51 protein-coding genes and 2 tRNA genes (1 of these 53 running past the window's edge) are annotated in these 57,671 nt (G+C 52.5%); 43 read left to right on the plus strand and 10 right to left on the minus strand.

Going from position 1 to position 57,671, the window contains the following annotated elements:
• Nucleotides 1–180 precede the first annotated feature (180 nt).
• Entirely contained in the window at nucleotides 181–468 is a 288-nt protein-coding gene (locus RC73_RS04880) for a hypothetical protein (protein ID WP_039033602.1), read from the plus strand.
• A 57-nt stretch (nucleotides 469–525) separates the two neighbouring features.
• Nucleotides 526–891, plus strand: coding sequence for a hypothetical protein (locus RC73_RS04885; protein ID WP_039033603.1), 366 nt, complete (start codon nucleotides 526–528; stop codon nucleotides 889–891).
• A gap of 907 nt (nucleotides 892–1,798) precedes the next feature.
• On the opposite strand, the gene RC73_RS04895 is transcribed toward RC73_RS04885, so the two are convergent.
• The 3 genes from RC73_RS04895 to RC73_RS04905 are packed head-to-tail and all read right to left on the minus strand — an operon-like array spanning nucleotide 1,799 to nucleotide 4,189.
• Nucleotides 1,799–3,148 carry an ATP-binding protein gene (locus tag RC73_RS04895; RefSeq protein ID WP_039033605.1) on the minus strand — a complete coding sequence of 450 codons (1,350 nt, stop codon included), beginning with the start codon at nucleotides 3,146–3,148 and terminating at the stop codon, nucleotides 1,799–1,801.
• Nucleotides 3,148–3,837 carry a response regulator transcription factor gene (locus RC73_RS04900; protein ID WP_039033606.1) on the minus strand — a complete coding sequence of 230 codons (690 nt, stop codon included), beginning with the start codon at nucleotides 3,835–3,837 and terminating at the stop codon, nucleotides 3,148–3,150. Before RC73_RS04900 ends, RC73_RS04895 begins: the two co-directional genes overlap by 1 nt.
• A 13-nt stretch (nucleotides 3,838–3,850) precedes the next feature.
• Nucleotides 3,851–4,189, minus strand: a complete 339-nt coding sequence (locus RC73_RS04905; protein WP_235369967.1) for a PepSY domain-containing protein — start codon at nucleotides 4,187–4,189, stop codon at nucleotides 3,851–3,853.
• Between the two features lie 510 nt (nucleotides 4,190–4,699).
• Between RC73_RS04905 and RC73_RS04910 the strand changes: the two genes are divergently transcribed.
• Nucleotides 4,700–5,542, plus strand: coding sequence for a choice-of-anchor H family protein (locus tag RC73_RS04910; protein ID WP_052247999.1), 843 nt, complete (start codon nucleotides 4,700–4,702; stop codon nucleotides 5,540–5,542).
• A gap of 106 nt (nucleotides 5,543–5,648) precedes the next feature.
• Here RC73_RS04910 and RC73_RS04915 read toward each other — a convergent pair whose 3' ends face one another.
• Nucleotides 5,649–6,779, minus strand: coding sequence for a methyltransferase (locus tag RC73_RS04915; protein WP_039033607.1), 1,131 nt, complete (start codon nucleotides 6,777–6,779; stop codon nucleotides 5,649–5,651).
• Between the two features lie 163 nt (nucleotides 6,780–6,942).
• Here RC73_RS04915 and RC73_RS04920 point away from each other — a divergent pair, with 163 nt between their 5' ends.
• The 17 genes from RC73_RS04920 to dinB all read left to right on the plus strand — a co-directional run bounded on the left by RC73_RS04920 (nucleotide 6,943) and on the right by dinB (nucleotide 24,046).
• Nucleotides 6,943–7,605 (plus strand): alpha-ketoglutarate-dependent dioxygenase AlkB family protein, encoded by a 663-nt coding sequence (locus RC73_RS04920; RefSeq protein WP_152608414.1) that lies wholly within the window; start codon nucleotides 6,943–6,945, stop codon nucleotides 7,603–7,605.
• A 75-nt stretch (nucleotides 7,606–7,680) separates the two neighbouring features.
• On the plus strand, nucleotides 7,681–7,980 hold the full coding sequence (locus RC73_RS04925; RefSeq protein WP_039033687.1) for a BolA family protein: 300 nt from the start codon (nucleotides 7,681–7,683) through the stop codon (nucleotides 7,978–7,980).
• A gap of 124 nt (nucleotides 7,981–8,104) precedes the next feature.
• Nucleotides 8,105–8,614, plus strand: a complete 510-nt coding sequence (gene luxS, locus RC73_RS04930) for an S-ribosylhomocysteine lyase (RefSeq protein ID WP_039033608.1) — start codon at nucleotides 8,105–8,107, stop codon at nucleotides 8,612–8,614.
• 132 nt (nucleotides 8,615–8,746) lie between these two features.
• On the plus strand, nucleotides 8,747–10,792 hold the full coding sequence (locus RC73_RS04935; protein ID WP_039033609.1) for a TonB-dependent receptor: 2,046 nt from the start codon (nucleotides 8,747–8,749) through the stop codon (nucleotides 10,790–10,792).
• A gap of 372 nt (nucleotides 10,793–11,164) precedes the next feature.
• Nucleotides 11,165–12,496 carry a Na(+)-translocating NADH-quinone reductase subunit A gene (locus tag RC73_RS04945; protein ID WP_039033688.1) on the plus strand — a complete coding sequence of 444 codons (1,332 nt, stop codon included), beginning with the start codon at nucleotides 11,165–11,167 and terminating at the stop codon, nucleotides 12,494–12,496.
• On the plus strand, nucleotides 12,493–13,692 hold the full coding sequence (locus tag RC73_RS04950; protein ID WP_039033611.1) for an NADH:ubiquinone reductase (Na(+)-transporting) subunit B: 1,200 nt from the start codon (nucleotides 12,493–12,495) through the stop codon (nucleotides 13,690–13,692). The genes RC73_RS04945 and RC73_RS04950 overlap by 4 nt, the downstream gene beginning before the upstream one ends.
• Nucleotides 13,685–14,473 (plus strand): Na(+)-translocating NADH-quinone reductase subunit C, encoded by a 789-nt coding sequence (locus tag RC73_RS04955; protein ID WP_039033612.1) that lies wholly within the window; start codon nucleotides 13,685–13,687, stop codon nucleotides 14,471–14,473. Before RC73_RS04950 ends, RC73_RS04955 begins: the two co-directional genes overlap by 8 nt.
• Complete coding sequence (locus RC73_RS04960; RefSeq protein ID WP_039033613.1) at nucleotides 14,473–15,105, plus strand: NADH:ubiquinone reductase (Na(+)-transporting) subunit D; 633 nt, start codon at nucleotides 14,473–14,475, stop codon at nucleotides 15,103–15,105. The genes RC73_RS04955 and RC73_RS04960 overlap by 1 nt, the downstream gene beginning before the upstream one ends.
• Before the next feature lie 5 nt (nucleotides 15,106–15,110).
• Complete coding sequence (gene nqrE / locus RC73_RS04965; RefSeq protein ID WP_039033614.1) at nucleotides 15,111–15,719, plus strand: NADH:ubiquinone reductase (Na(+)-transporting) subunit E; 609 nt, start codon at nucleotides 15,111–15,113, stop codon at nucleotides 15,717–15,719.
• A gap of 45 nt (nucleotides 15,720–15,764) precedes the next feature.
• Nucleotides 15,765–17,021, plus strand: coding sequence for an NADH:ubiquinone reductase (Na(+)-transporting) subunit F (gene nqrF / locus RC73_RS04970; protein WP_039033615.1), 1,257 nt, complete (start codon nucleotides 15,765–15,767; stop codon nucleotides 17,019–17,021).
• Nucleotides 17,022–17,083: 62 nt separating this feature from the next.
• Complete coding sequence (locus RC73_RS04975) at nucleotides 17,084–18,115, plus strand: FAD:protein FMN transferase (RefSeq protein ID WP_039033616.1); 1,032 nt, start codon at nucleotides 17,084–17,086, stop codon at nucleotides 18,113–18,115.
• A gap of 16 nt (nucleotides 18,116–18,131) precedes the next feature.
• A complete protein-coding gene (gene nqrM, locus RC73_RS04980; RefSeq protein WP_025011868.1) occupies nucleotides 18,132–18,356 on the plus strand; it encodes a (Na+)-NQR maturation NqrM in 225 nt (74 codons plus the stop codon).
• 104 nt (nucleotides 18,357–18,460) lie between these two features.
• On the plus strand, nucleotides 18,461–19,447 hold the full coding sequence (locus RC73_RS04985; protein WP_039033617.1) for a GGDEF domain-containing protein: 987 nt from the start codon (nucleotides 18,461–18,463) through the stop codon (nucleotides 19,445–19,447).
• A gap of 162 nt (nucleotides 19,448–19,609) precedes the next feature.
• Nucleotides 19,610–20,083: a bacterioferritin gene (bfr, locus tag RC73_RS04990; protein WP_039033618.1), complete on the plus strand. Its 474-nt coding sequence runs from the start codon at nucleotides 19,610–19,612 to the stop codon at nucleotides 20,081–20,083.
• 10 nt (nucleotides 20,084–20,093) lie between these two features.
• A complete protein-coding gene (gene bfr / locus RC73_RS04995) occupies nucleotides 20,094–20,561 on the plus strand; it encodes a bacterioferritin (protein WP_039033619.1) in 468 nt (155 codons plus the stop codon).
• Between the two features lie 247 nt (nucleotides 20,562–20,808).
• Nucleotides 20,809–22,815, plus strand: a complete 2,007-nt coding sequence (locus RC73_RS05000) for a methyl-accepting chemotaxis protein (RefSeq protein ID WP_039033620.1) — start codon at nucleotides 20,809–20,811, stop codon at nucleotides 22,813–22,815.
• A gap of 154 nt (nucleotides 22,816–22,969) precedes the next feature.
• Entirely contained in the window at nucleotides 22,970–24,046 is a 1,077-nt protein-coding gene (gene dinB, locus RC73_RS05005; protein WP_039033689.1) for a DNA polymerase IV, read from the plus strand.
• A gap of 251 nt (nucleotides 24,047–24,297) precedes the next feature.
• Here dinB and RC73_RS05010 read toward each other — a convergent pair whose 3' ends face one another.
• Nucleotides 24,298–25,200: a DMT family transporter gene (locus RC73_RS05010; protein WP_039033621.1), complete on the minus strand. Its 903-nt coding sequence runs from the start codon at nucleotides 25,198–25,200 to the stop codon at nucleotides 24,298–24,300.
• A 303-nt stretch (nucleotides 25,201–25,503) separates the two neighbouring features.
• Here RC73_RS05010 and dnaK point away from each other — a divergent pair, with 303 nt between their 5' ends.
• Together dnaK and dnaJ are read left to right on the plus strand one after the other, a co-directional pair.
• Nucleotides 25,504–27,417, plus strand: coding sequence for a molecular chaperone DnaK (dnaK, locus tag RC73_RS05015; RefSeq protein ID WP_039033622.1), 1,914 nt, complete (start codon nucleotides 25,504–25,506; stop codon nucleotides 27,415–27,417).
• 90 nt (nucleotides 27,418–27,507) lie between these two features.
• On the plus strand, nucleotides 27,508–28,638 hold the full coding sequence (dnaJ, locus tag RC73_RS05020; protein WP_039033623.1) for a molecular chaperone DnaJ: 1,131 nt from the start codon (nucleotides 27,508–27,510) through the stop codon (nucleotides 28,636–28,638).
• A gap of 192 nt (nucleotides 28,639–28,830) precedes the next feature.
• Here the strand turns inward: dnaJ and RC73_RS05025 are convergent, their stop codons facing one another.
• The 4 genes from RC73_RS05025 to RC73_RS05040 all read right to left on the minus strand — a co-directional run bounded on the left by RC73_RS05025 (nucleotide 28,831) and on the right by RC73_RS05040 (nucleotide 32,600).
• Nucleotides 28,831–29,253 carry a MarR family winged helix-turn-helix transcriptional regulator gene (locus RC73_RS05025; protein WP_039033624.1) on the minus strand — a complete coding sequence of 141 codons (423 nt, stop codon included), beginning with the start codon at nucleotides 29,251–29,253 and terminating at the stop codon, nucleotides 28,831–28,833.
• A 149-nt stretch (nucleotides 29,254–29,402) separates the two neighbouring features.
• On the minus strand, nucleotides 29,403–31,526 hold the full coding sequence (locus tag RC73_RS05030; RefSeq protein ID WP_052248001.1) for an FUSC family protein: 2,124 nt from the start codon (nucleotides 31,524–31,526) through the stop codon (nucleotides 29,403–29,405).
• A 1-nt stretch (nucleotide 31,527) separates the two neighbouring features.
• Nucleotides 31,528–32,391 carry an efflux RND transporter periplasmic adaptor subunit gene (locus RC73_RS05035; RefSeq protein ID WP_039033691.1) on the minus strand — a complete coding sequence of 288 codons (864 nt, stop codon included), beginning with the start codon at nucleotides 32,389–32,391 and terminating at the stop codon, nucleotides 31,528–31,530.
• Nucleotides 32,392–32,399: 8 nt separating this feature from the next.
• Entirely contained in the window at nucleotides 32,400–32,600 is a 201-nt protein-coding gene (locus tag RC73_RS05040) for a DUF1656 domain-containing protein (protein WP_039033625.1), read from the minus strand.
• A 248-nt stretch (nucleotides 32,601–32,848) separates the two neighbouring features.
• On the opposite strand from RC73_RS05040, the gene RC73_RS05045 reads away from it, so the two are divergent.
• From RC73_RS05045 to secF, 10 genes are all read left to right on the plus strand, one after another.
• Nucleotides 32,849–33,643: a M48 family metallopeptidase gene (locus RC73_RS05045; protein WP_039033626.1), complete on the plus strand. Its 795-nt coding sequence runs from the start codon at nucleotides 32,849–32,851 to the stop codon at nucleotides 33,641–33,643.
• 161 nt (nucleotides 33,644–33,804) lie between these two features.
• Complete coding sequence (locus tag RC73_RS05050; protein ID WP_039033627.1) at nucleotides 33,805–34,422, plus strand: FKBP-type peptidyl-prolyl cis-trans isomerase; 618 nt, start codon at nucleotides 33,805–33,807, stop codon at nucleotides 34,420–34,422.
• A gap of 59 nt (nucleotides 34,423–34,481) precedes the next feature.
• Nucleotides 34,482–35,300: a 4-hydroxy-tetrahydrodipicolinate reductase gene (gene dapB, locus RC73_RS05055; RefSeq protein WP_039033628.1), complete on the plus strand. Its 819-nt coding sequence runs from the start codon at nucleotides 34,482–34,484 to the stop codon at nucleotides 35,298–35,300.
• Nucleotides 35,301–35,488: 188 nt separating this feature from the next.
• Nucleotides 35,489–36,637: a glutamine-hydrolyzing carbamoyl-phosphate synthase small subunit gene (carA, locus tag RC73_RS05060; protein ID WP_039033629.1), complete on the plus strand. Its 1,149-nt coding sequence runs from the start codon at nucleotides 35,489–35,491 to the stop codon at nucleotides 36,635–36,637.
• 23 nt (nucleotides 36,638–36,660) lie between these two features.
• On the plus strand, nucleotides 36,661–39,882 hold the full coding sequence (gene carB, locus RC73_RS05065) for a carbamoyl-phosphate synthase large subunit (protein ID WP_039033630.1): 3,222 nt from the start codon (nucleotides 36,661–36,663) through the stop codon (nucleotides 39,880–39,882).
• Between the two features lie 296 nt (nucleotides 39,883–40,178).
• Nucleotides 40,179–43,103, plus strand: coding sequence for an alkaline phosphatase family protein (locus RC73_RS05070; RefSeq protein ID WP_082014253.1), 2,925 nt, complete (start codon nucleotides 40,179–40,181; stop codon nucleotides 43,101–43,103).
• A 244-nt stretch (nucleotides 43,104–43,347) separates the two neighbouring features.
• Nucleotides 43,348–43,824, plus strand: coding sequence for a transcription elongation factor GreA (gene greA, locus RC73_RS05075; protein WP_039033631.1), 477 nt, complete (start codon nucleotides 43,348–43,350; stop codon nucleotides 43,822–43,824).
• A gap of 107 nt (nucleotides 43,825–43,931) precedes the next feature.
• A complete protein-coding gene (locus RC73_RS19795) occupies nucleotides 43,932–44,498 on the plus strand; it encodes a hypothetical protein (RefSeq protein ID WP_052248002.1) in 567 nt (188 codons plus the stop codon).
• A 119-nt stretch (nucleotides 44,499–44,617) separates the two neighbouring features.
• A complete protein-coding gene (secD, locus tag RC73_RS05085; protein WP_052248003.1) occupies nucleotides 44,618–46,453 on the plus strand; it encodes a protein translocase subunit SecD in 1,836 nt (611 codons plus the stop codon).
• 4 nt (nucleotides 46,454–46,457) lie between these two features.
• Nucleotides 46,458–47,354: a protein translocase subunit SecF gene (gene secF, locus RC73_RS05090; protein ID WP_412503714.1), complete on the plus strand. Its 897-nt coding sequence runs from the start codon at nucleotides 46,458–46,460 to the stop codon at nucleotides 47,352–47,354.
• 116 nt (nucleotides 47,355–47,470) lie between these two features.
• On the opposite strand, the gene yhbY is transcribed toward secF, so the two are convergent.
• Nucleotides 47,471–47,770: a ribosome assembly RNA-binding protein YhbY gene (yhbY, locus tag RC73_RS05095; protein WP_025009926.1), complete on the minus strand. Its 300-nt coding sequence runs from the start codon at nucleotides 47,768–47,770 to the stop codon at nucleotides 47,471–47,473.
• 90 nt (nucleotides 47,771–47,860) lie between these two features.
• Here yhbY and rlmE point away from each other — a divergent pair, with 90 nt between their 5' ends.
• The 11 genes from rlmE to infB form a co-directional block, all read left to right on the plus strand.
• A complete protein-coding gene (gene rlmE, locus RC73_RS05100) occupies nucleotides 47,861–48,490 on the plus strand; it encodes a 23S rRNA (uridine(2552)-2'-O)-methyltransferase RlmE (RefSeq protein ID WP_025009927.1) in 630 nt (209 codons plus the stop codon).
• Nucleotides 48,491–48,534: 44 nt separating this feature from the next.
• On the plus strand, nucleotides 48,535–50,499 hold the full coding sequence (ftsH, locus tag RC73_RS05105) for an ATP-dependent zinc metalloprotease FtsH (RefSeq protein WP_143078337.1): 1,965 nt from the start codon (nucleotides 48,535–48,537) through the stop codon (nucleotides 50,497–50,499).
• A 113-nt stretch (nucleotides 50,500–50,612) separates the two neighbouring features.
• Nucleotides 50,613–51,449 (plus strand): dihydropteroate synthase, encoded by an 837-nt coding sequence (gene folP / locus RC73_RS05110; protein ID WP_039033633.1) that lies wholly within the window; start codon nucleotides 50,613–50,615, stop codon nucleotides 51,447–51,449.
• A gap of 98 nt (nucleotides 51,450–51,547) precedes the next feature.
• Nucleotides 51,548–52,885, plus strand: a complete 1,338-nt coding sequence (gene glmM / locus RC73_RS05115; protein ID WP_039033634.1) for a phosphoglucosamine mutase — start codon at nucleotides 51,548–51,550, stop codon at nucleotides 52,883–52,885.
• A gap of 182 nt (nucleotides 52,886–53,067) precedes the next feature.
• A complete protein-coding gene (tpiA, locus tag RC73_RS05120; RefSeq protein WP_039033635.1) occupies nucleotides 53,068–53,850 on the plus strand; it encodes a triose-phosphate isomerase in 783 nt (260 codons plus the stop codon).
• Between the two features lies 1 nt (nucleotide 53,851).
• On the plus strand, nucleotides 53,852–54,157 hold the full coding sequence (gene secG, locus RC73_RS05125; protein ID WP_039033636.1) for a preprotein translocase subunit SecG: 306 nt from the start codon (nucleotides 53,852–53,854) through the stop codon (nucleotides 54,155–54,157).
• Nucleotides 54,158–54,167: 10 nt separating this feature from the next.
• A tRNA-Leu gene (locus tag RC73_RS05130) sits at nucleotides 54,168–54,254 on the plus strand.
• Between the two features lie 82 nt (nucleotides 54,255–54,336).
• A tRNA-Met gene (locus RC73_RS05135) sits at nucleotides 54,337–54,413 on the plus strand.
• A 174-nt stretch (nucleotides 54,414–54,587) separates the two neighbouring features.
• Nucleotides 54,588–55,043, plus strand: a complete 456-nt coding sequence (gene rimP, locus RC73_RS05140; RefSeq protein ID WP_039033637.1) for a ribosome maturation factor RimP — start codon at nucleotides 54,588–54,590, stop codon at nucleotides 55,041–55,043.
• A gap of 27 nt (nucleotides 55,044–55,070) precedes the next feature.
• Nucleotides 55,071–56,570, plus strand: coding sequence for a transcription termination factor NusA (gene nusA / locus RC73_RS05145; protein ID WP_039033638.1), 1,500 nt, complete (start codon nucleotides 55,071–55,073; stop codon nucleotides 56,568–56,570).
• Nucleotides 56,571–56,594: 24 nt separating this feature from the next.
• On the plus strand, nucleotides 56,595–57,671 hold the start of the coding sequence (gene infB / locus RC73_RS05150; protein WP_039033639.1) for a translation initiation factor IF-2. The gene runs 1,581 nt beyond the window's last position; the window shows 1,077 of its 2,658 coding nt (coding positions 1–1,077); it begins with the start codon at nucleotides 56,595–56,597; its stop codon lies off the right edge, out of view.

Here is a 57,671-nt window from a genome sequence, read left to right on the forward strand (position 1 = left end):
ACCGAAAGAAGATTAAGTTATTGTTTTAAAGTGGGTGGCTTGATTTTTTGCTGAGTACACGTTTGCATTTAAGTGCCGCCTAAATGCATAACAAGGCCAAGCAGCATCGCGCACTTCGTGCACTGGACCTCGCTACGCTCGGCCGCTGTTGGCGGCGTATATGCTAAAGGAGAAGTCTACATGGGACGTAGAAATTCAATATTAGAAGAACTCTTAGAGCAATTCTGGGAACTCACTGGCTCCTTTTGGCAAGTTGGGGTCGCTATTACTCTTATGTTTGCGTATCTCACTTACTATTCATATAACTGGATTTCCAGTGTAGAACAAAGTACCACGGGTAAGCCAATTAATGCCTTTTTTGAACAATTATATTGGCTGTATTATTTCATTCCGTTACTTTGCCTATGTTTAACAGTTGCATTTGGTTTAAAAAGTTATGCTTCATATCGTAAACAAAAAGGCATATAACAATGCGCCGCACTGGACAAGCCGGTGATCGCGGTTTTATTTTTCAAGGAAGATATTATGAGGATTTGGCATGTCGCTTTTTTAAGCCTCCTGTTTATAGGTTGCTCTTCGACCAATAAAACTACCTATCAACCTGTTTGTTTTCAATCCGTAGAACAAGCCATAAACATTGGGGAATCCCTGATATCTGCGGGATATTTTGAAAAAGTAAGTTACTGGGTTAACGGAGACCCCAGCATACCTGTTCGTGGGTTGGGTTTGAAATGGGATGGATTTGAACATTCAAAGTATTGTCCCACCGGCGGGTATCCTGTCCTCATCTCTTACCTGGATAAAGATGAACTTGGGAATTCTGAAATAGTAATTAAATGGGCTCAAATAGTTTTTAAAAATATGCTTAAGGAACGAGGCATTGAAACATAACAAGTGACTGTGGCACTCCGTCAATAGGTATTTCGCTAATTGTGATAGCTTTCGCCCCATTCGGGTTCGATTTTTCATCATGGTATTGAGCGTAACCAACAGCTCTCGCAGACAGGATATCAACGCTACTTTGGGAAGCGGTTATTTCCTGAGGGGGCGTCACTCTGCAATGTTATTTGTGCCAACGGCTTTCGGCGACACCGGGGGGGAATTGGTGCAACTCTGTTAGTCCTAAATAGCTTGAAATATTTGAGAGATCTGCAGACATACACCTATTTTTCAGGCACAGGTGGAACTGTGACCTTCCGAGCCTGGGATGGCGAGGCAGAGCTTACCACCGCATTTGTTCCAGACAAATGTCGGCATACACTCCATCTAAGGAGATAAGGGACGTACTCGAACAACGTCCCTGTTTAACGGCCAGCTCGTTATCCATGACTCGCGCTCGAAAGCATGTTGCTATGCAACTCTCGCCACGTCACAGGATCGCCTGTGCGAAAGGCGCACCGCAGGTGATGGGCTACAACTTAGCTAGCCGCTAGGATCAAGTTCATTGGTGAGTTTTGGCTTAAAGCCATGATATCCGCTGTGTCAGCGGCCTAAAGTCGTGGAGCAAATGCATTCATGCACAACGGCCAGCTTACCATCCCAGGTTTGCGCTCGAAAGCATGTTGCTGCGCAACTCTCGCCGTGTCACAGGGTCGCCTGTGCGAAAGGTCGTCTCTGATATCCTGATTTTCACTGCATTCGGGCTTCGAGCCCATCCCAGCGGCAGGCTGAAACATCCATTGCCGGAAACTTGGGCTGTGCTTGTTGGCAGTATCAAGAGTGGCATTATCGCCATTTGGCAAGATTAGCCTTGTTGGAAATCGGTAAGGATGGGGAATGAATGTACTATTCCCCAATCTCAACTTCTGGGTAAAAACAGGGTGAAGCGGGCGCCACCCAGGGGAGATTGATCTATTTGCCACTGGCCTTGGTAGCTCTGCAGCAGATCTTTGACTATCGCCAGTCCTATACCATGACCTTGTTGGTAGTTATCGGCTCTGACACCGCGCTCGAACAGCTGGTTTTTTTGCTGCTCAGTAATGCCCGGGCCATCGTCTTCGATGCAGAGGTTCAGGCCTTTTTCGTTTACCCAGGTTTTGAGGGCGACCTTGCTGTTTGCTGCCTTGCAGGCGTTATCCAGTAGATTGCCGAGGAGTTCGGCCAGGTCGGCTTCATCACCGTAAAACAGGGCATTTGTTGCCAGCTCAGCTTCAAACTCCAGCGCCTTCTCGGCATAAATCTTGCCAAGGGTTCGCAGCAGTTTGTCGGCCACGGTTTTACTGTTCACCCCTTGGTGCCAAGCGCCGCTGCCGGCACTTTGGGCTCGCTTCAACTGGTGTCCTATGCTGGCGTTGATTTGGCTGATGGGCTCTTGGGCATCGCTCGGCAAAGACTTGAGGCTTTGCAGTACCGCCAGCGGCGTTTTCAGGCTATGGGCCAGATCCGACAAGGCGTTGCGATAACGCTGGCGTTGGCGCTGTTCGTTGCTTATCAGGGCATTGAGCTGGGTCGCGACCTGTTGCAGCTCCTTGGGATAGTCGCTGCCGAGATGTTGCCGTTTGCCTTGCTCAACCGCTTCGAGCTCGGCGCGAAAGCGCGCCAGTGGTTTGAGTGTCCACCAGAGCCAGCCACCTTGTACCAGTAACAGGAACAGCATCAATAGTCCCAGGTATTGCCAGAGCTGGCGGCTGAAGGCGCCTTGGGTTTGCTCAAAGCCGGTCTGATCTTTGATGATGTGTACGGTAAAGGGAATATCCCGGCCATTATTCGAGGCCGAGGCAAAGCTGGCGCTGAAGCTGTAATTGAAGTGGGGTTTGCCCAGGAGAAGCATTTCGCCAAAGCGGCCTTCACCGAGTGGTGGGCTTGGAAGCTTGCCCGGAGGCGGCATACCGATAAAGGAAGGCGAATGCCATACCAGTTTGCCTTGGCTACTGACCAAGGCGTAGAGCCCGGATTGATCTATGTTGAACTGTTTGTCCTGTAATTGTTCCGGCAGAACCAGTTCGCCCTGTTCCACTTCTGCCAATGCCAATACTCCATAAAGGGCGGCGCTGAGTTCATCTTTTACCGCGTGGGTCAATTGGGCACGAAAGGCATCGCTCAGGGTTACGCCGATAAGCGGCAAGAGCACCAGATTCAACAGCAGGGCGCTGATCACCAACCGGCCCTTGAGTGAACCGGGCAAAAGCCTTGCAGGCAAGGGCTTCATCAGGGGGTATCTCTGACAGGAAGCGTATTAAGGCGATAACCCTGACCACGCAGGGTTTCAATAAGCCCAAGCGTGCCCTCGGGATCCAGCTTCTTGCGCAAACGGCGAATAAATACCTCAATCACATTGGAGTCGAGATCAAAGTCCTGATCATAGATATGCTCGATAAGCAGACTCTTGGAAGTGACTTCGCCCTGATGCAGCATCAGATACTCGAGCAATTTGTATTCGGAGGCGCTGAGGCTGACGCTGTGTTTGCCAAGTCGGACTTCACCGCTGCTGGTATTCAGGGTGACAGGGCCACTTTGCAGCAAGGGGCTGGCCTTACCGGCGCTGCGGCGGATTAAAGCCTTGATCCTGGCGGTGAGCTCCATGGGGTGGAAGGGTTTGGTGAGGTAGTCATCACCGCCGGCATCCAGGCCTTCCACCTTGTCTTGCCAGCCATCTCTGGCGGTGAGGATCAGCACAGGGTAATCCAGTCCCTTGGCGCGCATCTGTTCAATCAGTGCTATGCCGCTGAGTTTGGGCAGGCCGATATCGATAATGGCGGCATCATAGGGATACTCCGCCGCCAGAAACAGCCCTTCTTCGCCGTCTGATGCCGTATCCAGATTGAAACCTGCCTCTTGCAGATGCTGTTTTAAGTTGGCCTGTAAGGCGGCATCATCTTCTACCAATAACAGTCGCATAAGCTATTTCCTGTCAGTTTGCCTGCAGGCGGCCGCTGCGGGCATCCACAGAGACATAGACAATTCGGCCACTGTCCTGCAGCAGTTTGACCCGATACCCCGGGTTGCCGTTGCCCTTCACAGACTGCACCCTGAGTACCTTACCGCCATAAGCCTGCTTCACCAGTCTGGCGGCTTCATCGCCGCTGCGGACTTTCAGCTTGGCCTCCTGGGCCTGAGTCGTTCGTTCCGGCTTGGCAAAGGGGCCAGCATGCAGGGGCTGAGCGAAAGCCAGCGACAGCAATAGCATGCTTGCCGCGATAATTCCGCTTGAGTGATAAGCTTGATGCTTGATTTTACTGCCCCTTTTCATGGTTTTGCCCTTTTGGAAACGCTTGGCCCAGTGTAAAAGATCCCCGCGGTGGATGAAATAGCCAGCCGGGCCTTCACTCTCTATCTGTCCTTCACCCCCGGTTTTCGCTCAGGCCCGGTCAGTTGTACTCCTTCCAAGATGAACATCGGCTGACAGAAACCGTTCATCTCATGTTCACCCAGGCTGACTTTTAATAATGCTAAGGAAGGTGCGAATAAGTCCTCGTGGCACTCTGGCTTGCACAGCAATTGGCGTTCAAGGCATCTGACTGAAGGCATGCCGGGGCCTGTCGAAGTCGGATAACGCAGAGAGCCGGTTGCTGTGAAAGCCCCGAAGGGCGTGGCTTACAGACCTGCCTGCTATGTTGTGCTTCTTGCAAAGGACTAGGGCCATTTGCTGCGAACCACGCCTTGCATCCAGGCCTGTAAGCCGACGCAGAGCACACATGGGACTTGTTCGCACCTTCCCTAAACCCGAATAAGCGCGGGATGCGCCCTGTGGAGAAGCACTATGAAATTATTATCTTACACTGTATTTAGCCTGTCGCTGTTTTTGGCTCTGTTTGGGGCTCTGCCTGCTGCCTATGCCAAGGAGCCTGTCGGCGGACAAGTCTCCATCGGCCAAAAAGCGCAGCAACCGAGCGATGAACAGGATAGCTCAGGCGCGAAGCTACGGGCGGCACAACACAGGCAGTTGCTCAAGCAACTGCAGCAGGAGTGGCAATCTACCGGAGCTCAGGTTTCCGGTGAGCGCATGACCCGCGAGCAGATGATTGCCAATAAACAGAAACTGCCCAAGATCCAAGCCGCGCCGCAGCGGATGGTCTCCACTACTGCCCACAGCTATTACCATGAGTTCAGCTTTTATGAGGCGGCCAGCTACCTTTATGATGATTATGACTCTGATGGCTTTTATCGCAGCTTTGCGGTGCGCTTCGATGCCGATGTTTACGGTAATGATCCGGCCGAGTCTGTGCCCGTTTATGCCGAGCTTTATCTGAGCCGCAACGGCGGTGACTGGAAGCATTACTACAGCACTGAGGTGTTCTACATTCAGGGAGACAGTACCCAGGATGACTTTGAAGTGCTCACCACGTTAGAGAGCGGCTACCCCAGCGATCACTATGATGTGCTGATCGACCTCTATGAACCCGGTTACAGTGACATAGTGGCAACCATAAGTTCTTATGAAAGCAATAGCCTCTATGCCTTGCCGCTGGAGAGTCGCGAATGGGACAGAGATGATGGCGCGACTGTGATAGTCGATGCCGGCGGCAGCCTGTCAGTGCTGGCGCTCGCGAGTCTGGTACTGCTTGGCGGCTTGCGTTACAGACGCGGCCAAGTTGCCGCATGAAATCACAAAATTTAACTACACAGGCCGGGGTCTCTCCCGGCCTGTTTCTTTCCAGGTTCCCAACGGGGGCCGGAATGGGTCAACAAGGTTTACTCTTGTTGGCCTTTTATTTAGAGGCTTGCAGGATCACAAACTTACCATTGGAGGCTATGGTCTTGCAGTTGCCAAACAGGCGCTTGAGCTTGATGTGGTAGCCCAGGTGACGGTTGCCGACCACATGCAGTATGCCGCCGTTCACCAGACGCCGTCTGGCATCGAGGAACATCTGCCAGGCAATATGATCTGTGATGGCCTCTCCCTGATGAAACGGCGGGTTACAGAGCACCAGATCCGGTGCGACGCCGGCGCTCAAATGACTCAGACAGTCGTCCCAATAAAAGTGGCCGCGTTCGGCTTCAAAGCCATTGCCCTGCCAGTTGAGCCGGGCACTTTCCACGGCCATCTCTGAGTCATCGACAAAGTGAATGCTCGCCTCGGGATAACGCTTGGCCGCCGCCAGCCCCAAAACGCCATTGCCGCAGCCCAGGTCCACCACAGAGCTAAACTCACCTTCGGGGAGGTTGGCCAACATCAAACGGGCGCCGATATCCAGTTTGCCGGCGGCAAATACATTGCTGAGATTACAGATATTGAGGCCGAATTCGCCAAGGGGCCACTCGCTGGGGGCAGGCAATTCGCGTGCCTGGCCATCGGCGAAGGCGGTTATCACCCGGGTCTTTTTCCATGCCAGACTGGCGCTGGCCTGGCCCAGATGTTTGCCAATCAGGGCCAACAAGGCTTGATTGATGGATTTGGCCTTGGCGCCAATCAATACCCGGGTACCGGCGGGAAGCATATTGGCCAGCATGGTCAGCTGCCAGGCAAAAAAGTTGAGGTTCTTGGGCAGCTTCAGCAATATGGTATCGGGTACACAAGCAGGCATTTCCCGACTGTTTAGCCAGTGAATGTCGGCATCGCTGAGATGGTTTTTCTCAAGATTCTGTCGAGCGCCAAGGTGGGAAGTGCGGGCATCCGAGCTCCAGTGAATCTTTGCATCTGGGTAACCTTGGCGAATGGCGCACAGCAGGGCACCAAAGCTGTCGTTGATAATAAGCACAGATTGAGGCGCTTGTTCCTCGGCGATCTGTTTGAGCAGGTGTTCATCGGCGGCATCCCAGGCCTGGAGGTTGGATTCCTGCTCTTCGGGATAGCGGTGCAGAGTGAGCTGAATATCAGCGGCTGAGAACTGGCTGGTCATATAACAGGGCTTAAAGGACGAATTTGCGCGGATTATCGCAAATACTGGCGCTCAAGGCGATATTTGCGAAAATCTGCCTTGGTCATTATGTAATAGAGAAGGCTTAAGCCCGGCAATAAGCCACAGAGAAACAATGCCATGAAGTTCAAAGATGAGATTAAACATGAGTTCAAAAGAGATACAGCAGTCACTGTTTGCACTTGAGCCTGGCTCATCTGCTGAGTCGACAACAGGCGTGCAGCGGTTTGAGCAACCGCCTATGTTGCTGGTGCGCGGTTATCTCAATCCAGCCCAGCAGGAAGCCATTTGGCGCGAGGCGGAGCATTATCCCCTGACTCGCCCCGAGCTTGAGATATTCGGTAAGCGTCACGCCATTCCCCGTACTCAGGTGTGGTTTGGCGATCCCGGCTGTGATTATCGCTACTCAGGGTTATTGGTCAGGGCGCTTCCCTGGCCCAAATATCTGTTACGGCTAAGGCAAAAGCTGGATCGGGATTGGCAGCTTGGCAGCAATGGCGTGCTGGTAAATCGTTATGCCGATGGCCGCGACGCCATGGGTTGGCACAGCGACGATGAACCTGAGCTGGCTGAGGGGGCTGATATCGCTTCAATCAGTCTGGGCGCCGGGCGCGATTTTGATTTGAGACACAAGCAAAGCGGCGAGAAGCTGCGGCTTAGGCTTAACTCGGGCGATCTCTTGTTGATGCGCTGGCCGATGCAGCAGGAATGGCAACATGCGTTGCCAAGAAGGCTGAAACTCACAGAGCCCAGGCTCAATCTCACCTATCGGCAGCTCAAATTGGGTTTTCATCCCCCTGGTGGTTGAAAATTGCCGGATTGATCTTTGTTCGCCGACGCAGTAACCTGCCGCCAATCCCAACAGTTTATATCAGGTTTTACCATGTCCGTTGCCCAGACCATAGAGCAGAAGTTGCACCTCGCCCTGACGCCGAGTCATATAGAAGTCATCAACGAGAGCCACAATCACCATGTGCCGCCTAATTCAGAGACGCACTTCAAGGTGATCATTGTCAGTGAAGCCTTTGATGGCAAGCGTCTGCTGGCTCGCCATAGAGAAGTGAATCAGGCATTGGCGGAAGAACTGGCCAATGGCGTGCACGCTCTGTCCATGCACACTTATACTCAGGCCGAATGGGATGCCCAAAGCGCCGTGCCTGAGTCGCCCAAGTGCCGAGGTTAAAAGTCCTAGCTTGATAAACCGCCTCCAGGGGCTGCATTTGTGTTTTGGCGCTGTAATAATAGCGCTTTGAGACGCGAAACCATATAACAGTGCAAGCCTGCTTGCCATCCAAGGGAGAATACCCATGCCATTGTTAGACAGCTTTACCGTGGACCATACCAAGATGGAGGCACCGGCAGTGCGGGTGGCCAAGACCATGAGCACACCAAAGGGCGATACCATTACGGTATTTGACCTGCGTTTTTGCGCGCCCAACAAGGATATTCTCAGCGAGCGTGGCATTCATACTCTGGAACACCTGTTTGCCGGCTTTATGCGCGATCACCTCAATGGTGACGGAGTGGAGATCATAGATATTTCACCCATGGGTTGCCGCACCGGCTTTTACATGAGCCTTATCGGGACACCGGAAGAAGGCCGGGTTGCCGATGCCTGGTTGGCAGCCATGGAAGATGTGCTCAAGGTACAAGATCAAAAGGCTATTCCCGAGCTGAACGAATACCAGTGCGGTACCTATCAGATGCATTCTCTGGAGCAGGCGCAGGATATTGCCCGCAATATTATTGCCGCCGGTGTCAGCGTTAACCGTAACGACGATCTCAAGTTGAGTGAGGAACTGCTGAAGCAGCTCTAATCCCGCCCGGCTTACCTCGCTCAATCAAGCGGCTTGATATTTACTCAAGTCGCTTTTTTTTTATTCGCAAATCAGTTAGTTTACAAAAATATAACATTAAATATGCGGTAACTGCTGATAGGGGATTGGGATATGAGTCAGAGGCGTGGCTTGCTTAAGGTGAGTGCAGTGGCCGTTTTGGTGAGCGGGAGTTTGGCCGGGCAGTGGGCGCGTGCTTCCGAAGCTTTGGCTGCTGACCATCCGGCTTTTGAGCCCGCAGCAATCAATGCCATGTACTATGACTCGGCCGAGCGGCAATTGACTGCCGGTGGCGAGCTTATCCCAACCCTGCCTGGCAGTTTCAGTATCCGCGGCGCCGGTGGCAGCGGCCATTCCGGAATAGCGATTATCGAAGACAGGGTCAATCTGGCGCCGGCACCTTATTCTGCACCTTATTTGTGGCAACTGCCGGATCCCGATACCCTGGTTGCCAGCAGGGCCAATGCCGCCGGTAGCTTGTTCTATGGCGGTAGCGGCAGTTTTGGCGTTTTGGAAACCCAAAGCCTGGGGTTGCAGGAATCTCCGGGCAAGAGCGTGCGGCTTCAAGGCAATGAAGATAAAGGTTGGGGCGCCGAGGGCCGCGGCCTGATTGATGCCGATGATTATAAGGTGTTGCTGCAGGCGAGCCACAGGCGCCAGCAACCCTGGCAGGAGCCGAGAAGCGCCGAGCAGGGGCAAGACGACAGCCAGACCAAGGTCCTTTTCAAGATAGCGGCCAACAGCTTGCCGGGTGCCCGCAGTCGGCAACATACTGAATTCAAGTATCAGTATTCACAGCTGCGGCAGTTTTTGCCGGGAATGGGGCTGACGGCTGCCGATTGGCAACTGAACCCTGAACTGGTGTATGGCGCTGCCACGCAGGATAGACTCAAGAACCGCAGTCACAGATATCAGCTGTCACACCGCGTTGAGCCTAGCGCCGGCTCTCGAGTGTTTACCGAGCTTTACTACCATAGCCATCACAGCTCGCAGTTGCAGATGAGTTTTGCCGATGGCGCCTTTATTCAAGGTGACGTGCTTGAGCAACTGGCGGCCTTGGATGCCGATGCTATCGGCGCGGTTTCATTGGTCGACTTTCGCCGTGATGATGACTTCGAGGCTATGGGGATCCAGACTCAGGCCATTACTCAGTATGGTCGCCACAAGGTGAGTTACAGTGCCCGCTGGCACAGAGACAAGGCCGAGCAGGCCCCCGGCCTGGGGAGTTGGTTATGGCAGGATGGACTGCTGAGTGATACCGCGCAGAGTCTGAGTGTCAGGATTGATGACAAGGCCAGTGTCTGGAGCTCGGCGGTGACGGCTGAGCTCAACTGGTCGGCCGTGACTCTGGAGCTCGGCGTCGGCTATGAAGATGTCAGCTTGGAGCGCAGCAGCGAAACCGTGCCGCTTTCAGCCGCGGATTTCTCCGAAAGTGAATGGTTACCCACGGCCAAGCTCAGTTGGCGCGGGGAGGCACTGAGCCTGTTCATCAGTGCCGGCAGGGCCTGGGCGGCGGCGAGCCCCGGCAACCAGGGGCAACGCTCCCAGCAAGCCTGGCAATATGAACTCGGTGGCCGCTTTGAGTCAGGTAGGCTGAAAAGTGCACTGAGCCTGTACCAGCGAGACTTCGACAATCTGCATTTTGACTGCACCGCAAGTAGCTTCTGCGACCCTGCGCTGCGCCTCAATCAATACAATCTCGGAGAAGTAGATGTTAAAGGCGCCGAACTGGCGCTCGATTACCGGCTGGACTCAGGCAGTGTCAATTGGCCCATGGGGCTCAAGTATCATTATACCCAAGCCAAGGCGCAGCATTCGGGTTGCCTTATGCTGAGTGGACCTTGCCTGATGGTCGATGAGCAGTTGCCCTGGTTGCCTGAGCATGCCTTGAGTCTTCATGCCGGTCTGGAGTGGGGCGGCTTTAAGGCCAGAGCTCAGGGTATATATCGTTCAGAAGTGGCAAGCCTTACCCCTCAGGTGACGGCTAAGGACAGCATGCAGCTGGATCTGCTGCTGAGTTATGACTTCAACTCAAAACATCAGCTCTATTTTCGCGCCGAGGATCTGCTCGATGACGCTAGTCCGTTACGTGAAGATGACAGTGGTTTGTTGGCAAGTGTTGGTCGACGTTTACAGCTGGGCTATCGAATGAAATTTTGAAGCAGAGCCTCCCCGGTAAAGCTGTGAAGATGAAATAAGTATTTTCGACTATTTAGTCGATTATTTCTTTAAAAATTAAAGGTATAAATTTATGAGTCAGGACAAAATCCTGCCTTTTGCCTGCTTATCGCTATCTCTGCTTAACTCGTTTGGCTCAATTCTCTCTTGGTCACTTTGAAAGCAGGTTAAAACACTACAATTTTCGTGGCGATAGCGTTTCAATTGGGGTAAAATGCGCGCGACCAGCGTGATTGCGATCGCATTTCTGTGATAAATCTGCGCTAGCTCAACGCTCGATTTTTTTGTGTGAGAGTCGGGGGTTAGCAGGAACGCGGCGCATTGTCTTTCCTTCAAAACGTAGTGCATGTGGATATGATTACAATTAAGAAAGGATTGGATTTGCCTATAGCAGGCGGACCAAAGCAAGTTATCCATGATGGCCCAGCCATTAAACACGTAGCTACTTTGGGTGAAGAGTATATTGGCTTACGTCCAACGATGAAGATCAAAGTGGGCGATAAAGTGCAAAAAGGTCAGGTGATTTTTGAGGATAAAAAGAATCCTGGCGTTAAATATACGGCTTTGGCCAGTGGCACAATATTAGAAATCAACCGCGGCGCCAAACGTGTTCTGCAGTCGGTCGTCATAGACATAGAAGGGGACGACGCCGTCTCTTTTGCCAAGTATGATGCCCAGGCTCTGGATACTCTGGAACCGCAGCAGGTTCGCGATAATCTGATTGAATCAGGTATGTGGACCGCATTGCGCACCCGTCCTTTCAGTAAGGTGCCGGCAGTGGATGCGACAGCAGCGGCTATCTTCGTGACAGCCATGGACACCCAGCCACTGGCGGGCGATCCTCAAGTTGTTATCGCTGAGCATAAAGACGATTTCGTCAACGGCCTGAAAGTACTGGCCCGACTGACAGACAAAGTCTTCGTCTGTAAAGCACCAGGAGCAGACATTCCAGCGGCTAATGCCCAAGTGGAAGAGTTTGCTGGCCCCCATCCAGCGGGTCTGCCTGGGACTCATATCCACTTCTTGATGCCTGCCTCTGCCCGTCGCAGCGTATGGTACCTGGGTTACCAGGATGTCATCGCGATCGGTCAGCTGTTTACCACTGGTGAACTGAATAACCAGCGCGTAGTGGCCATCACTGGCCCCAAAGCCAAGAACCCTCGCTTAGTGCGCACTCTGCTGGGTGCCAGCACACAAGCCCTGACCCAAGACGAAGCCGATGGCCAAGTTCGGGTTATCTCAGGTTCTGTGCTTAACGGCCGTACTGCAATAGGTCCTCATGCTTATATGGGACGCTACTTCCAGCAGTTGACCCTGATTGAAGAGGGTACTGAGAAAGAGTTCTTCGGTTGGGTGATGCCTGGATCCGATAAATACTCCATTACCCGTGCTTTCCTGGGCCACTTGAGTCCTTCCCGACTGTTCAATATGACCAGCAGTACCGGTGGTTCCGAGCGGGCCATGGTGCCTATTGGCAACTATGAGCGGGTGATGCCTCTGGATATTCTGCCCACTATGTTGCTGCGCGATCTTATCTCTGGTGATACCGATGGCGCCGTGGCATTGGGTGCGCTGGAGCTGGATGAGGAAGACCTGGCACTGTGTACTTTCGTATGTCCCGGTAAGTATGACTATGGTTCATACCTGCGTGACTGCTTGGAGACCGTCGAGAGGGAAGGCTTATGAGCTTGAAAGATTTTCTTGAGCGTATTGAACCGCAATTTGAAAAGGGCGGTAAATACGAGAAGTGGTATGCGCTCTATGAAGCCGCAGCGACCATTTTTTACACCCCGGGTAAAGTGAACAAGGGCAAGACCCACGTACGCGATAACCTGGATCTGAAACGCATGATGATTACTGTCTGGGCCTGTACTTTCCCCGCCATGTTTGTCGGGATGTACAACGTGGGTCTACAGGCGCAAATCGCCCTGGCCGCTGGCTTCGGTACTCCCGATGTTTGGCAGGTGGGTCTGTTTGAGCTCTTCGGTACTCAGCTGACAGCCGATTCTGGCTGGGCCACCTTGATGTGGTATGGCGCCTGCTTCTTCCTGCCTATATATGCAGTGACCTTCGCGGTCGGTGGTATTTGGGAAGTGCTGTTCGCCTCGGTTCGTGGTCATGAAGTCAACGAGGGTTTCTTCGTAACCTCTGTGCTGTTTGCCTTGACCTTGCCGGCGACTATCCCATTATGGATGGTGGCACTGGGTATCACCTTTGGTGTGGTTGTGGCTAAGGAAGTGTTCGGTGGTACCGGACGTAACTTCCTCAACCCAGCACTGGCCGGTCGTGCCTTTCTGTTCTTTGCCTATCCGTTGAATATGTCCGGTGACACTTCTTGGGTCGTTGCCGACGGTTTCTCCGGCGCTACCGCGCTGAGTCAAGCGGCTTCAGGTACTCTGGACTACGCCTTCAACCAGAACTGGTGGGACGCCTTCTTTGGCTTTATTCCTGGTTCTGTCGGTGAAGTCTCTACCCTGGCTATCCTGCTCGGTGGTCTGGTTATCATCTATACCCGTATTGCTTCCTGGCGCATTGTCGGCGGCGTGATGGTCGGTATGATTGCCGTATCTCTGTTGCTGAACCTGGTCGGTTCTGAAACCAACCATATGTTTGCCATGCCTTGGTACTGGCACCTGGTTCTGGGTGGCTTTGCCTTCGGTATGATGTTTATGGCCACTGACCCAGTGTCGGCTTCCTTCACCAACCAGGCCAAATGGGCTTACGGTATCCTGATAGGTGCCATGGCAGTATTTATCCGTGTCATCAACCCTGCATTCCCTGAGGGCATGATGCTGGCGATTCTGTTTGCCAACCTGTTTGCGCCACTGTTTGACCATTTTGTAGTCCAGGCAAACATCAAGCGGAGGATTGCTCGTGGCTAGTAATAAGGATTCGTTCGGAAGAACGCTATTTGTTGTCGTTGGCCTGTGTCTTGTCTGCTCGATTTTCGTATCGACCGCAGCGGTACTGCTCAAGCCAACCCAGCAGGAAAACAAGCTGCTGGATAAGCAGAAGTTTATTCTGGAAGCCGCCAATCTGATCGATACCAAATCCGGCAAGGTCAGCAAAGATGTGGTTTTGGAAACTTACAAGAAGTATGTTGAAGCCAAGGTTATCGAGCTGAAAACCGGTGACGAAGTCACCGATATCAACGGCGATACCTATGATCAACAGAAAGCCTCTCGTGATCCTGCCACCTCTGTGGTGCCTGAGCATGACATTGCTTCGGTTAAGCGGATTGCCAAAAACGCCGTGGTTTATCTGGTGCGTGATGATGCCGGTAAAGTGACCAGCGTTATCCTGCCGGTTCATGGCTATGGCCTGTGGTCAACCATGTACGCCTTCCTGGCTTTGGAACCTGACATGAACACCATCCAGAACCTGGTTTATTACAACCAAGGGGAAACCCCGGGACTGGGCGGTGAAGTTGAAAATCCAAGCTGGAAAGCCAAATGGCAGGGTAAGAAGCTATTTGACGAGCAGGGTAACATAGCTATTACTGTGACCAAAAACCCCGCCGTTGCCGAGTCAGCTCATGGTGTTGATGCCTTGTCTGGTGCCACCCTGACCAGTAATGGTGTTCAGCACTCGCTGACATTCTGGCTGGGCGAGGAAGGTTTTGCTCGCTTTATTGAAAAAGCACGCAATGGAGGATTGAGCTAATGGCCGATAGTAAAGAACTCAAACAGGTTCTCACCGGACCTATAGTCAGCAATAACCCTATTGCGCTGCAGATCCTCGGGGTGTGTAGTGCCCTGGCGGTAACCAGTAAGCTGGAAACCGCATTGGTTATGACCATAGCACTGACGGCGGTAACCGCGTTTTCCAACCTGTTTATCTCCATCATACGTAACCATATTCCTGCCAGTGTGCGGATTATCGTGCAGATGACCATTATTGCTTCGTTGGTAATCGTGGTGGATCAGGTGTTGCAGGCATACGCTTATGACATCGCCAAGCAGCTGTCGGTATTCGTTGGTTTGATTATTACCAACTGTATCGTGATGGGTCGCGCCGAGGCCTATGCGATGAAGACCCCGCCGCTGATGAGCTTTATGGATGGTATAGGTAATGGCCTGGGTTATGGTCTGGTACTGATGAGCGTAGGTTTTGTCCGTGAACTCTTTGGTAACGGTTCGCTGTTTGGCGTCGAGATACTTTCCAAAGTATCAGACGGTGGCTGGTATCAGCCCAACGGCCTGTTACTGCTGCCGCCAAGTGCCTTCTTCCTGATCGGTATTCTGATTTGGATAATCCGCACTTATAAGCCAGAGCAAGTAGAAGCAAAAGGGTAAGCGCGATGGAACATTATATCAGTTTGTTAATTCGCTCTGTTTTCATCGAAAACATGGCACTGGCCTTCTTCCTGGGGATGTGTACCTTCTTGGCAGTTTCCAAGAAAGTGAAGACGGCCATGGGGCTTGGGGTTGCGGTTATCGTGGTGCTGACCATTTCAGTACCTGTTAATCAGATAATCTATCAAGGTATTCTGGCTCCTGGCGCACTGGCTTGGGCAGGTGTACCGGATGCCGATCTGAGCTTCCTTAAGTTCATTACCTTTATCGGTGTTATCGCAGCCTTGGTTCAGATCCTGGAAATGGCTCTGGATAAGTACTTCCCGCCACTCTACAACGCCTTGGGGATCTTCCTGCCGCTGATCACAGTAAACTGTGCGATTTTCGGTGCGGTATCTTTCATGGTTGAACGTGACTACAACCTGGGTGAGAGCCTGGTGTTCGGTTTCGGTTCCGGTTTTGGCTGGGCATTAGCTATCGTCCTGTTGGCCGGTATCCGTGAGAAGCTGAAGTATGCTGATGTGCCTAATGGTCTGCGTGGTCTGGGTATTACCTTTATCACTGCAGGTCTGATGGCCTTAGGTTTCATGTCGTTCTCTGGTGTGTCCCTTTAAGGGACACCAAGCGGCTTCCGAAATTGAACCTCTAAGGATAAGTTAATGGATATTCTTGGTATTTTTAAGTCTACTCCACTCGAGGTTTACCTCGGTGTGAGTATGTTTACCGCGATAGTTCTGATCCTGGTACTGGTGATCCTGTTCGCCAAATCCAAGTTGGTCTCCAGCGGTGATATTACTATTGGCATCAACGGTGACCCAGACAAGGCGATTACCACTGCTGCCGGTGGCAAGTTGCTGGGCGTTTTGGCCAACAACGGTATTTTCGTGTCATCTGCCTGTGGTGGCGGTGGATCTTGTGGTCAGTGTCGTGTCAACGTTAAGTCCGGTGGCGGTGATATTCTGCCAACCGAACTGGATCACATCAGCAAGGGTGATGCCCGTAAGGGTTGCCGTCTGTCTTGTCAGGTTAACGTCAAGTCAGATATGGAAATTGAGCTGGACGAAGAGATCTTCGGCATCAAGAAGTGGGAATGTACTGTTATCTCCAACGATAACAAGGCAACCTTCATTAAAGAGCTCAAGCTGCAGATCCCTGATGGCGAGTCTGTACCTTTCCGTGCAGGTGGTTATATTCAGATTGAAGCCCCTGCTCACCATGTGAAGTATAAAGACTTCGATATTCCAGCAGAGTATCGTGGTGACTGGGAACACTTTGGTTTCTTCAACCTGGAATCCAAGGTTGATGAAGAAACCATTCGTGCATACTCTATGGCCAACTATCCGGAAGAGTTCGGTATTATCATGCTGAACGTGCGGATTGCCACGCCTCCACCACGGAATTTGAGTCTGCCTTGTGGTAAGATGTCGTCTTACATCTGGAGTCTCAAGCCAGGTGATAAAGTCACTATCTCCGGCCCATTCGGTGAGTTCTTTGCCAAAGATACCGATGCTGAAATGGTCTTTATCGGCGGTGGTGCAGGTATGGCGCCTATGCGTTCTCATATCTTCGACCAGCTCAAGCGTCTTAAGTCCAAGCGTAAGATGAGCTTCTGGTACGGTGCTCGTTCCAAGCGCGAAATGTTCTATGTTGAAGATTTCGATGGCCTGGCGGCAGAGAATGATAACTTTGTCTGGCATGTGGCCCTGTCCGATCCTCAGCCTGAGGACAATTGGGATGGCTACACTGGCTTCATTCACAACGTGCTCTATGAGAACTACCTCAAGTCGCACGAAGCCCCTGAAGATTGCGAGTTCTACATGTGTGGACCTCCAATGATGAACGCAGCGGTAATTGCTATGCTGAAAGATCTTGGCGTTGAAGATGAAAATATCCTCTTGGATGACTTCGGTGGCTAAGCATTAGTTCATTCCCTGGCACTGCCTTTGGGCAGTGCCAGTTTGTAAGGGAAATTCATAGTATGCAGTTCAAGACCGCTAAGTTTACAACGCTGGCAAATTGGCTGGTCCTCATAGGATTGGCCTTTTTTGTTTCTGGGTGCAGTAGTCAGGATGATGTGATTGCACTCTCCGGCAGCACCATGGGCACCACTTATCACATTAAGGTGGTCAACAGTGAGCGCTTGCCGGATGCTCAGTTGTTACAGGCTGAAATCGATATGGCGCTGGAGCAGGTGAACGACCAGATGTCGACCTACAGGCCCGACTCCGAGCTTTCACGTTTCAATCAGCTCAAGCCAGGCCAAAGCCAGGCCGTTTCCGCCGATACCATTACCAATATTCGTGAAGGAATTAGACTATATCAGCTCACCGACGGCGCGCTCGATATTACCCTGGGACCCTTGGTCAACCTGTGGGGGTTTGGCCCGGATAAGCGGCCTTTGGAAGTGCCTTCTGCCGAGCAGATAGCCAACGCCAAGGCAAGAATGGGCATAGATGCCATTCAAATAGAAGGGGAGCGGCTCAGCAAGACTCAGTCCAGCGTCTATGTGGACTTGTCATCCATAGCCAAAGGGTTTGGGGTCGATAAAGTGGCTCATTTGCTGGATAAGTATCAGCCCAAAGGTTATCTGGTGGAGATTGGCGGTGAGATCAGCGTCAAGGGAAGCAAAGGCGATGGCAAACCCTGGCGGGTGGCGATAGAGCAGCCGGCGGATAATGGCCTGGCCGTGCAACAGGTGATAGAGCCGGGCACCATGGCCATGGCGACCTCGGGTGATTATCGCAACTACTATGAGGAAGACGGACAGCGCTTTACTCATATTATTGACCCCCGCAGCGGCTTTCCGGTAGAGCACAGACTGGCCTCTGTCACAGTGTTGCACCCTCAGTGTATGACGGCCGATGGTTTCGCCACTGCCATGATGGTGATGGGCACAGAAGCCTCACTGGCCCTGGCCGAAAAGGAAAAGCTGGCCATCATGCTGATTGAAAAACAGGACGAAGGGTTTAAGGTATACTATAGCTCTGCGTTTAAAGCCTTCGTCGATTAGAGTAATTGGAGCCTTTATGAGTACTTTTATTGCAGCCTTTGTGATACTGCTGGCATTTTTCCTGCTGATGTCTGTGGGCTATTTAATCAAGCGCAAGGCGGTGCAGGGTAGCTGTGGTGGCCTCGGGGTCTTGGGCATAGAAAAAGCCTGTGATTGTGATGAGCCATGTGATAAACGCAAGGCCCGTGAAGCGGCAGAAGAAGCCCGGCGCGAGCGTTTAACCAAAGATAGAATTATTTGAAAAAGGGCCTCTTCGGAGGCCTTTTCTTCGTCCATCGTTCTCGTCAATTTCTCTTGTACTACACTCTGTGGCATGGACAAGCGCTCTGTAGAGGAGATATGCCGATGAACCGGGAACCGGAAGCTATTCTCGATTCTGTGGTACAACTGACCGAGCAGCGGCAGTTGGATTCGCTGGCCGAGAGCCTGGTGTCCACTGTATCGCAAATGCTCAGTATAGATGAGGTGTGTATCCTGGATGTGGATAAGCTGACCAAGCGTAAAGGGGGCCTGGATGGCCAGCGCAATGTCAGTAGCGCCAGCTTGGCGGTGTCGGTCAAACTCTGTATTGAACAACGAAGGGAGATCTGTTTTTCCAACGGTTTGCATCAGGAGTTGGCCGTTCCTATTATCATCAATGACAAACTCACCAAGGTGCTCTTGGTCAGCGCGCCTTTATTGACTGAGCAAGACAGGGTTCTACTCAGAGGTTTCGCCAAGGTCTATGAGAACTATTTTCACATAGTGGTGGAGAGTGAAACCGACAGCCTGACCAATTTATTAAACCGCAAGGCCTTTTTGCCACAGCTTTATAGCTCGGTGGAGATTGCCTGCGACCTCCTGCAGGAGCAAGCGCAGGCAAGTCAGGATGCCGACGAGGAGCTCAAGTTGTGGATCTGCATCTTCGATATAGATTACTTCAAAAAAATCAACGATACCTTCGGTCACCTCTATGGCGATGAAGTCTTGTTGCAGGTTTCGGCGCTGATGAAACAGGTGTTCAGTGCTCAGGATCTTATGTTCCGTTTCGGCGGTGATGAGTTTGTTATCTTGCCGGCGCCGCGCAGCCGCAGGGCACTTATCGAATTGTGTCAGGAGTTCACCCAGAATTTGGCTCAATTGCAGCAGGAGCGTTTAGGCGGGATCCGCATCTCTATGGGAATTGTGGGAATCGATCCCCGGGTTGATCCCGGCACCTTGCTCAATCAGGCTGACAATGCACTGTATTTTGTTAAAGGCAATGGTCGTAACCAAGTAGCGTTTTATGGGCAACTGCTGGCGGAAGGCAAGCTAGAAGGACCACAAATTGAGGATGATATTGAGCTTTTTTAATCACTTGAACACAAAGTTTTCTTGCTAATCATAGTCAAAATGATAATGGTTGCCTTTTGTAAGTTGGTGAAATTAAAGGTTAATTTGTAATGCCTCCTACTTTAGGCTAGGCTGGGAAAACTTGACTTGGATCAAGTTTAATCAAAGCTAAAGGACGAGATAATGAAAGGTCATCCCAAAGTGGTTTCCCAGCTCAACAAGGTGTTGACCTGTGAGCTGACAGCCATCAATCAGTACTTCCTTCATGCCCGCATGTTCAAGAACTGGGGCCTGGAAGGACTCAACCATAAAGCCTACAAGAAATCGATTCAGGATATGAAACACGCCGACAAGCTTATCGAGCGGGTGTTGTTTCTCGAAGGTCTGCCCAACTTGCAACAGCTGGACAAGCTGCGCATAGGTGAACACAGCGAAGAGATGCTGGCCTGTGACAAACAGATGCTGGAAGAACAACTGACAGTGCTGCGTGATGCCATTGCCTTGTGTGAGGCTGAGCGTGATTATGTCAGTCGCGATATCCTTGAGGATCTGCTGGAAGATGAAGAGGAACATCTGGATTGGCTGGAAGCTCAGTTTGAGCTGATAGGCCTGACCGGACTGGCTAACTATCTGCAATCACAGATTGAGACAGAATAAGGAGACAGATATGAAAGGCCATCAGCAAGTCATAGATGTGCTCAATAAGCTGCTGACCGGGGAGCTGTCGGCAATGGATCAGTATTTCGTACATGCCCATATGTATGAAGACTGGGGGCTGAATGAGCTCTATGAGCGTATTAAACATGAGTCGGATGATGAAAGAGAGCATGCCGCCAAGTTGATTGCGCGGATCCTGTTTCTGGAAGGCACTCCGGATGTTGCCAGTCGCGACGCTCTCACCATAGGCAAGAATGTGCAGGAGATGCTCCACAACGACTTGCAATATGAATACAAGGTTGCTGCCAACCTGAGAGAAGCCATTACCTTGTGTGAGCAACTCAAGGACTATCAGAGCCGGGAGTTATTGGAGCTATTACTGGAAGAAACCGAAGACGACCACATGTATTGGCTGGAGAAACAGCTGGGCCTTATTGGCAAGGTTGGGCTACAGAATTACATCCAGTCCAAGATGTAACGGTATCAAAGCCACTACGACAAGAGCCGCTATTGCGGCTCTTTTGCTATCTGATGTTGCATTGAACCTGAATTAAATTGAATGCACTTAAGTTGGGCAATAAGGCACTGAATTACTTCGGTTTGGTGCAGTGGATTGTTTACATAGAAAATTATATTGTTTCTTGCCATTTTATAGTCAAATTTGTTAACAGATTCTGATACATTGCAGGTTTCCTTAAATAAAAATATAACAAATAGGACTCGCAATGGAGCAGATAAGACGTTCCCTCAGTTTGCAACTTGTATTAGCTATCGCCGGTGCCCTGGCGCTGTTGTTGTCTATCGTGGCGGCTGTGATGGTTAAGAGCAGTAGTGAAGATACCCGTGCCCGTATAGATCAGGATATATCGGCGCTGATCACCCTCAAGGCCAATGAAATCGGCAACTACTTCTACGCCAAGGGGCAGATTATTCACTCTGTCTTTGCTAACCCTGCCATCAATAACTGGTTTGCCACATACCATAGCCGTGGCTCAGATCTCAGTCTCGATCCCGGCTATCAACAGCTGGTGGATTACTTTCACTTTTTCTCCGAGCAGGACAAGGAGATCAAGTCGGTGTTCTTCGGCTCGGCCAATACCTTCGAGTACTTTGATCTCAATGGCCGTTACGATGGCGATCCCGACTACTACACCAACAAACGTCCCTGGTGGCAGGAGGCGATAGACAAAAATGGTTTGTTTGTCGGCGACCCGGCTGTGGATGCCAACGACGGCTCAATCTCGGCCACAGTCAAGACAGTAGTCAAGGATGCCAATGGTCGCCTGATAGGCATAGGCGGTATGGATATTCTCATCGATACCATAGGTAAAAACCTGCTGGCGCCAATCAAATATCGGGGCGAAGGCCAGGCATTTTTGATGACGGAGCAGGGAAAACTGGTGTACTTCCCGGGTTTTAATCAAGCGTTCCCCGCCGGCTCTGATGCGGCCGTTATTGACAATCTCAGCGGTGACAATCAGGGCTTTAGTGAACTGAAACGTGAAATGCAAACCCGGGATGCCGGTATTGCCGAAGTCACTTATCAGGGAGAATTGCAGCGAGTGAGCTATATTGCCATTCGCGGTGATTATCCCAAGGTGCGCTGGTATTTGGGGTTTATGTTGCCTAATGAAGTGTTTCAGGCTCCTGTGAAGCAAAGCCTTTGGCAAACCAGCCTGGTCTCAGTGGGGATTATTTTACTGGTGGCGTTAACCGTTTTCCTGATGATGCTGCCTTTTCGGCGTAATCTCAATAGCCTGCTGCACACCATGGAAGATATCGCCCAGGGTGAGGGCGACTTGTCACGCCGCATTGAAATCAACCGCACCGATGAACTTGGGCGTCTTGGCGCAGCATTCAACCGTTTTGCCGCCAAGGTGCAGAGTCTGTTGCTGGAAACCCGTGAGCTCAGTGGTCGGGTGGATAATGGGGTTGCCGCCGCGGCTGAAGTGTGTGACAACGCACTGGCCTCTGTCAGCGCCCAGAAACAGGAAATAGCCTCAGTGGCCACAGCCGCTACCGAAATGGCCCACACAAGCCAGGAGATGGCGACCAGCGCCCAACGAGCCGCCGAGTTTGCCGAGACGGCACTGTTGCAGTCAAGAAACGGCGCAGATGTGGTGCAGCAGGCCAGTCAGGGAATGCACTCACTTTCCACACAGGTTAACCAAGCCGCCGGGGTTATTCGGGCGCTCAGAAGCAGCTCAGAGGAGATAGGCGAGGTGCTCAGTGTGATCCGCGCCATTGCCGAGCAAACCAATCTGCTGGCACTCAATGCTGCCATTGAAGCGGCCCGCGCCGGGGAGCAGGGAAGGGGCTTTGCGGTTGTTGCCGATGAGGTGCGCACCCTGGCATCCCGCACCCAGGACTCGACTACCAATATTCAGGGCATTATCCAGACTCTGCAGCAACAGGCACAGCAAGCCGAACAGGTGATGGAAGCCGGAGTCAGGGAGGCCAACCAGGGCCAAAGCCTGACACTGGAGGTTGAGCGAGCATTGACAGAAATCACCGCGGCAGTGGATGCCATCCAGTTGCAAACCATGGAGATCACCGCGGCGATAGGCCAGCAGGCTGTGGTGGCCGAAGAAGTGGCCTGCAACATTGAAAATGTTCGTGGCCGCTCCGATGAATCTCTGAGCGCCAGCGAAGAATTGTCACAAAAGATGCGGGCATTCCAACAGTTGGCCACGGCTCTGGGGCGTAACATAGGTCAGTTCCGCATCGATTAAGACGAGCTTCAAATCCATAAAGGAGAGCCCAGGCTCTCCTTTTTTGCTCCCGATTGAAATACCTTTACGTTATCCCAGCTTGTTAACTGTGTTTATATACAGTACTCTGTTTATATCCGGCTCGACCGAGCCCTTTGAGATCCGGAAAGCAAGCTTGAGAAAGATCATACATATCGACATGGACTGCTATTTTGCCGCGGTGGAGATGCGTGATTTTCCAGAATATCGTGGCCGACCTTTGGCCGTAGGCGGCAGTAGTGACAGACGCGGGGTGATAAGCACTTGTAATTATGAGGCGCGTAAATTTGGCGTTCGTTCTGCCATGGCCTCGGCCTATGCGTTAAAGCTTTGCCCGGATCTGCTGCTGATCCCCGGGCGCATGTCTGTCTATAAGGAAGTCTCGGCAGAGATCCGGGCCATCTTCGCCCGCTATACCTCACTGATTGAACCTCTGTCGCTGGATGAAGCCTATCTGGATGTATCCGATAGCTCGTTATACCAAGGTTCGGCCACCCTAATTGCCGAGGCTATTCGCGCCGATATCCTGGCGGAAACAGGCCTTACGGCTTCTGCGGGTATCGCTCCGGTCAAGTTTCTCGCCAAGGTGGCCTCAGATCTCAATAAGCCCAACGGCCAGTATGTGGTCACGCCACAGGCGCTGCCTGAGTTTGTAAAAAAACTGCCGCTTATCAAGATCCCCGGTGTCGGTAAGGTCACCGCCCAGAAACTGGCCGATATGGGGCTGCATACCTGCGCGGATGTGCAAAAGGTGCCGCTGGCCATATTGCAACAGAGGTTTGGAAAGTTTGGTACCTTGCTTTATGAAAGGGCTCAGGGGATAGACGAACGGGAGTTGACCATTAACCGAGAGCGTAAATCGGTCGGGGTAGAGACCACGCTGGCAGAGGATATCCATACCCTGGCTCAGTGTCGTCAGGTGATGCCACAGTTGGTGCAGGAGTTGGCCCGCCGTTTGGAGCGCGGAGCCAAAGACAGGCAAATTCAAAAGCTGGTGGTCAAACTCAAGTTCAGTGACTTTAAACAGACCACTATAGAAACCCGCTCGAGAGAGTTATCTGTGCGTCTGCTGGATGACTTGCTGACCCAGGCATTGCAAAGAGCCAACGGCCGTGGTATCCGCCTGCTGGGTGTCGCTGTCGGCCTGGTTAGCCAGGATGACAGCCACTCATCGGCAGAGGAAACTCTACAGCAGTTGGATTTGGCTTTCTAAATTGACAGTTTGGATTAGTTTACAGAAATGCATTCGGCTATCGGTTCTTGGGGTAACGGAATTGTGAGGCTAAAAAGCTCCTTCTACGGCATTACCTTTATGTGCCAGTTTACCCGACGCTTACTGTATGAGGCGGTTCCTGGGTATTGGGCCATCATCATAGGGCCATCATCAATTTCCAACATTAGACGAGTTGCACAGATAAGGCCGAGAATCTTCATTGCCCTTAAATAATGGCTTAATATGGCGTATCACACTACCTTCATTTTCGGTGCCTTGGGTTTCAGCAGTTTCTGTATCAAGAGGGCTGACAGGATAAGTCCCATACCGACCAGAGTCGCCAGAGTGATGGCTTCTTTCAATATCAGCGCAATAAACACCATGGACATGAGTGGCGTCAGAAACACCAGATTGGTGATGCTGGCTGCCCGCTCTGTGGTTCTCAGTGCCATTAGCCAGAGCACAAAGGTGACGCCCATTTCAAATAGCCCCACATAGACACCGGCTCCCAGCGCTTGCCAATGCAAAGAGGGCAGACTTTCTGTTGTCAGCAGGGTGATGGTTATCAGCGGTAGACTCACCAAAAAACTCAGCAATAGGCTGACAATGGCATCGCCCTTGTCTTTGGTGTTGATGATCCAATATAGGCACCATAGCAGGGTACTGGAGAGTGCCAGCAGAATACCGAAGGGGTTTTCAAAGTCCATCGATAACAGATTACCGCCGGTGGCTATCACCAGTACTCCAAAGTAGCCGGTGATGGCCGCCAGCATGTCGCTGAGTTGCAGCTTTTGCTGCAACATGGGTGCGGCAAGCAGTGGCAACAGTACCGCCCAGGTGTAGTTCAGCGACAGCGCCTGCTGCGCCGGCAAGAGATCATAGGCTTTGAACAGTACCAGATAATATAGAAATGGATTCAGTATTCCGGTTTGCAGATAAAACCAGGGCCGGGCGCGAAACTGCTGCTTTAATAATGTGAGTTTCCCCTGCCAGGCAAGAGTAAGCCCCAGACAGATGGATGAAGTGATAACGGCAATAAACACCAGTTGCAACGGCGAGAAAAAGCCGAGGGCGATTTTAAAGGCGGTCGCAACAGTGGACCAGAGGAATACGGCGGCCATTCCGTAGATCAGGGCCAGCTGGGATTTTTTCACTTTAGAGGTCTCTGTTTCTACTCTTGTTTTATGGCTGGTTCTGCCACGGTCGCAATCGACACTATTTTATTCAGTACTGCTAAACAAAAAAAGATCTCCGGCACCGACGATGCGTAAAAAGATTGTACAAAAAAATCTATTTTTTTCTTCCTGGCCCTTGTAAAGCAGTTTTACGCCCCTATATAGGGGGTAAGGCAAGATTGGGGGCCATCTACAACGGGCTTGAAAACAGCGAGTTTACCCCCATATCTGAAATCAGATAAACATATTCAGTTCGAAAGAAAAGATTTTTCGGAGGACCTCATGGGTAAAATTATTGGTATCGACTTAGGCACAACAAACTCTTGTGTAGCTGTCCTCGATGGTGACAAGGCTCGCGTATTGGAGAATGCCGAAGGCGATCGCACAACACCTTCTATCATCGCCTTCACTGAAGACGAGACGCTGGTTGGCTCACCTGCAAAACGTCAGGCTGTGACCAACCCTGCCAACACTTTCTTTGCCATCAAGCGTTTGATTGGCCGTCGCTTCACTGATGATGAAGTTCAGCGCGACGTCAGCATCATGCCTTTCAAAATCATCAAGGCCGACAACGGCGATGCTTGGATTGAAAGCCATGGTAAGAAGATGGCACCTCCTCAGGTGTCTGCTGAAGTACTGAAAAAGATGAAGAAAACTGCTGAAGACTTCCTGGGTGAGCCAGTGACTGAAGCGGTAATCACAGTACCTGCTTACTTCAACGACTCTCAGCGTCAGGCCACCAAAGATGCCGGCCGTATCGCGGGTCTGGAAGTAAAGCGTATCATCAACGAGCCAACTGCTGCGGCACTGGCCTATGGTATCGACAAGAAGCAGGGCGACAATATTGTTGCTGTATATGACCTGGGTGGTGGTACTTTCGATATCTCCATCATCGAAATCGACAGCAACGACGGCGACCAGACTTTCGAAGTACTGGCAACCAACGGTGATACTCACCTGGGTGGTGAAGACTTTGACAACCGTCTGATCAACTACCTGGCTGACGAATTCAAGAAAGAGCAAGGTCTGGATCTGCGTAACGACCCTCTGGCTATGCAGCGTCTGAAAGAAGCTGCCGAGAAGGCCAAGATTGAGCTGTCCAGCACCACTCAGACCGAGGTGAACCTGCCTTACATCACTGCTGATGCGACAGGTCCCAAGCACTTGGTGGTTAAGATCACCCGTGCCAAACTGGAATCTCTGGTTGAAGACCTGATCCAGCGTTCTCTGGAGCCTCTGAAAGTGGCTCTGGCCGATGCCGACCTATCAGTGTCTGACATCAACGAAGTGATCCTGGTGGGTGGTCAAACCCGTATGCCTAAGGTTCAGGAAGCGGTAACCAACTTCTTCGGCAAGGAACCACGTAAAGACGTGAACCCTGATGAAGCGGTAGCCGTAGGTGCTGCGATTCAAGGTGGTGTACTGGCCGGTGACGTGAAAGACGTACTGCTGCTGGACGTAACGCCTCTGTCTCTGGGTATTGAAACCATGGGCAGCGTAATGACCAAGCTGATTGAGAAGAACACTACTATTCCTACCAAGGCGCAGCAGACCTTCTCTACAGCAGACGACAACCAGAGCGCAGTGACCATTCACGTGCTGCAGGGTGAGCGTAAGCAAGCCAGCGCCAACAAGTCACTGGGTCAGTTCAACCTGGAAGGTATTGAGCCTGCTCCACGCGGCATGCCACAGATTGAAGTGACTTTCGACATCGACGCCGACGGTATTCTGCACGTGTCTGCCAAAGACAAGAAGACAGGCAAAGAGCAGAACATCACCATCAAGGCCTCTTCCGGTCTGTCTGATGATGAAGTCGAGAAAATGGTTCGCGACGCCGAGGCTCATGCCGAGGAAGACAAGAAATTTGAAGAACTGGTCAGCGCCCGCAACCAGGCTGACGGTCTGGTACACGCTACCAAGAAACAGGTGGAAGAAGCCGGTGACGCTCTGGCAGCAGACGACAAGGCCAAGATTGAAACCGCTATGGCCGCTGTAGAAACTGCCACCAAGGGTAACGACAAAGAAGCTATCGAGAAGGCGACTCAAGAGCTGATAGAAGCTTCTGCCAAGCTGATGGAAATCGCTCAGGCCAAGGCACAACAAGGCCAAGGTCAAGGCGAAGCCCAGAGCAGCAATGCCCAGGCCGATGACGTTGTCGATGCCGAGTTCGAAGAGGTTAAAGACGACAAGAAGTAATTGGGTGGTAACACTCGATTAATTCCGGCGGGCGTTACGGGGCAACCCTAACGCCCGCTTGTGTGAATCCAGCTTGGAAAGCGTGAGATTATGTCAAAGCGAGATTATTACGAAGTATTGGGCGTCGGTCGCGACGCCAGCGAGCGGGAGATCAAGAAGGCCTATAAGCGCCTGGCGATGAAGTATCACCCTGACCGCAATCCGGGCGATAAGGCGGCCGAGGCCAGCTTTAAAGAAGTCAAAGAAGCCTACGAGATCCTGACCGACGAAGACAAAAAAGCTGCCTATGATCAGTTTGGTCATGCTGGGGTTGACCCTAACCGTGGCGGTGGTGGTTTTGGTGGCGGCGCTGATTTCGGTGATATCTTTGGTGACGTGTTCGGGGATATCTTCGGTGGTGGTCGTCGCGGCGGGCATCGTCAAGCTGCCCGTGGTTCAGATCTGCGTTACAACCTGGAACTGTCGCTGGAAGAAGCGGTGCGTGGTATTACCCGTGAGCTTAGGATCCCAACCTTGGTTAGCTGTGATCTCTGTGATGGCAGCGGCGCGAAGAAGGGTACCTCGGCTACTACTTGTGGTACCTGTCACGGTGCCGGTCAGGTACAGATGCGTCAGGGTTTTTTTGCGGTGCAGCAACCTTGTCCTACCTGTCATGGTCGCGGCAAGATTATCAAAGAGCCTTGCAGCAAGTGTCACGGTGATGGCCGCATAGAAAAGAGCAAGACACTGTCGGTGAAAATTCCGGCCGGTGTCGATACCGGTGATCGTATCCGCCTGGCTGGTGAAGGTGAAGCCGGTGAATTCGGAGCCCCGGCGGGGGATCTCTATGTACAGGTTACTGTGCGCGAGCACCCAATCTTTGTCCGTGACGGCAATAACCTTTATTGTGAAGTGCCGATATCCTTCGCCAAGGCCGCCCTCGGCGGTGAAGTGGAAGTGCCGACACTGGACGGTAAGGTTAACCTGAAGATCCCGGCGGAAACCCAGACCGGCCGCATGTTCCGCATGCGCGGTAAAGGGGTTAAGTCGGTGCGCAGTCACGCGGTTGGCGATCTGCTTTGCAAAGTGGTGATGGAAACGCCGGTGAACTTGTCCGAGCGTCAGAAAGAGCTGCTGCGTGAATTTGAAACTTCAGTCACCGGCGCATCCAAGAAACATAGCCCCAAGGCTGAAGGCTTCTTCGATGGAGTGAAAAAGTTCTTTCAGGATTTGAATAGCTAACCGGCGCTCTACCGAAACAAAAAACCGATGCTCAAGGCATCGGTTTTTTTTGGGGTCATACTTGAGCTGGCGTGAATGTCGCACTCGATACTTATGCCGTTTCTGCTGTTTCTGCTGTTTCCGGCCGCGGATTTAAGCACTTTTAGAATAGCAATGTTCAGAGTTACTGTCTGGTATTCAGAGCCCTGATATTCAGGCACCCAGCTTATGGAGCAGGCTTAGCCACAGTTGTTGCTCTTGCTCACTCAAGCGTGACATAAACTCATCGGCGACTTGCTGAAATGATACCTCGGCCTCAGTAAAAATCTTAGCGCCCGCCGGTGTCAGGGCTACCAGGCTGACTCTGGCATCACGGCTGGCAGTTTCCTTTTCTACCAGACCAATTTTTTCCATTGGGTTAAGCAGGCGGGTGATCCCCGAAGCGCTGAGCCCGGCACCCTGGGCCAGGTCGATCCTTCTGAGTTTATTGCCCTCGGCCTTTGCCAATTGTCTCAGTACCAAAAACTCGCTGAAGCTGATACCGTGCAGCGACAACCTGCCTGCCAGACTGCGTTGCAGTTGACTGTGCATCTCGGTTATAGCAAGCACAATGCTTGTCGTTATGGGTTGTGTCATCTGTGAAACCTCTGGAAACGAAATTAACTTGACCAATGCTTTATCAATACTTGATTGTGCAAGTATTAGTCTATTTGCTTGAGCGGTCAAGTAGTTTGCAAGTTTTTATCGGGTTGGATGACTTATGGCGCTGAGCTTCAGGTCTTTGCCTAAGGCTTTTGTTCGGAAGCAGACTCTTGCTCTTGCGGTGGCGCAGACTCAGCTTGGGTTACGGGTGCATTGGCATTGCTTATCATGGCGGAGCTGCGCTCAAAGGTCATTATCAGGCGCTCAAACATCCCCTGAACCATTTCCAGTTGCTCCTGTGTCAAACCATCGGTTTGCAGCCGGGCTAAAAGGCGTTCGCAACTGTTACGGAAATCAGGTGGATTTTCGCCGCGGGAACAGAAGATAAAGGCGTTGGCGAGCGCCAGTTGCCAGTCTTGCAGTAGTTCGTCGAGTTGGCTGTCGCTGATGCTGGCCAGCAGGCGGCGCAGACGCATCGATACATGGCCCAGGTTAAGGCCGGTGAGGCCTAAGTCGGTCAGGGTTCGGTTGTTGCTCTGGCTGCTGCGTTCATAATTGGCCAAGCGCAGCAAGCGATCAGCCATACGGGCATTAAACCAGTCTTCAGGCTTGTCCTGTTTGACCATCTCAATCAGATCTTTGCGGGTGGCGTTGAGTAGGCGTTGCTGCATCATTTTGACTCCTGGCTCAGTCACCAGCTTAAATAGCCAATAGAGGATGCTGACGCCGACAAAGATGGCCATCGCCTTGCTCAGGGTGTTGTCTACGGCAAAAGCCTGGCTCATGTCTTTGCCGGGGCTGACCAAAATGGCAAATGGTATGCAAAATCCAAGGCCGTAGGGCAGGGTGGCCTGATTGGCCAGGGCCATCAGGCCAATAAAGAAGGGGCCTGCCAATACCAACAACATGATCTCAATATCGCCGCTGCTTTGGGCCAGTAGTCCGAGGGCGTAAAATATTGCGACAGGAATGGCTATCATTACTCCTATCAGTAGTCGCCGCAGGATCATGCTCAAAAGGGGTAAGGGCAGTCTGGCCATCATGATGGAGAAGATCACCGGCATAGTCATTATCATCAGGGCCGCACTGGAAGCGGTGCCAATCCACATCCCTGCACCTATCAGGAAAATCAGCATGGTTCTGACACCCGTGATAAGCCCCAGCAGGGGATCTCTGTGGGTCTGCATCGCGGGAGCATTGAGCAGCGTTTTATCCGGTGACTCCAACGCCTTGAATGCCCGCAGCACCAGCACCAAATCGCTGGCCAGCTCCGAGGCGGTTTTCAGCAGCCGCGATTCCAGTGGGCTGATACAGGTATGAGTGTTGCGAAAGTGGATGATTTCGCGCCTTTGCCTGTGTGCCAATTCATAACAGAATTGGAAATCGTCCGACTCGGACATCGCCTTGAAGTTGCTTTTTAGGGTACGGATTAGCCCTGAGAGAGTGCTTGTCATCAACTCTTCGTGGTTACGCTGCAAACGGCCGAATATCTGGATCACGGCGAGCAATGATAACACCTTGTTGAATAACAAATTGGCCGCACGACTGCGTCCCGGGCCTTCCGGACCCTCGTAGCTGAGAGCGTTGGCATCGTCGCTGGCTGCTGCCAGTGATTCAAGAATTGCGTCTATCTGATTATGGCGATTTTCATGGGAGCCGTTGAGATCCAGCTCCAGTGTGAGGTATTCCAGGGTTTGGTTGACTATTTTACGGGTTTGTTTTTGCAGCCCTTCGGTGACTCTGACTGGCCACAGCAACTGGCTCACCAGAGTGGCACAGATGGCACCGACTATAATTTCGCTGACCCTGGAGTGGGCGACGGCGAAGATGGTTTCACTGTTTGCTGTAGCTGGGCTTACCATCACCAAGAGCACAATAAGACAGGGGGTGATCCCCGCCATGGCGAAGGCGTAGACAAAGTTGATATGGCGTACCATGGCCGACAATGCAGAGTTGAGCCCCAACCACAGCGCCAGGGTGAGCATGGCCAGTTCGGGGGCACCGTAAAAAATGCTGAGAATAGCTATGCCGGCAACCCCGCCTACCAGGGTGCCTATTATCTGGCAAAGACCTTTTTCCAGCACCAGGCCACTTTCGGGACGCATCTGCAGGAATATTGCCGATACCAGCGCCCAGTAGGGGCGCTCCAAGTCCAGATAGAGCGCCGCCGTCAATGCCAGTGCCATGGCAATCACCCCTTTGGTGGCGAAGATTAGCGTGCGCTTGTCCGGGGTCAGAAATACCGCCAGCGTGGGAGATAGGGGCATATTATTTTTCGGCTTGCAGTTGGATGGAAACCGTCAATCCGGCGCTGAGTTCATGTTGTTCTGAAGCCGGGTCCAGCTTGATATCCACAGGGATCCTCTGCGCCAACCTGACCCAGTTGAAGCTCTGTTGAATTTGCGGCAATAGTTGACCATTGGCATTGGTATTGGTATCGGCAATTGCTTTGCCTATGCTGATCACTTCGCCCCTGAGCGGCTTGCCACCGCTCATTAGGCTGATTTTGGCCTTTTGGCCTACCTTTATTAGTGGCAGCTTGGTTTCTTCAAAGTAACCTGTGACATAGAAAGAGCCTTGTTTAACCAGAGATAATACCGCCTTGCCCTGGTTGACATAGTTGCCCTGACGCAGGCTGAGGTTGATTATGGTGCCATCGGCGGGGGAGTGAACCTGAGTGCGCTGAAGATCTATTTTGCTGCTGTCGAGTCTGGCCTTTGCCAAGTTGTAGCTGGCTTTGGCCAACTCTGTGTTGATCCGTGCAGTTTCCAAATCCTCTTCACTGATCACCTCGCGGCCGGTGAGATTCTTGCGCCGTTCATATTTGTGCTTGGCCAGTTCCCAAGCGTGTAGCTTGTTTTCCAGCTCGGCGGCCAATTCGGTACTGGCGGCTTGATAACGGGTATCGTCCACCTTAAACAGCAGATCGCCACGTTTAACTTGTTGGTTATCTTTAACATTCAGTTGAGTGACCCAGCCTGAGACATCGGCCGAGAGGGTAATGACTTCGGCCCGCACCCGGCCATCACGGGTCCAGGGGGAATAGAGGTAGTGATTCCAAATCCAATATCCGGCCACTAAGGCTGCCAGCACGAGAAGCAAGGTAATGGAGATGCGCAGTACTTTTGCCATGATAAGTGTCAACTCTCAAACAGGTAGATAATCAGTGCCAGATAGCACACGAACAGGGCGACTTCGAACCAGGCCACTCGCCAGATTTTTGTGTACAGCCCGGTCCAGTGAAGAACCAGTCTGGTCAGAAACCAGAGTGCGAGCGCAAGAGGTGCGAAGAGAACCAAAGGACTGAACAGCAATCCCCCCAAGGCTAATTCTTCAAGCATTGTATGAGTTGGAACCTTATAAAAAGACGTTTGGTAAAGAGTAACTTATAAGTGGATAACGGCGTTTTTCCGTATCCATATATCTCAATCAGTGTCGTGCCTGACAAGCCAGAGGTCAACTTTTTTCAAGCCTTGGCTGTACGCGCAGCTGGCTTTTGGCTGGCGGGATCATTGGCGATACGACAAGCTGTGCTTGCGTGTGACACTCAGGTAAAATCCAGGGAAACTTTATCACCGGAAGATAAAAGATGAATAACCGAATTTTCGGCCTACTTGCCATACTCTTTGTGGGAGCTCTTTCTGGCTGCTCCACTACTCAGTCGCCCACCGGGCGCTCGCAGATGTTACTGTTTTCGCCCGAACAGATAAACCAGATGGGTACCGCCTCTTTCGAGCAGATAAAAGCAAAAGAGAAGCAGAGCCAGGACAAGGCCGCCAGTGCCTATGTTGCCTGTGTGGCGCAGCGTATTACCTCTTTATTGCCGCAACAACATTGGCAATGGGTACTGTTTGAGTCGGATCAGGTCAACGCCTTTGCCTTGCCTGGTGGTCATATCGGTGTCTATACCGGGCTTCTTAAGGTGGCCAACAATGAAGACCAACTGGCAACGGTAATCGGCCATGAGATAGCGCATGTGTTGGCGCAGCACGGTAATGAACAGGCTTCACGGGCCCAACTCAGCAATACCGGTATGCAGTTGGCCGGTACGGCGTTGGGGATGGGGCAAGTAGCCAATGCCGATCTTTACATGGCGGCCCTGGGGCTTGGGGTGCAGGTGGGCTATATCTTACCCTATGGCCGGGCGCAGGAATCCGAGGCCGATGTGATGGGGCTGGAGCTGATGGCCAGGGCCGGCTTCGATCCTGGAGCCGGGGTGACCTTATGGCAAAACATGGCCAAGGCGGGGGGCGGTCAGGGGCCGGAGCTGTTGTCGACTCATCCATCCAATGAGAACCGCATTGCCCAGTTGCGTGATTTACAAGCGCAGATGATGCCGCTCTATCAGGCGAGCAAGGGTAAATTTAGCTCTTGCCAAAAATGAGGTTAACAAAGTCGGCTTGAGGCTAGGCCTTCTGTCCATTTTGGCTTGAGACTCGGCGAATGAACAAAGCGTAAGGATACGAATAAGCGCAACACTTGAACCCGGATAAGTGTTACACTGTGCCGCGAAAAATTCACAGATAAACTGAGAGTAAACTGATTATGTCTGATAAGTTCACCAGTGTTGAACAACAAGCCAGCTACGGCGTAGGCCGCCAGTTGGGTGAGCAACTGGCCGCAAACTCTTTCGAAGGTCTGGATATTCCAGCCGTTCAAGCCGGTCTGGCCGATGCATTTGACGGCAAAGAGAGTGTTGTTTCCATGGAAGATATGCAGGTTGCTTTCTCTGAAATCAGCCGTCGCTTGCAAAAGGCGCAGGAAGAGGCTGCCGAAGCCGCTTCTGCCGAAGGTAATGCTTTCCTGGCCGAAAACGCCAAACGTGAAGGTGTGGTGACTACCGAATCAGGTCTGCAGTACGAAATCATCAACGAAGGCTCAGGCGAGAAGCCAAGCTATGATTCCAACGTTCGTACTCACTATCACGGTACCTTTATCGACGGTAAAGTATTCGACAGTTCAGTAACCCGTGGTCAGCCTGCCGAATTCCCGGTTTCCGGCGTGATTGCCGGTTGGACCGAAGCGCTGCAACTGATGCCGGTTGGCGCCAAGTACAAGCTGTATGTACCGCATCACCTGGCCTACGGCGAGCGCGGTGCCGGGGCGGCTATCCCGCCTTATTCCACTCTGGTCTTTGAAGTGGAACTGCTGGACATTCTGTAATACCAAAATCGCTTGAGTCTGACTCAGGCGATTTTTTTAGCCTGTATGTGGAGAAAGTTATGAGTGGACATGTCAGAGTTGCGGTTGCCGGAAGCAGCGGCCGTATGGGGCGTACCTTGATAGAAGCGGCCGCGCATTTCAGCCGGATCATTCTGGGCGCGGCCATCGAGCGCGCTGGCTCGACTCTGGTGGGAGTCGATGCCGGGGAGTTGGCCGGGGTCGGTTGTCTTCATGTCCGGGTCTGCGATAGCCTGGATCAAGTTGCGGATGACTTCGATGTGCTGGTGGATTTCACCAGCCCGGAAGGCACTCTCAGCAATCTGGATTGGTGCGCCCGCCATCATAAGGCGATAGTGATAGGCACTACAGGTTTCAATTCGGCGCAAAAGGCGCAGATTGAGGCCTTTGCCGAGCAGATCCCTGTGGTATTGGCACCCAATATGTCGGTTGGGGTTAACTTGATGTGGAAGCTGCTGGAACTGGCGGCGGAAGTCATGGGTGATTATACCGACATAGAGATCATCGAAGGCCATCACAGACACAAGAAGGATGCTCCTTCAGGTACCGCCTTGAAGATGGGGGAAGTGATTGCCAACACACTGGGGCGGGATCTGGAAAAAGTCGCCGTCTATGGCCGCGAAGGGATCACCGGCGAGCGTGAGCGCGACACCATAGGTTTTGCCACTATCAGAGCGGGTGACTTGGTGGGCGAGCATACCGCCATGTTTGCCGATATGGGCGAGCGTTTAGAGATCACTCACAAGGCTTCCAGCCGAATGACCTTTGCCAACGGCGCCATGCGTGCGGCACTTTGGTTGCAGGAACAGGATGCCGGGCTCTACGACATGCAACAGGTATTGGGGTTGAACCCCCTGTGACATTATTTAAAAAACCGCCGATTGGCGGTTTTTTTTCGAATTCGTCCGCCAAGCTATAGACGGATCGATATTTATCGTGTAGGATGCGCGGAATTTGTCAAAATTTCGTATTTTAGCGGAAATTGGTACTTTAAACAAAGATAAAAACATTACATTTCAGTGGCTTGGCTCTTTTCTCGGAGGTCGCGTTGACAAAGTCTGCCTTACTCGTACTCGAAGATGGAAGCGTATTTTCCGGCACAGCAATCGGTGCCGATGGGATCGCAGTCGGAGAAGTCGTTTTTAACACTTCGATGACCGGATATCAAGAAATCCTCACCGATCCATCTTATTCTCGCCAGATAGTAACTCTAACCTACCCACATATCGGTAATACCGGTACTAACAATGAAGACACAGAATCCGATGCAGTTCATGCCTGTGGTCTTATTATTCGTGATCTTCCCCTCCTCGCCAGTAACTTCCGTAACCAACAATCCCTCAGTGATTACCTCAAAGCCAACAAGGTAGTCGGTATCGCCGATATCGACACCCGTAAGCTGACCCGTATTCTGCGGGAGAAGGGCGCTCAGGCCGGTTGCATTCTGGTGGGTGAGCAGGACGTAGACAAGGCGCTGGCTGCCGCCAAGGCATTCCCTGGGCTGAAAGGCATGGACTTGGCCAAGGAAGTGACGACCGACAAGCCTTACACCTGGCGCAAGGGAACCTGGCGTTTGGAGAGCGGCCTGCCGGTCGATACTCCCGAGTCAGAACTCAAGTACAAGGTAGTGGCTTATGACTATGGCGTGAAGCAGAACATACTGCGAATGCTGGTAGACAGAGGCTGTGATGTGACTGTGGTTCCCGCACAAACGCCTGCCAGTGAAGTGCTGGCGATGGCACCGGATGGGGTATTCCTCTCCAACGGCCCCGGTGACCCGGAGCCATGTGATTACGCCATCAAGGCGATTCAGCAAATTCTCGAAACCGATATCCCGGTATTCGGCATCTGCCTTGGCCACCAACTGCTGGCGCTGGCCAACGGTGCCAAGACGCTGAAGATGAAGTTTGGTCACCACGGCGCCAACCACCCTGTGAGCGATATTGACAAAGGCACTGTGATGATCACCAGTCAGAACCATGGTTTTGCTGCCGATGAAGCCACACTGCCTGCCAACATCAAGGTGACTCACAAGTCGCTGTTTGATGGCTCACTGCAAGGGATCCACCTGACAGACAAGCCGGCTTTCAGCTTCCAGGGCCACCCTGAAGCGAGTCCGGGGCCGCACGATTGTGCGCCTCTGTTCGATCACTTTATCGAACTGATTGAGCAATACCGTCACCAAGTCAAGCTGTAATCGCCGGGAGAAGATAGAAGAAAATGCCAAAACGTACTGATATTCAAAGTATTCTTATCCTGGGTGCCGGCCCAATCGTTATCGGTCAGGCCTGTGAGTTTGACTATTCGGGAGCCCAGGCCTGTAAGGCGCTGAGAGAAGAGGGTTACCGGGTTATTCTGGTGAACTCCAACCCTGCAACCATTATGACAGACCCGGAAATGGCCGATGCCACATACATCGAGCCTATCCACTGGGAAGTGGTGCGCAACATTATCGCCAAAGAACGCCCCGATGCGATTCTGCCAACCATGGGCGGTCAGACGGCGCTGAACTGCGCCCTGGAACTGGAAGCCAAAGGCGTATTGAAAGAGTTTGACGTCGAGATGATCGGTGCCACTGCCGATGCCATCGATAAGGCCGAAGACCGTGCCCGTTTCGACAAGGCGATGAAGAGTATCGGTCTCGAGTGTCCTCGTGCCGGTATTGCCCACAGCATGGAAGAAGCGCACAAGGTACTGAATGAAGTGGGCTTCCCCTGCATCATTCGCCCCTCTTTCACTATGGGCGGCAGCGGTGGCGGTATCGCTTACAACGTCGAAGAGTTTGAAGAGATCTGTACCCGAGGTCTGGACTTGTCGCCGACCAATGAGCTGCTGATTGACGAGTCGCTGATTGGCTGGAAAGAGTACGAGATGGAAGTGGTGCGCGATCGTAACGATAACTGCATCATAGTCTGTGCCATCGAAAACTTTGACCCCATGGGTGTACACACAGGTGACTCCATCACAGTTGCACCGGCCCAGACCCTGACCGACAAAGAATATCAACTGATGCGTAACGCCTCCATGGCGGTGCTGCGGGAAATCGGTGTTGAAACCGGTGGTTCCAACGTGCAGTTTGGTATTAACCCCAAAGATGGTCGCATGGTGATCATCGAGATGAACCCACGGGTATCGCGCTCATCTGCGCTGGCCTCCAAGGCGACCGGTTTCCCGATTGCCAAGGTTGCGGCCAAGCTGGCGGTGGGCTTTACCCTGGATGAGCTGATGAACGACATTACCGGCGGTTTGACTCCGGCTTCGTTCGAGCCTTCTATCGACTATGTGGTTACCAAAATTCCTCGCTTCAACTTCGAGAAGTTTGCCGGCTCCAACGACCGCCTGACCACTCAGATGAAGTCTGTCGGTGAAGTGATGGCCATCGGCCGTACCTTCCAGGAGTCGATGCAAAAAGCTCTGCGCGGCCTGGAAACCGGGATGACAGGTTTTGACCCTATCGTGGATATCAACGAGCCGGAAGCCCTGGCCAAGATACGTTACGAGTTGCAGGATGTCGGCCCTGAGCGTCCGTGGTATATCGCCGATGCTTTCCGCGCCGGTATGTCCATGGAAGGTATCCGCCGCATCACCAACATAGACCCTTGGTTCCTGGTGCAGATTGAAGATCTGGTGCTGCAGGAAGAGAAGGTCAAGGAAAGCGGCTGGAGCGGTCTTTCCAAAGAGTTCCTGCGCAAGTTGAAGCGTAAAGGTTTCTCCGATGCGCGCCTGGCGTCACTGCTGGGGGTTTCTGAAAGTGAAGTGCGCAAACTGCGTCACAAGTATGAACTCTTCCCTGTCTACAAGCGGGTAGATACCTGCGCCGCCGAGTTCGCCACGGATACCGCCTACATGTACTCCACCTACGAGGAAGAGTGTGAGGCCAATCCGTCCGATAAAGACAAGATCATGGTGATAGGTGGCGGCCCCAACCGTATCGGTCAGGGTATCGAGTTCGACTACTGTTGTGTGCATGCGGCGCTGGCGATGCGTGAAGACGGTTATGAAACCATTATGGTTAACTGTAACCCTGAAACCGTTTCCACTGACTATGACACCTCTGACAGACTCTACTTTGAACCTGTTACCCTGGAAGACGTACTGGAAATCGTGCGGGTTGAGCAGCCCAAAGGGGTTATCGTGCAGTATGGTGGCCAAACGCCACTGAAACTGGCCCGCGCCCTGGAAGCCGCAGGTGTGCCCATCATAGGAACCAGCCCGGATGCCATCGACCGCGCCGAAGACCGTGAGCGCTTCCAACAAGCGGTTGAGCGTTTGGGGCTGAAACAGCCTGAAAACAGCACAGTGACCAATCTGGAGCAGGCGGTACTGGATGCCGAGCGTATAGGTTACCCTCTGGTGGTTCGTCCCTCCTATGTATTGGGTGGCCGGGCGATGGAAATCGTCTACGATGAGCAGGATCTGCGCCGTTACTTCAACGAAGCCGTGAGCGTATCCAACGAGTCGCCGGTACTGCTGGACCGCTTCCTGGATGACGCCACCGAAGTAGACGTGGACGCCATCTGCGATGGTAAAGACGTGGTTATCGGCGGCATCATGGAGCATATCGAACAGGCCGGTGTTCACTCAGGTGACTCAGGTTGTTCACTGCCTCCTTACACTCTCTCCAAGGCGATTCAGGATGAGATGCGCGAGCAGGTACGCAAGCTGGCGCTGGAACTGGGCGTTGTTGGTCTGATGAACGTGCAGTTTGCGGTCAAGAGCGACGTGATTTACCTGATTGAGGTGAACCCGCGCGCCGCCCGCACAGTGCCTTTCGTCTCCAAGGCCACAGGCGTGCCTCTGGCCAAGATTGCCGCCCGGGTAATGGCCGGTACTTCACTGGCCGAACAGCAACATACTCAGGAAGTGATCCCGCCTTACTACTCAGTGAAGGAAGTGGTTCTGCCGTTCAACAAGTTCCCGGGTGTTGACCCTCTGCTCGGCCCTGAAATGCGCTCTACCGGTGAGGTGATGGGTGTGGGTGATACCTTCGCCGAAGCCTACGCCAAGGCGCAACTGGGCTCAGTGAAGGATGTACCCAAGTCAGGCCGCGCCCTGTTGTCTGTTCGTCACAGCGACAAGAAGCGGGTTTCGGATCTGGCGGCCAAGCTGATTGAACTCGGCTATGAGCTGGATGCCACCCACGGTACGGCTGTGGTGCTGGGTGAAGCGGGTATCAATCCTCGCCTGGTGAACAAGGTGCATGAAGGTCGTCCACACATTCTTGACCGGATCAAGAACGGTGAATACACCTACATAGTGAATACCACTGAGGGTCGTCAGGCCATCGAGGATTCCAGACAGCTGCGCCGCGGCGCGCTGCAGCACAAGGTGAATTACACCACCACCATGAATGCGGCTTTTGCAACCTGTATGGCCCATGATGCCGACGACAGAAGCAATGTTGCCTCGGTGCAGGAACTGCACGCCAGAGTCAACAAGTAAACGCTGTCAGTGACTGAAAGTGACCAGGCCACCCTAATGGGTGGCCTGTTTTTTTATAGGCCGGATGATTTGGGTCAAACTTCTTGGGAAGGTGCGGACAGGCCCCGGCATGCCTTCAGTCAGATGCCTTGAACGCCAATTGCTGTGCAAGCCACTCTCTACAAAAAAGAACGCCGCGAGGACTTATTCGCACCTTCCCTTGGCTTTGGGATCTTGGCGGCTCTTGCTAAACTCGCTCACTATCAAGGCGTTTCATTTAAGATGCTGCAATCAAGATGTTTCAGGGAAAGGAAGTGATGATACTCGAGTCTGTCTCAAAGAAGCCCAAGGGCCGGGAAAGCGTTGCGGGGCGAGTCAAAGGGTTGTTCAACCGGCGGCGTAACACGCAGGCTCTGGCCTTAAGCCTTGGCTTGGCTTTGAGCCTCGGCAGCAACGGCGTGCGGGCCGATATCAACACCGTGCCTTTGGTGGCACCCTTGTATCACGGCGGCGAACTGCTGCAAAAGCAGTTATTTAAAGGGTTGGAGCTCAGTGTCACCACAGGGCGCGATCTGGCGATATTTTCTGTTGCCGGTATGAGCCTGGATGCCTACATTTTAACGCTGCCGCTCGATGCGCCGACCAAGGCCAGGGTCATAGCCCGGCTGTCGGATCCTTTCTACAGCATCCCCCTTGGGCATTTTCTCTACCTTTTTTACGACAGATACAGCCGCGCCGAGAACCGGGATCAGTTCCGGGATTATCTGCTGAGCCAATACAGCAAGGAGCAAATCGCGCCCTGGCAGCATTCGCTGTTCAGCCTGGAAGAGCAGGTTAAAGACAACACCGAACCGACCGCTGAAGCCAATGACAGACGCGAGGGCATGACGCTCAATCGCCAGTTGGTTGCCATGTTGGTGACTGTCTATGATCGCCTGTTCAACAATGATGACTGGGCCCTTGGCAAGATACTGCCGGAGCATTACAACTATCTTGGCGATAGCCCTGAAGATCTGGCGTTGATTGCCGACATTCAGCCGCTGATCATCACTGAGATTGGCAAGTATGTCGGCAGTCTGCCTGAGGGGGATATGCGCAGCGCCCTCGAGCTGATTATTGAAGATGGCAAGGCGGAAAATGCCGCCAAGGTAAACAACAAGGCGCAGGCGATAACCGTTACTCTTATCGACTTTGTCCGTCTCAATGTGCTCAAGGCCTATCGCCAATATGCATTACCGGCGCAGCGGGCAAAAGCCTTTTCGGCCTGGATGCAGGCCAGTCTCAAGGAAGATCCCAAGGGGCTGAGTGATTTTCTGGCAAGTTGGAGTCAACGCCCAAGAGCGGTGCAGATAACGGTAGATGGCTTGAGCCAGGGACTGATGCAGGCGTTGGTTGCACCCAATTCCGGCCCTTATCTCAAAGAAGTACTTGCCAGGGACGCGGCTTTGTCGCAACTCACGCCCGCGTCAGCCAAGGGGCGGCCGCAGCACACTCCCAAGCAGGACTTTTTGCGTCAACTGGTGAAAAATGGCGCCACCGACCAGTACTATCTGCCGTTTTTCAAGTCACTCTATCGCCGGAGTGAGAATGGCATAGCCACAGGAGGCATCTCTTCCACGCCGACCATCAGTGTGCGCAATCTGCCGATTATCAAGACAGGCGCCGCTGTGTCCGGTAAGGGCGGCACAGGGATCCCCAATTTTCACTTTGTCGATCGCACCCGTGACCGGGCCTATTACTTTTTCGGCAACGACGCCCTGCAGCTCGAAAATCTGGTGGAGAGCCGCGGCATGCGTACCATGTTCGACCGGCTGAATTATCTCAAGACCTTAAACTGCAACGCCCAATATGACTGGAACGCCCAGACCAGTTTCGATGCCCTGGTTAATCTGGGGCTGGGGGAAGCGATCCGTGATTTTGGTGAGCAGCGCTGTCTCAATGAGTTGTCGCTGCGCGCCGAAGCCGAGAGGGACTTGCAACATAGCGTGGCGGCGGTTCGCAAGCAACTCGAGGCCTACGACAAGATGGGGGCCTGGCGGCTGTTTTCCCGCATGAGCTTGCGGGGTAAGCTCAATGAACAGCTCAATGAGCTGGCCTTGCTGAGTGAACAGGCGATGCCGGACTATCTGCTTATTTATAACCCCTGGCCGGATCATTTCGCCCATTTCAAGGGGCCGTTCAGCGACGAAATCATAGCGCCGACCGGTGAGCTTAACCGGCTCGATTACTGGCTCGGTCGTCTGGACAAGGTGTATCGGGACGCGGGTATCTATCCGCAGACGCTGTGGGGCATGGCCGGCGATCATGGTTTGGCACCTGTGTATCACACCCTTAACCCCGAACTGGTGTTGCAAGATGCGCTCAAGCAACGCGGGGTCGAGCTCAAGATAAGCAAAATCTCCTCTGATGAAGGGGAAGGCCCCAAGATAACCAACAACCTCAACCCGCCTTCACTGCATGGGGTAGACTTGGTGATAGCCTCTACCGCAGGTGGTAACTATATGCTGGACTTCTTTAACTCGGACCGAGGTTGGCAGGTGCAACCCTTGTATCAGGAGTTGACCCGTTTTAAGGTCAAAGAAAGCGAGGCGCTGGATATGGTCAGCCTGCTTGCCGATGAGTTGCAGGAATCGCTGGATTATCTGGTGGTGCGTCAAAGTGATTGCACACTTGATAGCTGCTCTGTGCGTTTGGTGGGATATAGAAACGGGCAGCGCCGAGATGAAATGATCAGTCGTGACTCGGGCGCTATCCGTTATCAGGCGCTTGATGATAAAGGCGCGCCTGAGCTGCTGGCACTGGCTCAGAGCAACCCTTATCTGCCGCCGCTGTCTGATGTTCAGTTATCGGCCAAACAACAACTGCTCGAATTGTGCTTGGGGAGTGCCAAGGGCTGCAGCGCCGAGCAGTGGCGCAATCTGGCGGCCATGAGTCCCAGACCCGATGCCGTGGTGCAGCTGGCACACCTCTATGATGAAGACAGGGCCGGCACCATCAACCTCTTCCCCAAAGAGGGATTTGGCTATAACACCCTGGTGCCGGGGCGTCATGCGGGCGAGCATTATCTGGAAAAAGATGCCTTCATAGGTTTCTGGGGCGAGCCTAGCAAACCCGGCCAGAGATTGGGGCCGCTGGATAACGGCTCACTGGCACCGACTTTGTATCAGTACCTTACCGGTGAGCAGGTCGAGGTAGGAGACAATGGTTGGGGCTATCCCTCTGTGCTTTCGAGTCTTAACTGAGATGAATTTATTATCGTCGGTGCCACAGAAACAGAGATTTTTGTCGCCATCACTGGCAAGCCTGCCATGCCTTAGGTAAGCTTGTAGCCAAGATGAATTGAGTTTTGGCCGGTGTGTTCCCCGGTATTCCGCTATGCATCCCTGGCGCCGCAGACAAAATGGCGCCCATTCACCCGAAAAATGAGTCTCTGTTGGCCCTTGGCTGACGGAGGCTGCTTTTGTTTGACAGGAGACGAAAGAGATTATGAACAAGGTTCCCATGACCCTGGTTGGGGCAGAACAGTTGCGCAAAGAACTGGATATACTCAAGTTTGATCGCCGTCCCAAGATCACCGAGGCAATTGCCGCGGCGCGTGAACTGGGGGATTTGAAAGAAAACGCCGAATACCATGCCGCCCGTGAAGAGCAAGGCATTTGCGAAGCCCGTATCCGCGATATCGAAGGCAAACTGTCCAACGCCCAGATCATTGATGTGACCAAGATGCCCAACAATGGCCGGATCATCTTTGGTTCTACCGTGACCATACTGAACCTGGACACAGATGCCGAAGTGACTTACCGCATTGTCGGTGACGATGAGGCGAATATCAAAGAGAACCTGATCTCGGTGAACTCCCCAATTGCCCGTGGCCTTATCGGTAAAAATCTGGGGGATGAAGTCAATATTCAAACTCCCGGTGGCCTGGCAGAATATGAAGTTGTTGCCGTCGAATATATCTGATTGCGTTATCAAGCCGCCTCCGGGCGGCTTTTTTGTGCAAGATGGACAAAGTTTAATTTGCCCGCCAGGGCTTGAAAGGCTAGCATCCGCCCAAATAACCATTATCAATGGACACCTTGTTGCTGAAAATCATGCGCCTCTTTACCCTGCTGATCGCCATAGGTCTGCTGGGAAATGTGTATTCCGGGATTGCCTCAGATGCAACCTGGAAGGCGTTTGAACAGGCTTTGCCCGAGCTCAGTCAGCAAGATGCTGACAAAGAGCCGTTGTCCATAGCTTCATCTACCTCAGTTGGTCAGGAGTCTCAAGTCCAAGAGGCCCGGCAGCACAAGTTTGGCAAGCATGATGCTAGTGGCAGAGCTGAGGTGGATGGCAAGGTTTCCCTGTCTGACTTATCCAAGTTGCTGCGCTCCGAGCAGGGCGACCAACTCTATTCTGCCCCTGGTGCTCGTCTGCGCTGTCTCAGTATGGCCGCTCAGCAGGATGTGCCCGAGCCGCCCTATGAATTGGCGTTTGAAATCGCTATGCCACCGGCGCCAGTGCTCAGCATAGGTTTTGCCGAGCAGTTGCCTATCGAGCAGAATTGGACCTTAACGCACCCCGGGGCTGGTTTGCGCCTTGGGGGCTGGAAAGACGCCAACCTCCGCTATCGCTTCAGTCAGCAGGCCGCCTGACGCTCTCTTCCGGGCTTTTCTGTCCGGGTTTCACTTCATCTGTTGTCAGTCACTCCTTCATTGGATGACTGCGACTGTGATATGTGGCTTAAGCCACGAGTCGAAAAGAGAGCATAAATATGATAACTGACTCATTATTAAAGAGTAATGGCCGTGGGCGCCAGCCTAAAAAATTGCTTAATCACTACAGCGCCTGGAAATATCTGGTGTTGGTAGTCACTCTGGTGGTGATGGCGCTGAGCGCCTTGCCAACCTGGTATGGTGAAGATGCCGCGGTGCAAATTTCTCCCAAGGCTGGAATAGCCTTATCTCCGACCCAGATAGTTTCTGAACTGGCCAAGGCCGATATTCTCGTCAAGCGCCTGGACAGCAAAGATCAGCAAACCCTGGTTATTCTCAATGACGAAGGCCAACAGACACTGGCCAAGTCATTGCTGGCCAATCATGCCCAAGATCCGGCTGAGCTCACTTTGGCCTTGAGCCCGGCGGCGCCCGAGTGGCTGCTCGGCATGGGATTTGAACCCATTAAACTGGGACTGGATCTTCGTGGTGGGGTGCAGTTTCTGTTGGATGTGGATATTGCTCCTGTGTATCAGACTCAAGGCAGTTCATTGGCCGACGCCCTGCGCGCCTTTGCCAGAGAAAAGGGGATCCGTGGCTTAAGTGTGCGTCAGGGCGCTGAAGAGCAACTGACTGTGATTATGCCTGAGGCGGCTCGCGCCGAGGTGCGGCAATTTATGGCCAAGCAATACCCACTTTGGCAGGTGAGCAGCGATAACAGTCAACTCAAGCTGGTGCTGACGGAGGCCGAGAAAATCAACCTGCGTAATCTGACGGTGCAGCAAAATCTGCAGATCATGCGTACCCGAATTGAGGAACTGGGGATCACCGAAGCCTTGGTGCAGCGTCAGGGCGAGAGCCGCATCCGTATCGAGCTGCCCGGTGTTCAAGACCCGGCGGCCGCCAAGAGCGTGATAGGGGCGACCGCGACTCTGGCCTTCTATGAGGTTAAGGATAGTGCCACCGGCGCCATCTTGATTAAAGACAAGTCCGGCAATCCTGTGCCCGTGGCACGTAAACCTGTGCTGACCGGCGAGCATATTGTCGATGCCCGTGCCGGAATAGGAGAAATGGGCGCTGCAGAGGTGAATATTACCCTGGACAGTGAAGGCGGCCGCCGTATGACCGACTTCTCCCGAGGCCATATCGGTAAACCTATGGCCACGGCATACAGTGAGTACAGTCGCGATGCCGATGGCAAGGCGGTGCAAAGCAATGAAATTATCAGTGTCGCCACCATCCAGTCTGTGCTGCCGGAGCGCTTTCGAATAACCGGCGCCGGTAGTTATCAGGATGCGCAGCAATTGGCTCTTTTGCTGCGGGCCGGTTCTATGACTGCACCTGTCACCATAGTTGAAGAGCGCACCATAGGCCCGACGCTGGGGGCAGAGAATATTCACAACGGCTTTGCCGCCCTGGCGCTCGGTCTGGGGATCACCCTGGTGTTTATGGCGCTTTGGTATCGTAGGCTGGGCTGGGTCGCCAACCTGGCACTACTGGCTAACATGGTGTTGCTGTTTGGCTTGCTGGCCTTGATCCCCGGCGCGGTACTGACTCTCCCCGGGATTGCCGGTTTGGTGCTGACAGTGGGGATGGCGGTGGATACCAATGTGCTGATTTTCGAGCGGATCCGCGACAAGCTTCGTGAAGGGCGAGCATTGGCGCACGCCATTGACAAGGGCTTTGACAGCGCCTTCTCCACCATTTTCGATGCCAACTTCACCACTATGATCACCGCCGTAGTGCTCTATGCCATAGGTAATGGTCCTATTCAGGGGTTTGCGCTGACGCTGGGGCTGGGGTTGTTGACCAGTATGTTCAGCGGGATTTTTGCCTCAAGGGCGATTATCAATCTGGTTTATGGCAAGAACTTCAGCCGCGAAGTGAGGGTTTAATATTATGATTAATATGAAAAATGCAACCAAGTGGCGTTATTTCAGCAGCGCGGTTTCCGTGATTTTGATGATAGTGTCCATCAGTGTGATTGCCGTCAAGGGGCTCAACTGGGGGCTGGATTTTACCGGCGGCGTGGTCAGTGAAATCCGTATCGACAGCTCAATCGGCGCCAAATCGCTGCAACCTGTGTTGCAGCAGGCCTATGGCCAGGAAGTCAGCCTGATTGCTGCCGGTGAGCCGGGACGCTGGGTGCTGCGTTATGCCGCGCCAAGTGCCGGGCAGAGTATGCCCGAACTGCCGGAGGTACTGGCGGGTATGAACACTCATGTTGAAGTGCTCAATACCAGCATAGTCGGGCCTCAGGTCGGCCAGGAGTTGGCCGAGCAGGGCGGTTTGGCTTTGCTGGTGGCTATGCTGTGTATTCTGGGCTATCTCTCTTACCGCTTTGAGTGGCGTCTGGCAGCCGGCGCGGTATTTGCTCTGGTACATGATGTTATCTTTGTGCTGGCTTTTTTTGCCGCCACTCAGATGGAGTTCAACCTGACGGTGCTGGCGGCTGTGTTGGCCATTTTGGGATATTCGCTCAACGATTCCATCATTATTGCCGACAGGATCCGCGAATTGCTGGCTGCCAAACCCAAGCTGGCGGTAAAAGACATCAATAACCAGGCGATTGCTGCCACTTTTGCCCGAACCATGGTGACATCCGGTACTACCCTGATGACCATTTCAGCGCTGTGGATCATGGGCGGAGGTCCCTTGGAAGGATTTTCCATCGCTATGTTTATCGGGGTGTTGACCGGTACCTTCTCATCGATATCAGTTGGTACTTCATTGCCGGAATGGTTGGGACTGTCCAGTGAACATTATCGGGTGACGCCTGTGACCCAGACCCCTTGATTGAAACCCGTCAATTAATACTGATTTAATCCACCGGCGCCACAATGTGCGCGCCGATGGGATACTGGCAACAAAAAAGCCACCTTAATTAGGTGGCTTTTTTGAGGGGAATGGGCTTATCTGGCCTTGGGCAGAGCGATTTTCATCTCTTCGGATTGGCGGAAGAGCACCAATACATGGCCTATCAGCTGCACCTTGGTTGCCTGGGTTTCACGGACAATGGCATCAACGATAGCGGCTTTCAGTTCTCTGTCTTCAGAGGCGACTTTAACTTTAATCAGCTCATGATGAGAGAGCGCATTATCAATTTCAGCCAGTACCCCTTCAGTCAGGCCATTGGCACCAAGCAGCACTACTGGCTTGAGGCTGTGTGCCAGGCCCTTTAGATGCTGTTTCTGTTTGGTTGTTAAGTTCATTTCTACCAACTTTTGCTGAGTTACTGTTGAAAAGCCGCTATTCTACCCTCATATAGCCCTTGTGTAACTCTCATTTGTTGCGGATTTTGAATGTCAGGTAAGAAACGTACGGCCAGTTCCACCCGTTGGATGCAGGAACACTTTGATGATCACTATGTCAAATTGGCACAAAAACGGGGGCTGCGTTCGCGGGCCGCGTTCAAGTTAGAGGAGCTGCAACAAAAAGATCAGCTGATTAAACCCGGGATGACAGTGGTTGACCTGGGGGCCGCTCCCGGAGGTTGGTCTCAGGTAGCAGCCAAGTTGGTCGGTGAAAAAGGTAAAGTGGTTGCCTGTGATATTTTACCGATGGACCCAATCGTTGGCGTCGATTTCCTTCAGGGAGACTTCCGTGAGGAAAAAGTCCTTGAGGCCTTGCTGACTCGTGTAGGGGAAGATAAGGTTGACTTGGTGCTCTCGGATATGGCGCCCAATATGAGTGGTTCAGATGGTGTGGATCAGCCCAGAGCCATGTATTTAGTGGAGTTGGCGCTGGATATGTGTCATCAGGTGTTGGCAGCCAATGGCAGTTTTGCTGTTAAAGTCTTTCAGGGGGAGGGCTTTGACGAGTATATGAAAGCAGTCAGACAAGCGTTCAAGACTGTAAAAACCCGTAAACCGGATTCCTCCAGGCCACGTTCTCGCGAGGTCTATCTGGTAGCGACAGGGTACAAGTTGTAGTACCCTGATTGAAGTAAATCTCAAGACTTTGTGAGGTTCAGTAATTGAGTGACATGGCAAAAAATTTGATTCTCTGGGTGGTCATCGCCGTGGTGCTGATGTCCGTGTTCCAGGGTTACTCCCCCTCTTCTTCGTCAGCGCAGAAGATGGATTATTCGACTTTCCTGGACGATGTTCGTAGCGGCCAAGTCAGTAACGTGGAAGTGAAAAGCGACCAACGTACGATAGAAGGCGTTAAAAAGTCCGGTGAAAAGTTCACCACCATTATGCCCTTGTATGACCAGGATCTGATCAATGACCTGGATCGTAAAGGCATCCGTATGAAAGGGCAGGAAGCCGAAGAGTCAGGATTCCTGACACAGATCTTTATCTCCTGGTTCCCCATGCTGCTGCTTATCGGGGTGTGGATCTTCTTTATGCGACAGATGCAGGGCGGTGGCGGTAAAGGCGCCATGTCCTTTGGCAAGAGTAAAGCCAAGCTGATGAGCGAAGATCAGATTAAGACCACCTTTGCCGATGTGGCCGGTTGTGATGAGGCCAAGGAAGAAGTGAAGGAGATGGTGGATTATCTGCGTGATCCCAGCAAATTCCAGAAACTCGGTGGCCGTATTCCTACCGGTGTCTTGATGGTAGGCCCTCCAGGTACAGGTAAAACCTTGCTCGCCAAGGCGATTGCCGGTGAAGCCAAGGTGCCTTTCTTTACCATCTCAGGTTCTGACTTTGTGGAAATGTTTGTCGGTGTCGGTGCCTCTCGGGTACGTGACATGTTCGAGCAGGCCAAAAAGTCGGCGCCATGTATCATCTTTATCGATGAAATCGACGCCGTTGGCCGTCAGCGTGGTGCGGGACTCGGTGGTGGTCACGATGAGCGTGAGCAAACATTGAACCAGATGCTGGTGGAAATGGACGGCTTTGAAGGTAATGAAGGTATTATCGTTATCGCCGCAACCAACCGTCCAGACGTATTGGATGCCGCGTTGCTGCGTCCCGGCCGTTTCGACCGCCAGGTTGTAGTAGGGCTGCCGGATGTTCGCGGCCGTGAGCAAATTCTTAAAGTGCACATGCGTAAAGTGCCTTTGGGTGACGATGTTAAAGCCAGTGTAATTGCCCGCGGTACGCCTGGGTTCTCTGGTGCGGATCTTGCCAACCTGGTTAACGAGGCGGCACTGTTTGCTGCTCGCGGTAATCGCCGTGTAGTGACCATGGAAGAGTTTGAGAGTGCCAAAGACAAGATCATGATGGGCGCCGAGCGCCGCTCTATGGTGATGTCTGAGTCCGAGAAAGAGATGACGGCTTACCACGAAGCCGGTCACGCGATTGTGGGCTATCTTGTACCTGAGCACGACCCTGTGCATAAGGTAACCATTATCCCTCGAGGCCGCGCCTTGGGTGTGACCTTCTTCCTGCCGGAAGCCGATGCCATCAGTGAGAGCCGCCAGAAGCTGGAGAGTAAGATCTCCGTGGCCTACGGTGGTCGACTGGCCGAAGAGATTATCTTTGGCACTGAAAAAGTCTCTACCGGTGCATCTCAGGACATTAAATATGCCACGGCCATTGCCCGTAACATGGTGACCCAATGGGGCTTCTCCGAGCGACTCGGTCCACTGCTGTATGCAGAGGAAGAGGGTGAGGTATTCCTGGGCCGCTCCATGGCCAAGTCCAAGCATATGTCTGATGAGACAGCGGCCATCATAGACTCTGAAATCAAGGCCATCATTGACCGCAACTACCAGCGTGCCAAACAACTGCTGGATGAGAATATGGACGTACTGCACGCGATGAAAGATGCGCTGATGAAGTATGAGACCATAGACTCGCGCCAGATAGAGGACCTGATGGAGCGCCGCGAAGTGCGTCCTCCGGTCGATTGGCATATGGATGACAACGGTTCTTCCAACGGTAATAACGGCAATAAAGCTGCTAAGCCTGAAGAGACTGAAGTTGAAGAGCATGAGCCGAGTGATACTGCTGCAGATTTGGGCAAACCCGGCGAGAGCCCGCTGAAATAGGCCCATTCTGAGGTTAAAGAAAACCCCGCAAGGGGTTTTCTTGTTTCTGCCGCAAGGCACAATACTAAATCCAAGAAAGATGTTCTCGCGCTTGACGCGTAAGGGAGTAATGAGTGTTTGAATTGAAGTCCGGTGCTCAGCAACTACTACTCGATGAGCCCAAGGTGATGGGGATCCTCAACGTAACCCCGGATTCGTTTTCCGATGGCGGGCGTTTTTCTTCCTTTGAACTGGCCTGCCAGCACGCCGACCAGATGGTGGCCGATGGCGCCGTGTTTATCGATATCGGCGGTGAGTCCACCCGGCCCGGTGCTGCCGATGTCAGTGTCGATGAGGAGCTTGCCCGGGTTGTCCCCCTGGTGGAGTATATTGCTGCCAAGCATCCCCAAATTTGGATCTCTTTGGATACCAGTAAAGCCGAAGTGATGAGTGCCGGTATCAATGCCGGCGCTCACCTTATCAATGATGTACGGGCCTTGCAGGAGCCGGGAGCCCTGCAAGCCGCTGCTGAGCTGCAGGTGCCTGTGTGCCTGATGCATATGCAAGGGCAGCCCAGAACCATGCAGAATGAGCCTCACTATGAGGATCTGCTCGCCGAGGTGAATGACTTCTTTGCCAAGCGTATCGAGGCCTGTATTGAAGCGGGGATCGCCAGAGAGGCAATATTGCTGGATCCGGGTTTTGGATTTGGCAAGACGCTGGAACACAATTATCATCTGCTGGCTCATTTACAAGAGCTGGCAAAATTTGATCTGCCTTTACTTATCGGACTGTCGCGAAAGAGTATGATAGGAAATCTGCTTGAGCGCAGCGTAGATAATAGATTGGCAGGCAGCCTGGCTGGCGCCATGCTGGCTGCTCAGCGGGGCGCACATATTATTCGGGTACATGATGTCGCAGAGACTTGCGATGTACTCAAGGTTATGGCTGCCAGCAAACGCTTTGGATAGGAAATGTATTTGGGATAAAAGCATTTCAAGCCAATAGGTCAGCCAACATTAGGTTTACAGTATATAGAATAGCCATTTGAAGATGGTTCTCAGTAGGAGTGAACGTGAGAAAGTTTTTTGGTACGGATGGGATCCGCGGCAAAGTCGGAGCGGGCAAGATGACCCCGGAGTTGGCTCTTAAGCTTGGCTGGGCTGCCGGTAGAGTCTTGTCCCGCAGTGGCACTCGTAAAGTGATCATAGGCAAGGATACCCGGATCTCTGGTTATCTGTTTGAGTCGGCGTTGGAAGCCGGCCTGTCTGCCGCCGGACTCAATGTGATGTTGATGGGCCCTATGCCTACGCCTGCAGTCGCCTACCTGACCCGAACTTTCCGCGCCGAGGCCGGAGTGGTTATCAGTGCATCTCACAATCCTTACTATGATAACGGTATCAAGTTTTTTTCCACAGATGGCAGCAAGCTGGATGACGAGTTGGAACTTGAGATTGAAGCCGAGCTGGAAAAGCCTCTGGTTTGTGTCGAGTCGCATCTACTGGGGAAGGTCTCCCGTATCGATGATGCCGCCGGTCGTTATATCGAATATTGCAAAGGTAACTTCCCGGCGGATCAAACCCTTGCCGGACTCAAGATAGTGGTGGACTGTGCTCACGGCGCAACCTATCACATTGCCCCCAATGTGTTCCGTGAACTGGGCGCCGAGGTAGTGACCATAGGGGATAAGCCCAATGGCATCAATATCAATGATCAAGTAGGTGCGACCTCCATGACCAAGATTTGTGAAACCGTGGTCAGCGAAGGCGCCGATCTGGGTATCGCCCTCGACGGTGATGGCGACCGTATCATGATGGTCAATCGACAAGGTGACATTATAGACGGCGACCAGATCCTCTATATTCTTGCCTGCGACGCGCAAAAGCGCGGCATCCTCAAAGGCGGGGTTGTCGGTACTCTGATGTCCAATCTCGGGCTCGAATTGGCGCTCAAACAGCTCAATATCCCTTTTGCCCGTTCCAAGGTCGGTGACCGCTATGTAATGGAACTGCTGAAAGAGAAAGATTGGCGCATAGGGGGGGAAAACTCAGGTCATATCCTCAATCTGGACCATGGCACGACTGGAGATGGTATAGTTGCAGGTATTCTTGTGCTGGCGGCCATGCGTCGTCACAACGCCTCACTGGAAGAATTGACCGAGTCGATGCAGATGTTGCCCCAGGTCCTTATTAATGTTCGCTTTGAAGGCAACTCAGATCCGCTGGCGTCGCAACTGGTACAAGATGCCCAGACTCAGGTTGAGTCGCAACTTGGCGAGCGTGGCCGGGTACTGCTGCGTAAATCCGGAACCGAACCTTTGATTCGGGTAATGGTGGAAGGGGATGATGAAGCCTTGGTGCGCGCCCATGCCGAAACCATAGCCGCTGCAGTCAAACAAGCGGTTTAAACTGGCATTCTTTAGCTTAATTAAAGTAAAATTAATAACTTAAGCTGGAATTGTGAGCGATTTACTGAGTGTGAGCATAAAAAGTAGCCGAACACACAGTAAATCGCAAAAATTCCGTAATCAGGTATTGTAAGTTAATAAGTGGTTCGCTATTATTCACGCCGCTTTCAGAGGAGATGGTGATGGCACTCAGACGTCCAATGGTAGCAGGTAACTGGAAAATGAATGGCAGTGCGCAGTTAGCACAAGAGCTGTTCAAGAAGTTTGCCAGCAAGCTACATAATGATTCTGTTGAAGTGGTTTTATGCCCACCAGCGATTTACCTGGAAAGCGTAAGGCAACTGCTCGAAGCTAACAAAGAAACCCTGAATGGTTCTCTGGTTAGAATGGGGGCTCAAAACCTGAGTCAGCACGATTTTGGTGCTTACACTGGTGAAACCTCAGGGCGGATGCTGAAAGATGCCGGTTGTCGTTATGTGATAATTGGTCACTCGGAACGCCGCCGTATGTACGGTGAGACGAGTAACATAGTGGCAGAGAAATTTGCTGCTGCTCAAAAGCACGGTCTGACTCCGATACTTTGTGTTGGTGAATCTGGCCCGGCTCGTGAGGCAAGACGTACCTTCGAGGTGCTTGCCGAGGAGCTTGATGTGGTGATCGAAAAGAACGGTACCATGGCTTTTGATAATGCGATCATCGCCTATGAGCCCCTTTGGGCTGTAGGGACAGGTAAGAGCGCAACACCGGAGCAGGCACAAGAAGTTCACGCGTTTATACGCAATCGCCTCTCTGAAGTGTCCCCTTATATTGGGGAAAATATCAGGATCTTGTACGGCGGCAGCGTCACACCGAGTAATGCTGCAGATTTATTCGCCCAACCTGATGTGGATGGTGGACTGATAGGCGGTGCTAGCTTAAACTCTACCGAATTCTTGAGTTTATGTTCAATAGCAATGAGCGCTTAATATGAAAGAAGTACTGATGGTTATTTACTTGTTGGTAGCTTTGGGTCTGGTTGGACTCATTCTTATCCAGCAAGGGAAAGGGGCTGACATGGGCGCATCTTTTGGTGCCGGTGCTTCAGGAACCCTGTTCGGTTCAGCAGGTTCAGGTAACTTTCTGACTCGGACAACGGCGATTCTCGCTATCGCGTTTTTCACTCTAAGCCTGGTTATTGGCAATATGAGTGCACACCACGTGAAGCAGGATACCAACATATTGGGGCCTGAAGTAGAACAGACCCAACAGTCTGAGACTAAAATTCCAGACTAATACCGAATATGCCGAGGTGGTGAAATTGGTAGACGCGCAGCCTTGAGGTGGCTGTGACCTAACGGTCGTGCGGGTTCAAGTCCCGCTCTCGGCACCAATCTTTAACTGAGTTAATCGATATGAAATTTTTCTCAGTTATTGCAAGTAAAAGCTGAAATCAGTAAACTTGCAGCAGTTGACGCGGGGTGGAGCAGCTTGGTAGCTCGTCGGGCTCATAACCCGAAGGTCGTCGGTTCAAATCCGGCCCCCGCAACCAGCTCCCAGTGATGAATTAAGCTGATAGATAATTCATCCTGTTTACAGGTTCTTGAACATAATGACCTCGTGATTACGGGGTTTTTTGTTATCTGGGACTTTTAAATTTGCTGCCTTTTACGGCAGCTCAATACTGGGGCTATTAATAGCCCTTTTTTGTTTTTCGGGGGTTACCTTGGCAACATTAGAATCCAGACTCACAGAAATGCTTACTCCGGCAGTGGAAGGCCTCGGCTACCAGCTCTGGGGTATTGAATTTGTTAAGGCCGGCAAGCATTCAATCTTGCGGCTCTTTATTGACGGTGAGAACGGCATTAATATTGAAGATTGTGCCAATGCCAGTCGTCAGGCGAGCGCCATTCTGGATGTCGAGGACCCAATCACTTCCGAATACACACTGGAAGTCTCCTCTCCCGGTCTCGATAGGCCGCTGTTCACCTCTGAGCAATATGGTATGTACCTTGGAGAGGAAGCAAAGATTCAACTGACTATGCCGGTGGCGGGTAGTCGTAACTTAAAAGGTACCATCACTAAGGTGGAAGGGCAGATGCTCACCCTGACAGTGGATGGAAAAGACTTGATTATTGCCTTGGATAACATCCGTAAAGGCAACCTGATCGCTAAGTTTTGATGGTTTCAAGGTGAACGAGGCAAGACGATGAATAAAGATATTTTGCTGGTCGCTGAAGCGGTTTCCAACGAAAAGGCTGTACCGCGCGAAAAGATTTTCGAGGCGCTCGAAATTGCGCTGGCTACCGCAACCAAGAAAAAGTATGAAGGCGATATCGATGTTCGTGTTGCCATAGATCGCAAAACCGGCGATTACGAGACTTTCCGTCGCTGGTTGGTGGTTGATGATAACGGTGAAGCGTTGGAAAACCCTTACCGTGAAATCACTCTGGAAGCGGCTCGTTATGAGAACCCTGAGATCCAGCCTGGTGAGTTCATTGAAGATGAAATCGATTCGGTACAATTTGACCGTATTACTACTCAAACCGCCAAGCAGGTAATAGTACAGAAAGTTCGTGAGGCCGAGCGCGCCCAAATCGTCGAGCAGTTTATCGACAAAGAAGGTGAGTTGGTTACCGGTGTGGTCAAAAAGAGCAACCGCGACAGCGTAGTAGTTGATCTCGGCAATAACGCCGATGGCGTGCTGTTCAAAGAAGACCTGATCTCCCGTGAGACTTTCCGTCCTGGTGACCGGGTACGCTCCCTGCTGTATGCTGTGCGTCCTGAGGCACGTGGTGCTCAGTTGTTTCTGACCCGCACCAAGCCAGAGATGTTGATCGAACTGTTCCGTGTTGAAGTACCGGAAATTGCCGATGAGATGATCGAAGTGATGGGCGCCGCCCGTGACCCAGGTTCACGGGCCAAGATCGCCGTGAAATCAAACGATCGTCGTATCGACCCTATCGGGGCTTGCGTCGGTATGCGCGGTGCCCGGGTGCAGGCTGTATCCAATGAACTCGGTGGCGAGCGTGTTGATATAGTGCTGTGGGACGATAACCCGGCACAATTTGTTATCAACGCCATGGCACCGGCCGATGTGGCCTCAATTATTGTTGACGAAGATAACCACTCAATGGATATCGCCGTCGAAGCTGATAGTCTGGCACAAGCTATCGGCCGCAATGGTCAAAACGTTCGTTTGGCGACACAGCTGACAGGCTGGGTACTGAACGTGATGACAGTGGAAGACATGAACAAGAAACATCAGGCCGAAAGCGCCAAAGTGATGGAGCTGTTCGTGGGTGCGTTGGATGTGGACGAAGATTTCGCCCAGGTGCTGGCCGACGAAGGATTCACCTCTCTGGAAGAGGTGGCTTATGTTCCTGTTTCCGAGCTGTTGGCCATCGAAGGATTTGATGAGGACATAGTTGCTGCATTGCGTGAGCGCGCCAAGGCTGCCTTGTCTACCCGTGCACTGGCATCCGAAGAAGCACTGGATGGTGCCGAACCTAGCGAAGAGTTGTTGTCCATGCCTGGAATGGAGCGCCACCTGGCGTACGTTCTGGCAAGTATGGGTGTGATAACTCTGGAAGATTTAGCCGAGCAAGGCATTGACGATTTGATCGAAATTGAAGAATTGACAGAAGAAAAAGCAGGTGAGCTCATCATGGCAGCCCGCAACATCTGTTGGTTTGGCGAAGAAGCATAGTCGATCAACAGGGGGATTTAACTGATGGCAGAGACAACAGTAGAGAAACTGTCCACTGAAGTGGGAAAAAGCGTAGACCGATTGATCGAGCAGTTTTCCAAGGCCGGTATCAAGAAAGGCAAGGATGACAGTGTCACTGAGGCCGAGAAACAGCAACTGCTGGACTACCTGAAAAAACAACATGGTGCGGACAGTGCGCCCACCAAGATGACATTACAGCGTAAAACCGTATCGACTCTGAGTGTTGCCGGCAGCGGCGGCCAGTCCAAAGACGTCAAAGTCGAAGTACGCAAGAAACGCACCTTTGTGAAGCGTGACCCGGCCGAATTGGCCCGTCAGGCGGAAGAACAGGCTCGCGCCGAAGCCGAAGCCAAAGCTCAGGCAGAAGCCGAAGCGAAAGCCAAGGCAGAAGCTGAAGCCAAGGCTAAGGCAGAAGCCGAAGCGAAAGCCAAGGCGGAAGCTGAAGCCAAGGCCAAGGCTAAAGTGGCTCAGGATGCCGGTAAAGCCAAAGAAGAGGTTAAGGCCGATCCCAAGACCAGCGCTGAGCAGGAAGCTGCCCGTGTTGAGGCCGAGCGTCTGAAAGCGGCTCAGGCTGAAGCAGTTAAGCGCAAGGCCGATGAAGAAGCCGCCCGTGCGGCAGCCGAAGCCCGTCGCCTGGCTGAAGAGAATGAAAAACGCTGGGCCGAAGAAGAGCGCCAGCGTCTTGAAGCCGAGAAGCGCAGCGATCACCATATCACCACCTCCAAAGTGGCCCGCGCCGCCGAAGATACCAGTGATATGGATGAAGAGAAGCGTGGTCGTCGTTCACGTCACAAGAGTGCCGGTAAGAAACGTACCAAGGACTCCCGTGACGGTCGTGAGCGCAACATCCGCAATCGTGCGCCTCAAGCCATGAGCCATGGCTTCAATAAGCCGGTTGCTGCGGTAAACCGCGATGTACGCATAGGTGAAACCATTACTGTGGCCGAACTGGCGCAGAAGATGGCCATCAAAGCCACTGAAATCATCAAGACCATGATGAAGATGGGCTCTATGGTGACCATTAACCAGGTACTGGATCAGGAAACTGCCCAACTGGTTGCCGAGGAGATGGGTCACAAG

The sequence above is a fragment of the Shewanella sp. ECSMB14102 genome (assembly GCF_000813075.1).
Lineage (GTDB): Bacteria > Pseudomonadota > Gammaproteobacteria > Enterobacterales > Shewanellaceae > Shewanella > Shewanella indica.

Bases quoted from the DNA above. Each gene is read 5' to 3' on its own strand.
- tpiA (WP_039033635.1), top strand. From the start codon at position 53,068: ATGGCACTCAGACGTCCAATGGTAGCAGGTAACTGGAAAATGAATGGC.
- dnaK (WP_039033622.1), top strand. From the start codon at position 25,504: ATGGGTAAAATTATTGGTATCGACTTAGGCACAACAAACTCTTGTGTA.
- luxS (WP_039033608.1), top strand. From the start codon at position 8,105: ATGCCATTGTTAGACAGCTTTACCGTGGACCATACCAAGATGGAGGCA.
- nusA (WP_039033638.1), top strand. From the start codon at position 55,071: ATGAATAAAGATATTTTGCTGGTCGCTGAAGCGGTTTCCAACGAAAAG.
- RC73_RS04975 (WP_039033616.1), top strand. From the start codon at position 17,084: ATGCAGTTCAAGACCGCTAAGTTTACAACGCTGGCAAATTGGCTGGTC.
- secG (WP_039033636.1), top strand. From the start codon at position 53,852: ATGAAAGAAGTACTGATGGTTATTTACTTGTTGGTAGCTTTGGGTCTG.
- RC73_RS04900 (WP_039033606.1), bottom strand. From the start codon at position 3,837: ATGCGACTGTTATTGGTAGAAGATGATGCCGCCTTACAGGCCAACTTA.
- RC73_RS19795 (WP_052248002.1), top strand. From the start codon at position 43,932: ATGGACACCTTGTTGCTGAAAATCATGCGCCTCTTTACCCTGCTGATC.
- nqrM (WP_025011868.1), top strand. From the start codon at position 18,132: ATGAGTACTTTTATTGCAGCCTTTGTGATACTGCTGGCATTTTTCCTG.
- RC73_RS05000 (WP_039033620.1), top strand. From the start codon at position 20,809: ATGGAGCAGATAAGACGTTCCCTCAGTTTGCAACTTGTATTAGCTATC.
- RC73_RS04920 (WP_152608414.1), top strand. From the start codon at position 6,943: ATGAGTTCAAAAGAGATACAGCAGTCACTGTTTGCACTTGAGCCTGGC.
- RC73_RS05035 (WP_039033691.1), bottom strand. From the start codon at position 32,391: ATGGCAAAAGTACTGCGCATCTCCATTACCTTGCTTCTCGTGCTGGCA.
- RC73_RS05040 (WP_039033625.1), bottom strand. From the start codon at position 32,600: ATGCTTGAAGAATTAGCCTTGGGGGGATTGCTGTTCAGTCCTTTGGTT.
- secF (WP_412503714.1), top strand. From the start codon at position 46,458: ATGATTAATATGAAAAATGCAACCAAGTGGCGTTATTTCAGCAGCGCG.
- RC73_RS04895 (WP_039033605.1), bottom strand. From the start codon at position 3,148: ATGAAGCCCTTGCCTGCAAGGCTTTTGCCCGGTTCACTCAAGGGCCGG.
- RC73_RS04910 (WP_052247999.1), top strand. From the start codon at position 4,700: ATGAAATTATTATCTTACACTGTATTTAGCCTGTCGCTGTTTTTGGCT.
- RC73_RS04950 (WP_039033611.1), top strand. From the start codon at position 12,493: ATGAGCTTGAAAGATTTTCTTGAGCGTATTGAACCGCAATTTGAAAAG.
- RC73_RS04985 (WP_039033617.1), top strand. From the start codon at position 18,461: ATGAACCGGGAACCGGAAGCTATTCTCGATTCTGTGGTACAACTGACC.
- nqrF (WP_039033615.1), top strand. From the start codon at position 15,765: ATGGATATTCTTGGTATTTTTAAGTCTACTCCACTCGAGGTTTACCTC.
- bfr (WP_039033618.1), top strand. From the start codon at position 19,610: ATGAAAGGTCATCCCAAAGTGGTTTCCCAGCTCAACAAGGTGTTGACC.
- bfr (WP_039033619.1), top strand. From the start codon at position 20,094: ATGAAAGGCCATCAGCAAGTCATAGATGTGCTCAATAAGCTGCTGACC.
- secD (WP_052248003.1), top strand. From the start codon at position 44,618: ATGATAACTGACTCATTATTAAAGAGTAATGGCCGTGGGCGCCAGCCT.
- RC73_RS05050 (WP_039033627.1), top strand. From the start codon at position 33,805: ATGTCTGATAAGTTCACCAGTGTTGAACAACAAGCCAGCTACGGCGTA.
- yhbY (WP_025009926.1), bottom strand. From the start codon at position 47,770: ATGAACTTAACAACCAAACAGAAACAGCATCTAAAGGGCCTGGCACAC.
- RC73_RS05025 (WP_039033624.1), bottom strand. From the start codon at position 29,253: ATGACACAACCCATAACGACAAGCATTGTGCTTGCTATAACCGAGATG.
- RC73_RS04885 (WP_039033603.1), top strand. From the start codon at position 526: ATGAGGATTTGGCATGTCGCTTTTTTAAGCCTCCTGTTTATAGGTTGC.
- RC73_RS04925 (WP_039033687.1), top strand. From the start codon at position 7,681: ATGTCCGTTGCCCAGACCATAGAGCAGAAGTTGCACCTCGCCCTGACG.
- greA (WP_039033631.1), top strand. From the start codon at position 43,348: ATGAACAAGGTTCCCATGACCCTGGTTGGGGCAGAACAGTTGCGCAAA.
- RC73_RS04945 (WP_039033688.1), top strand. From the start codon at position 11,165: ATGATTACAATTAAGAAAGGATTGGATTTGCCTATAGCAGGCGGACCA.
- RC73_RS05070 (WP_082014253.1), top strand. From the start codon at position 40,179: ATGATACTCGAGTCTGTCTCAAAGAAGCCCAAGGGCCGGGAAAGCGTT.
- RC73_RS04915 (WP_039033607.1), bottom strand. From the start codon at position 6,779: ATGACCAGCCAGTTCTCAGCCGCTGATATTCAGCTCACTCTGCACCGC.
- carB (WP_039033630.1), top strand. From the start codon at position 36,661: ATGCCAAAACGTACTGATATTCAAAGTATTCTTATCCTGGGTGCCGGC.
- RC73_RS05045 (WP_039033626.1), top strand. From the start codon at position 32,849: ATGAATAACCGAATTTTCGGCCTACTTGCCATACTCTTTGTGGGAGCT.
- nqrE (WP_039033614.1), top strand. From the start codon at position 15,111: ATGGAACATTATATCAGTTTGTTAATTCGCTCTGTTTTCATCGAAAAC.
- RC73_RS04935 (WP_039033609.1), top strand. From the start codon at position 8,747: ATGAGTCAGAGGCGTGGCTTGCTTAAGGTGAGTGCAGTGGCCGTTTTG.
- RC73_RS04880 (WP_039033602.1), top strand. From the start codon at position 181: ATGGGACGTAGAAATTCAATATTAGAAGAACTCTTAGAGCAATTCTGG.
- rlmE (WP_025009927.1), top strand. From the start codon at position 47,861: ATGTCAGGTAAGAAACGTACGGCCAGTTCCACCCGTTGGATGCAGGAA.
- RC73_RS04905 (WP_235369967.1), bottom strand. From the start codon at position 4,189: ATGAAAAGGGGCAGTAAAATCAAGCATCAAGCTTATCACTCAAGCGGA.
- RC73_RS05030 (WP_052248001.1), bottom strand. From the start codon at position 31,526: ATGCCCCTATCTCCCACGCTGGCGGTATTTCTGACCCCGGACAAGCGC.
- dnaJ (WP_039033623.1), top strand. From the start codon at position 27,508: ATGTCAAAGCGAGATTATTACGAAGTATTGGGCGTCGGTCGCGACGCC.
- dapB (WP_039033628.1), top strand. From the start codon at position 34,482: ATGAGTGGACATGTCAGAGTTGCGGTTGCCGGAAGCAGCGGCCGTATG.
- RC73_RS04960 (WP_039033613.1), top strand. From the start codon at position 14,473: ATGGCCGATAGTAAAGAACTCAAACAGGTTCTCACCGGACCTATAGTC.